52 protein-coding genes and 1 tRNA gene (2 of these 53 only partly in view) are annotated in these 55,949 nt (G+C 68.2%); 34 read left to right on the top strand and 19 right to left on the bottom strand.

What is annotated here, in order from left to right; all coding sequences use genetic code 11:
• The 4 genes from M5E06_RS20215 to M5E06_RS20200 form a co-directional block, all read left to right on the top strand.
• Nucleotides 1-140: the final stretch of a branched-chain amino acid ABC transporter ATP-binding protein/permease gene (locus M5E06_RS20215; protein WP_252139727.1), read on the top strand. The gene continues 1,594 nt to the left of window position 1, outside the view; the window shows 140 of its 1,734 coding nt (coding positions 1,595-1,734); its start codon lies beyond the left edge, outside the window; the stop codon is at nt 138-140.
• Nucleotides 137-838, top strand: coding sequence for an ABC transporter ATP-binding protein (locus M5E06_RS20210; RefSeq protein WP_252139726.1), 702 nt, complete (start codon nt 137-139; stop codon nt 836-838). The genes M5E06_RS20215 and M5E06_RS20210 overlap by 4 nt, the downstream gene beginning before the upstream one ends.
• A 126-nt stretch (nt 839-964) precedes the next feature.
• Nucleotides 965-2,305, top strand: a complete 1,341-nt coding sequence (locus M5E06_RS20205) for a hypothetical protein (protein WP_252139725.1) — start codon at nt 965-967, stop codon at nt 2,303-2,305.
• 61 nt (nt 2,306-2,366) lie between these two features.
• The gene (locus M5E06_RS20200) at nt 2,367-4,208 is read left to right on the top strand and encodes a chloride channel protein (protein WP_252139724.1); all 1,842 of its coding nucleotides are present in this window, start codon (nt 2,367-2,369) and stop codon (nt 4,206-4,208) included.
• 7 nt (nt 4,209-4,215) lie between these two features.
• Here the strand turns inward: M5E06_RS20200 and M5E06_RS20195 are convergent, their stop codons facing one another.
• Nucleotides 4,216-4,662 (bottom strand): TIGR02588 family protein, encoded by a 447-nt coding sequence (locus M5E06_RS20195; RefSeq protein ID WP_252139723.1) that lies wholly within the window; start codon nt 4,660-4,662, stop codon nt 4,216-4,218.
• Between the two features lie 30 nt (nt 4,663-4,692).
• Complete coding sequence (locus M5E06_RS20190) at nt 4,693-5,559, bottom strand: TIGR02587 family membrane protein (RefSeq protein WP_252139722.1); 867 nt, start codon at nt 5,557-5,559, stop codon at nt 4,693-4,695.
• 311 nt (nt 5,560-5,870) lie between these two features.
• On the opposite strand from M5E06_RS20190, the gene coxB reads away from it, so the two are divergent.
• Genes coxB through M5E06_RS20175 form a run of 3 tightly spaced genes read left to right on the top strand, consistent with a single transcriptional unit; the run spans nt 5,871 to nt 9,699 of the window.
• Nucleotides 5,871-6,776, top strand: coding sequence for a cytochrome c oxidase subunit II (gene coxB / locus M5E06_RS20185; RefSeq protein WP_252139721.1), 906 nt, complete (start codon nt 5,871-5,873; stop codon nt 6,774-6,776).
• Nucleotides 6,773-9,328, top strand: a complete 2,556-nt coding sequence (ctaD, locus tag M5E06_RS20180) for a cytochrome c oxidase subunit I (RefSeq protein WP_252139720.1) — start codon at nt 6,773-6,775, stop codon at nt 9,326-9,328. Before coxB ends, ctaD begins: the two co-directional genes overlap by 4 nt.
• 8 nt (nt 9,329-9,336) lie before the next feature.
• Nucleotides 9,337-9,699: a hypothetical protein gene (locus M5E06_RS20175; RefSeq protein WP_252139719.1), complete on the top strand. Its 363-nt coding sequence runs from the start codon at nt 9,337-9,339 to the stop codon at nt 9,697-9,699.
• Between the two features lie 116 nt (nt 9,700-9,815).
• Here M5E06_RS20175 and M5E06_RS20170 read toward each other — a convergent pair whose 3' ends face one another.
• The 3 genes from M5E06_RS20170 to M5E06_RS20160 all read right to left on the bottom strand — a co-directional run bounded on the left by M5E06_RS20170 (nt 9,816) and on the right by M5E06_RS20160 (nt 12,624).
• Entirely contained in the window at nt 9,816-10,481 is a 666-nt protein-coding gene (locus M5E06_RS20170) for a peptidoglycan-binding domain-containing protein (RefSeq protein WP_252139718.1), read from the bottom strand.
• 141 nt (nt 10,482-10,622) lie between these two features.
• A complete protein-coding gene (locus tag M5E06_RS20165; RefSeq protein WP_252139717.1) occupies nt 10,623-11,792 on the bottom strand; it encodes a c-type cytochrome in 1,170 nt (389 codons plus the stop codon).
• A gap of 4 nt (nt 11,793-11,796) precedes the next feature.
• Nucleotides 11,797-12,624, bottom strand: a complete 828-nt coding sequence (locus M5E06_RS20160; RefSeq protein WP_252139716.1) for a cytochrome c oxidase assembly protein — start codon at nt 12,622-12,624, stop codon at nt 11,797-11,799.
• Nucleotides 12,625-12,798: 174 nt separating this feature from the next.
• On the opposite strand from M5E06_RS20160, the gene M5E06_RS20155 reads away from it, so the two are divergent.
• From M5E06_RS20155 to M5E06_RS20140, 4 genes are all read left to right on the top strand, one after another.
• Nucleotides 12,799-14,040, top strand: a complete 1,242-nt coding sequence (locus M5E06_RS20155) for an efflux RND transporter periplasmic adaptor subunit (RefSeq protein ID WP_252139715.1) — start codon at nt 12,799-12,801, stop codon at nt 14,038-14,040.
• A gap of 4 nt (nt 14,041-14,044) precedes the next feature.
• Nucleotides 14,045-17,179, top strand: coding sequence for an efflux RND transporter permease subunit (locus tag M5E06_RS20150; protein ID WP_252139714.1), 3,135 nt, complete (start codon nt 14,045-14,047; stop codon nt 17,177-17,179).
• A gap of 291 nt (nt 17,180-17,470) precedes the next feature.
• The gene (locus M5E06_RS20145) at nt 17,471-18,634 is read left to right on the top strand and encodes an OpgC family protein (protein ID WP_252139713.1); all 1,164 of its coding nucleotides are present in this window, start codon (nt 17,471-17,473) and stop codon (nt 18,632-18,634) included.
• 62 nt (nt 18,635-18,696) lie between these two features.
• A complete protein-coding gene (locus tag M5E06_RS20140; protein WP_252139712.1) occupies nt 18,697-18,993 on the top strand; it encodes a hypothetical protein in 297 nt (98 codons plus the stop codon).
• Between the two features lie 71 nt (nt 18,994-19,064).
• Here the strand turns inward: M5E06_RS20140 and M5E06_RS20135 are convergent, their stop codons facing one another.
• Together M5E06_RS20135 and M5E06_RS20130 are read right to left on the bottom strand one after the other, a co-directional pair.
• On the bottom strand, nt 19,065-19,505 hold the full coding sequence (locus M5E06_RS20135; RefSeq protein ID WP_252139711.1) for a PRC-barrel domain-containing protein: 441 nt from the start codon (nt 19,503-19,505) through the stop codon (nt 19,065-19,067).
• A 137-nt stretch (nt 19,506-19,642) separates the two neighbouring features.
• A complete protein-coding gene (locus M5E06_RS20130) occupies nt 19,643-20,269 on the bottom strand; it encodes an ATP-dependent Clp protease proteolytic subunit (RefSeq protein WP_109073003.1) in 627 nt (208 codons plus the stop codon).
• Nucleotides 20,270-20,680: 411 nt separating this feature from the next.
• Here M5E06_RS20130 and M5E06_RS20125 point away from each other — a divergent pair, with 411 nt between their 5' ends.
• The 5 genes from M5E06_RS20125 (at nt 20,681) to M5E06_RS20105 (ending at nt 26,767) form a co-directional block, all read left to right on the top strand.
• Nucleotides 20,681-21,550 carry a glycosyltransferase family 2 protein gene (locus M5E06_RS20125; protein ID WP_252139710.1) on the top strand — a complete coding sequence of 290 codons (870 nt, stop codon included), beginning with the start codon at nt 20,681-20,683 and terminating at the stop codon, nt 21,548-21,550.
• Between the two features lie 94 nt (nt 21,551-21,644).
• Nucleotides 21,645-21,992, top strand: coding sequence for a hypothetical protein (locus M5E06_RS20120; RefSeq protein WP_252139709.1), 348 nt, complete (start codon nt 21,645-21,647; stop codon nt 21,990-21,992).
• A gap of 103 nt (nt 21,993-22,095) precedes the next feature.
• On the top strand, nt 22,096-23,253 hold the full coding sequence (locus M5E06_RS20115) for an efflux RND transporter periplasmic adaptor subunit (RefSeq protein WP_252139708.1): 1,158 nt from the start codon (nt 22,096-22,098) through the stop codon (nt 23,251-23,253).
• A 4-nt stretch (nt 23,254-23,257) separates the two neighbouring features.
• The gene (locus tag M5E06_RS20110; RefSeq protein ID WP_252139707.1) at nt 23,258-26,371 is read left to right on the top strand and encodes an efflux RND transporter permease subunit; all 3,114 of its coding nucleotides are present in this window, start codon (nt 23,258-23,260) and stop codon (nt 26,369-26,371) included.
• A gap of 15 nt (nt 26,372-26,386) precedes the next feature.
• Nucleotides 26,387-26,767: a response regulator gene (locus M5E06_RS20105; RefSeq protein ID WP_109153057.1), complete on the top strand. Its 381-nt coding sequence runs from the start codon at nt 26,387-26,389 to the stop codon at nt 26,765-26,767.
• A 121-nt stretch (nt 26,768-26,888) separates the two neighbouring features.
• Here the strand turns inward: M5E06_RS20105 and M5E06_RS20100 are convergent, their stop codons facing one another.
• The 3 genes from M5E06_RS20100 to folK form a co-directional block, all read right to left on the bottom strand.
• Nucleotides 26,889-27,047: a hypothetical protein gene (locus M5E06_RS20100; protein ID WP_199230941.1), complete on the bottom strand. Its 159-nt coding sequence runs from the start codon at nt 27,045-27,047 to the stop codon at nt 26,889-26,891.
• A gap of 296 nt (nt 27,048-27,343) precedes the next feature.
• Nucleotides 27,344-27,736, bottom strand: coding sequence for a dihydroneopterin aldolase (locus tag M5E06_RS20095; RefSeq protein WP_252139706.1), 393 nt, complete (start codon nt 27,734-27,736; stop codon nt 27,344-27,346).
• Nucleotides 27,737-27,878: 142 nt separating this feature from the next.
• Complete coding sequence (gene folK, locus M5E06_RS20090; RefSeq protein WP_252139705.1) at nt 27,879-28,409, bottom strand: 2-amino-4-hydroxy-6-hydroxymethyldihydropteridine diphosphokinase; 531 nt, start codon at nt 28,407-28,409, stop codon at nt 27,879-27,881.
• 229 nt (nt 28,410-28,638) lie between these two features.
• On the opposite strand from folK, the gene M5E06_RS20085 reads away from it, so the two are divergent.
• The 3 genes from M5E06_RS20085 to M5E06_RS20075 all read left to right on the top strand — a co-directional run bounded on the left by M5E06_RS20085 (nt 28,639) and on the right by M5E06_RS20075 (nt 30,468).
• Nucleotides 28,639-29,079, top strand: coding sequence for a hypothetical protein (locus M5E06_RS20085; protein WP_252139704.1), 441 nt, complete (start codon nt 28,639-28,641; stop codon nt 29,077-29,079).
• Between the two features lie 158 nt (nt 29,080-29,237).
• The gene (locus M5E06_RS20080; RefSeq protein WP_252139703.1) at nt 29,238-29,957 is read left to right on the top strand and encodes an SRPBCC family protein; all 720 of its coding nucleotides are present in this window, start codon (nt 29,238-29,240) and stop codon (nt 29,955-29,957) included.
• A gap of 130 nt (nt 29,958-30,087) precedes the next feature.
• A complete protein-coding gene (locus M5E06_RS20075; RefSeq protein WP_252139702.1) occupies nt 30,088-30,468 on the top strand; it encodes a c-type cytochrome in 381 nt (126 codons plus the stop codon).
• A 137-nt stretch (nt 30,469-30,605) separates the two neighbouring features.
• Here the strand turns inward: M5E06_RS20075 and pepN are convergent, their stop codons facing one another.
• The 3 genes from pepN to M5E06_RS20060 form a co-directional block, all read right to left on the bottom strand.
• Nucleotides 30,606-33,263, bottom strand: coding sequence for an aminopeptidase N (pepN, locus tag M5E06_RS20070; protein ID WP_252139701.1), 2,658 nt, complete (start codon nt 33,261-33,263; stop codon nt 30,606-30,608).
• Nucleotides 33,264-33,403: 140 nt separating this feature from the next.
• Nucleotides 33,404-34,021 carry a hypothetical protein gene (locus M5E06_RS20065; protein WP_252139700.1) on the bottom strand — a complete coding sequence of 206 codons (618 nt, stop codon included), beginning with the start codon at nt 34,019-34,021 and terminating at the stop codon, nt 33,404-33,406.
• Nucleotides 34,022-34,046: 25 nt separating this feature from the next.
• Complete coding sequence (locus tag M5E06_RS20060) at nt 34,047-34,487, bottom strand: hypothetical protein (protein ID WP_109153050.1); 441 nt, start codon at nt 34,485-34,487, stop codon at nt 34,047-34,049.
• Nucleotides 34,488-34,729: 242 nt separating this feature from the next.
• On the opposite strand from M5E06_RS20060, the gene M5E06_RS20055 reads away from it, so the two are divergent.
• Both M5E06_RS20055 and M5E06_RS20050 read left to right on the top strand, forming a co-directional pair.
• Nucleotides 34,730-35,248 carry an outer membrane lipoprotein gene (locus M5E06_RS20055; protein ID WP_252139699.1) on the top strand — a complete coding sequence of 173 codons (519 nt, stop codon included), beginning with the start codon at nt 34,730-34,732 and terminating at the stop codon, nt 35,246-35,248.
• A complete protein-coding gene (locus M5E06_RS20050; protein ID WP_252139698.1) occupies nt 35,241-35,891 on the top strand; it encodes a YajG family lipoprotein in 651 nt (216 codons plus the stop codon). The genes M5E06_RS20055 and M5E06_RS20050 overlap by 8 nt, the downstream gene beginning before the upstream one ends.
• Nucleotides 35,892-35,973: 82 nt before the next feature.
• Here the strand turns inward: M5E06_RS20050 and M5E06_RS20045 are convergent.
• The 4 genes from M5E06_RS20045 to erpA form a co-directional block, all read right to left on the bottom strand.
• Nucleotides 35,974-36,063: transfer RNA gene (locus M5E06_RS20045), tRNA-Ser, on the bottom strand.
• Nucleotides 36,064-36,148: 85 nt separating this feature from the next.
• Nucleotides 36,149-36,721 carry a hypothetical protein gene (locus M5E06_RS20040; RefSeq protein ID WP_252139697.1) on the bottom strand — a complete coding sequence of 191 codons (573 nt, stop codon included), beginning with the start codon at nt 36,719-36,721 and terminating at the stop codon, nt 36,149-36,151.
• Between the two features lie 120 nt (nt 36,722-36,841).
• Nucleotides 36,842-37,615, bottom strand: a complete 774-nt coding sequence (gene xth, locus M5E06_RS20035; RefSeq protein ID WP_252139696.1) for an exodeoxyribonuclease III — start codon at nt 37,613-37,615, stop codon at nt 36,842-36,844.
• Between the two features lie 62 nt (nt 37,616-37,677).
• Nucleotides 37,678-38,034: an iron-sulfur cluster insertion protein ErpA gene (gene erpA / locus M5E06_RS20030; RefSeq protein WP_252139695.1), complete on the bottom strand. Its 357-nt coding sequence runs from the start codon at nt 38,032-38,034 to the stop codon at nt 37,678-37,680.
• A 192-nt stretch (nt 38,035-38,226) separates the two neighbouring features.
• Here erpA and M5E06_RS20025 point away from each other — a divergent pair, with 192 nt between their 5' ends.
• The 13 genes from M5E06_RS20025 (at nt 38,227) to M5E06_RS19960 (ending at nt 51,389) form a co-directional block, all read left to right on the top strand.
• Nucleotides 38,227-39,426 (top strand): deoxyguanosinetriphosphate triphosphohydrolase, encoded by a 1,200-nt coding sequence (locus M5E06_RS20025; RefSeq protein ID WP_252139694.1) that lies wholly within the window; start codon nt 38,227-38,229, stop codon nt 39,424-39,426.
• 58 nt (nt 39,427-39,484) lie between these two features.
• Entirely contained in the window at nt 39,485-41,245 is a 1,761-nt protein-coding gene (gene argS / locus M5E06_RS20020) for an arginine--tRNA ligase (protein WP_252139693.1), read from the top strand.
• Nucleotides 41,242-42,306 carry an SPOR domain-containing protein gene (locus M5E06_RS20015; protein WP_252139692.1) on the top strand — a complete coding sequence of 355 codons (1,065 nt, stop codon included), beginning with the start codon at nt 41,242-41,244 and terminating at the stop codon, nt 42,304-42,306. The genes argS and M5E06_RS20015 overlap by 4 nt, the downstream gene beginning before the upstream one ends.
• On the top strand, nt 42,278-43,369 hold the full coding sequence (nagZ, locus tag M5E06_RS20010) for a beta-N-acetylhexosaminidase (RefSeq protein ID WP_252139691.1): 1,092 nt from the start codon (nt 42,278-42,280) through the stop codon (nt 43,367-43,369). Before M5E06_RS20015 ends, nagZ begins: the two co-directional genes overlap by 29 nt.
• A 16-nt stretch (nt 43,370-43,385) precedes the next feature.
• A complete protein-coding gene (locus tag M5E06_RS20005; protein ID WP_109153041.1) occupies nt 43,386-44,063 on the top strand; it encodes a site-2 protease family protein in 678 nt (225 codons plus the stop codon).
• Between the two features lie 10 nt (nt 44,064-44,073).
• Nucleotides 44,074-44,904, top strand: coding sequence for a segregation and condensation protein A (locus M5E06_RS20000; protein WP_252139690.1), 831 nt, complete (start codon nt 44,074-44,076; stop codon nt 44,902-44,904).
• Entirely contained in the window at nt 44,897-45,514 is a 618-nt protein-coding gene (gene scpB / locus M5E06_RS19995) for an SMC-Scp complex subunit ScpB (protein WP_252139689.1), read from the top strand. The genes M5E06_RS20000 and scpB overlap by 8 nt, the downstream gene beginning before the upstream one ends.
• A 160-nt stretch (nt 45,515-45,674) precedes the next feature.
• On the top strand, nt 45,675-45,914 hold the full coding sequence (locus tag M5E06_RS19990; protein ID WP_042704372.1) for a twin-arginine translocase TatA/TatE family subunit: 240 nt from the start codon (nt 45,675-45,677) through the stop codon (nt 45,912-45,914).
• Nucleotides 45,915-45,989: 75 nt separating this feature from the next.
• Complete coding sequence (gene tatB, locus M5E06_RS35620; protein ID WP_286208874.1) at nt 45,990-46,505, top strand: Sec-independent protein translocase protein TatB; 516 nt, start codon at nt 45,990-45,992, stop codon at nt 46,503-46,505.
• A 15-nt stretch (nt 46,506-46,520) separates the two neighbouring features.
• Nucleotides 46,521-47,312, top strand: coding sequence for a twin-arginine translocase subunit TatC (gene tatC, locus M5E06_RS19975; RefSeq protein ID WP_252139688.1), 792 nt, complete (start codon nt 46,521-46,523; stop codon nt 47,310-47,312).
• Between the two features lie 130 nt (nt 47,313-47,442).
• Nucleotides 47,443-50,112: an alanine--tRNA ligase gene (alaS, locus tag M5E06_RS19970; protein WP_252139687.1), complete on the top strand. Its 2,670-nt coding sequence runs from the start codon at nt 47,443-47,445 to the stop codon at nt 50,110-50,112.
• A 74-nt stretch (nt 50,113-50,186) separates the two neighbouring features.
• Nucleotides 50,187-50,519, top strand: a complete 333-nt coding sequence (locus tag M5E06_RS19965) for a DHCW motif cupin fold protein (protein ID WP_252139686.1) — start codon at nt 50,187-50,189, stop codon at nt 50,517-50,519.
• A gap of 27 nt (nt 50,520-50,546) precedes the next feature.
• Nucleotides 50,547-51,389: an AAA family ATPase gene (locus tag M5E06_RS19960; RefSeq protein ID WP_252139685.1), complete on the top strand. Its 843-nt coding sequence runs from the start codon at nt 50,547-50,549 to the stop codon at nt 51,387-51,389.
• 195 nt (nt 51,390-51,584) lie between these two features.
• On the opposite strand, the gene M5E06_RS35615 is transcribed toward M5E06_RS19960, so the two are convergent.
• Together M5E06_RS35615 and M5E06_RS19945 are read right to left on the bottom strand one after the other, a co-directional pair.
• Nucleotides 51,585-55,346, bottom strand: a complete 3,762-nt coding sequence (locus M5E06_RS35615; protein WP_286208873.1) for an AAA family ATPase — start codon at nt 55,344-55,346, stop codon at nt 51,585-51,587.
• A protein-coding gene (locus M5E06_RS19945) for an exonuclease SbcCD subunit D C-terminal domain-containing protein (protein WP_252139684.1) crosses the window boundary here: on the bottom strand, nt 55,346-55,949 show its 3' end. The gene runs 641 nt beyond the window's last position; only the last 604 of its 1,245 coding nucleotides appear in the window; the start codon falls outside the window, past its right edge — the gene reads right to left on this strand; the stop codon is at nt 55,346-55,348. Before M5E06_RS19945 ends, M5E06_RS35615 begins: the two co-directional genes overlap by 1 nt.

Here is a 55,949-nt window from a genome sequence, read left to right as displayed (position 1 = left end):
ATGTGCTGTGCCTCGACCGTGGGCGGGTGATCTATGACGGATCGGCCGGCGGTGTGCGCCGGGACCCGGCGGTGACGACGGCTTACCTTGGCCGAGCGGATTTGGGCCGAGCGGATTTGGGCCGGGCGGGATCGGCATGAGCCCGCTGCTGTCCATCCGCAACCTGACCGCCGGCTATGGCGGCGCCACTGCGCTCGATGACGTATCGCTGACCGTCGCAGCCGGGGAGACGGTGGCGTTGCTGGGCGCCAACGGGGCGGGGAAGTCGACGCTTTTGAGGGCGCTGCTCGGCCTCGTGCCGGCGCGGGGGGAGCTGCGGTTCGACGGCGCCGATCTCGGCCCGCTGGCGACCGAGGCGCGGGTGAGGCGCGGCATCGGCTATGTGCCGGAGGGGCGGCGCGTCTTCCCCGGCATGAGCGTGCGCGACAATCTGGAGGTCGCCGGCCTGCCCGCCGCCCGCGACCGCGCACACGATGTCGAGCGCGTCTTCACCCTGTTCCCCGACCTCGCCATCAAGAGCGGCGAGAGCGCCTGGCGCCTGTCGGGCGGTCAGCAGCAGATGCTGAGCCTGGGCCGCGCGCTGATGGGCCGGCCGCGCCTGCTGCTGCTCGACGAGCCGTCGCTCGGTCTGTCGCCCAAGCTGGCCGACGAGGTCTTTTCCGCCGTCGGCCGCATCGCCGCCGCGGGCACCGCCGTGCTGCTGGCCGAGCAGAGCGCGGCACGCGCGCTGGCGGTCGCGCCGCGCGCCGTCCTGCTGCGGCTGGGCCGCGTGGTCGGCGACGGGCCGGTGGCGTCGCTGTCGGAAGAGGCGCTGCGGGGTGCGTTCTTCGGGGGGTAGGAGCATCCCCCTGCGTGTCCCGTGCAACAGGTGTCAGCCTCCCGCAACAGGAAGGGCGGTTGGGCTTGCGGATGGGGGCGGTCGCGGATAGCTTCGCCGCCACAACCATCTATGGATTACCTCGTGATGACCGCCCGCCTTGCCGTTCCGCTGTCCGCGCTCCTCCTGCTGGGGGTGGCGTCGACTCCGGCGGTGGCGGATCTGGTGCCGGTCGAGCCGAACATGCCGCCGGCCGCCTATTACGGGCTGCCCGAGCCGGAAGAGGAAATCCTGACTCCTGCCGCGCCGCAGCAGGGTGCCAAGCCGGCCAGTCCGCCTGCCGCCGGCACTCCCGGCGGCGACAAGGCCGCCGCTCCGCCGAAGCCGGAGGGGCCGGGTGAACTGATCGAGAGCTGGGACGGCGGCGCCGCCAAGAAGAAGGACGGCAGCTTCGCCTATTGCGTGGCGGAGGGGGAATTCACCTCCGGCCATGTGCTGATGTTCGCCCGCAGCCCGAAGGGGGAGACCAACATCGGCATCGGCATTCCCGGTGCCGACCTGCCGAAGGGCGGCGAATGGCCGGTGACCATCGAGGTCGACAAGAAGCTGAAGCGGGAACGGGTCGCCATCGCTTCCCAGCCGGACATGCTGGTGGTCTCCAACGGCAAGGACGAGGAGCTGTTCAACGCCCTGATGGGCGGGAACGAACTGGTGGTGTCGTCGGCCTCGGACCGCATCGCCTTCAAGCTGGACGGCACCAAGAAGGTTCTGGGCGACCTGAAGACCTGCGTCGACAAGGGCGGTAACGTCCCGCCGATCAAGGTCGCCGCCGGCCGCCCGGCGGAGAAGAAGAACCGCCTGCCGGAAGGGCTGGACAGCCTGCTGACGGCGGCCGGGGTGCATGACGCCGAACTGGTGCCGATGGACAAGGTCCCGCAGGATCGCCGCCCGGCCGACGTCGCTTGGCGCTTCGGGCCCATCGTCGGCGGCATCCGCGAGCGCGCGGTGGGCGAGGGCGCCAAGATCGACGAGCTGTCGGACAGCTTCGCCGACGCCATGAAGCAGCGCTGCGAAGGCACGCCGACGGTCAGCCTGAACCCGTCCGAACAGGCCGGTGCGGTCTGGCTGCGCACGGGATCGGTCGATTGCGCGATGCCGCAGGGAAAGCTGCACGTCACGTTGAATTTCCTGCTGTCGCAGCGCCGGTTGTTCACCGTGATCTTCCATGAGGCTGGCGAACCCGACGTCGGGCTGGCCGACAAGGTGCGCGACAACCTTGCCCAGGTGCTGCGCCGCGCCGGAACCGCGCCGGCGCCCACCACAACCGACGCGGCACCGGTTCAGTCGGCACCCGTTCAGCCGGCACCTCCGGCGCAGACCCCCACTGCATCTCCCTCAGTATCCCCTGCACCGGCCCCATCCGCTCCGACGGCGCCCGCGCCGGCGACGGTAAAGCCGCAATCAAAACCGCAGCAAGCCAAGCCCTGACGGAACTCACGCCCTTCCGGCCCATTGTCCCCTTACGGAAGGGCTACCAATCAGCGTGATCATGCCTGACAACTCGGCCTCCATCGACGGCGTGGGCGACAACGCCCGCGCCGGCAACGATCCCTATGCGACGCTCGATGCGTCCGCAGCCACAACCGTGTCCGACCGCTGGAGCGTACGCAACAGCGCGCTGGCTGTGGTGGTGCTTGCCGCGCTGGTCGGCGGGGTGGTCGGGCTGGCGGTCGGGCTTCTGCACGAAGCGGTGCTGCTGGCGCAGGCGCTGGCCTTCGACCTGCCGGAAGGCGAACGGCTGGGGCAGGGCGTGCCCGACCTGCTGCGGACGCTGGGCGTGCCGGTGGCGGGCGGGCTGCTGCTGGGGATCCTGTCGACGCTGGTGCGGCGCTGGCGCCCCAACGCCATCGTCGACGCGGTGGAGGCGAACGCGCTCTACGGCGGCAAGATGTCGCTGATCGACAGCCTGCGGCTGACGGTGACGACCGCCCTTTCCAACATTTCCGGCGCATCGGTCGGCATGGAGGCGGCCTATACCCAGGCCGGTGCCGGGATGGCCTCCTCGTTGGGGCAGCGGCTGCGGCTGCGCCGGGCCGATCTGCGCACCATGGTCGGCTGCGGGGCGGCGGCGGCCATCGCCGCGGCCTATCACGCGCCGCTGGCCGGCGCCTTCTATGCCTTCGAACTGGTGCTCGGCGGCTATACGCTGGCGGTGCTGGCCCCGGTCGGGGCGGCTGCGGCGATGGCGGTGGCGGTGTCGGCCCTGCTGACCGGTGGCGAGGCATCGCTGGCGCTCGGCCGGCCGGTGGAGATCGCCGGCTGGGATTACGCCGCCTGCGGCGTCGTCGGCTTCCTGGCCGGCTGGCTCAGCATCCTCGCCATGCAGGCGGTGACGGTCGCGGAGCGCGGATTCAACCGCCTGCCGGTCCCCCGCTGGATGCGGCCGGCCATCGGCGGGCTGACGGTGGGCGCGTTGGCGCTTGCCGTGCCGGCGGTGATGGGCAGTGGCCCCGGCGCTGTTCCGCCGGAGCTGGCGGGCGGCGTGCTAGCGCTGGGGGTGACGCTGGCGGCGAAGATCCTGGCATCGGCACTGTCGCTGGGCTCGGGCTTCCGCGGTGGCCTGTTCAGCGCCTCGCTGTTCATCGGCGGGCTGTTCGGCGGCCTGCTGGGGCAGACGACCGCCGCCTTCCTGCCAGGGCTCGGGGTCGACGGCGGCCTGCTGCTGCTGGTCGGCATGGGATCGGTCGCCGCCGGCATCGTCGGCGCCCCGGTCACCATGGTGCTGCTGGTGCTGGAGACGACGCAGGATCTGTGGGCGGCGTCGGGCGTGCTGATCGGGGTGGTGCTGTCAACCACGGTGGTGCGTCAGGCTTTCGGCTATTCCTTCGCCACCTGGCGCTTCCACCTGCGCGGCGTGCCGATCCGCGGCGCCTACGACATCGGCTGGCTGTCGGAACTGACGGCCTTCCGGCTGATGCGCCGCGACGCCAAGACGGTGCCCGCCACCCTGACGGTGGAGGCGCTGCGCCGCCTCTACCCGCTGGGGTCGACCAAGGCGGTCTTCGCGGTGGACGAGATGGGGCGGTATGCCGGAATCATCGACATGTCGATGATTCACGATCCGGACCAGGACGCGGCTGCGACCGAGACGCGGGCCGGATCGCTGGCCTGCAAGGCCGACGCGGTCCTGATGCCGGGCGACGACGCCCGCACGGTGCTGAACCGGTTCGGCAGCGAGGAGGTGGAGGCCCTGCCGGTGCTGTCCTCTCCCACCGACCGGCGGATCATCGGCTATGTGACGGAATCCTTCGCGCTCCGCCGCTATTCCCAGGCGCTGGAACGGCAGCGCGGCGAGGATTTGGGCGAGCGGGGGCTTTGGGGGCGCGACTGACGGACCCTCAAGGCTCGCTGTAGCCGGTGGGAACGATGCGAAGCTCGTAGCGGGCCGGGTCGTGCTGGAAGATCAGGCCGCCGAAGCGTTCGGAATAGGGCGGCAGATAGTCGAACTGCGCCTCCGCCGTCTCCACCACCCGGTCGCCGGAGCGCAGCTCTCCGCGCACGATCAGCGTTGCGGCGGTCGCGGCGGTCCGGTTGCGGATCTGGAAACGCACGGTATGGCCCAAGCCGCCGGTCCGCGTTTCCATCACGGTCACCTCCATCTCGCCGGGGACCGAACTGTGCTCCTTGAGAGCGTATTGCACCATGTAGCCGATCATCGCGGCGATCAGCAGCGCGCCGAGCCCCGCCACCACCCATTCGAGGGGGGAGGTCGGCGGTGCATGCTCCGCTCCGTCACTCGCCCGTGACCCGTCGTTCACCCGTGAATCGTCGTCGGTCGTTGCCATCGGCCTCTCTCCCCCTTCACAGGATCAGAGTCACAAGATGAGTCGGGCCGCCGCCGCGCCGATGGCGCAGGGGAAACCCAGGACCACGGTGGCGCTGATGATCTCGGCCAGCCCGGTGCCGTCGGTCCGGCCGAAGGTCCACAGCAGGTAAAGGCAGATCGCCAGCACGATGACATAGCCGACGACGGTGAAGCGCAGGAACAGGCTCCAGAACCCGACGCCGCCCGGCGGCTTCGACCCGCCGGGGAACTCCACGGCGTAGACGAAGGCGTGCATCAGCACCAGCGACAGCAGCAGCAACGCGATCTCCCGCCACGGATCCATCATGTAGGATAGCAGCACCATCTCCTCCGTCGGGGCGACGTTGAGGCCGAGGAACAGCGCCCCCACCCCCATCAGGAACAGCTCCTGCGGATAGGTCATCGCGGTCTGGCGCTGCATGCTCTCGCTGCTCTTCTCGCCCAACTGGTCGCGGGCCAGCATTGCGCCGATGGCGGCGGGGAAGCTCTGCAGCGCGATCTTGCCGATCACCTCGCGCGCCGGCATGTCGACGGACAGCACCTTGAAGATGCCGAGGATGACGACCGACATCACCACTGCCACGGCGATGGCGACGAAGGCGTCGGCGATGTCGTCGCGCAGGCTGGCGGTGGATTTGAAGCCGCTGACCACCGACAGCCCGACCAGTAGCGGGATCAGCAGCACCAGCAGCAGGACCAGCCGCCAGGAGTCCATGGTGAAGCCGATCCACCACATCTCCATCGTCATCAGCATCGGCAGCGAGAAGATCAGCGCTCCGGCGAAGGCCCGCGCCAGTCCGACGAGGAAGGAGCGGTTGTCTTCATAAGCGGGCCTGCCCGGCAACGCCGCCTCCGTCCGGCCTGTGTCGGCGGTCATGCATCGTCTCCCCAAGCACCTTTTCCAACCCCGCCGCGATTGTCGGAGCCGTACTTCCACCTTCAACGCATACGGCCACGCACAGGTTTCGCGATTTCGCATGGGAACTTCGGATTGCCCACGAAACCGTCGAGCCTCGGCTGTGTTGACCCCGAGGGGGAAAATGGGCGTGGCCCGGCGAAGGGGAGGCGATCGACATGAACAGGGCGAGCCGGCGGTCTGCGCGAGCCTCTCTGCGGCCCGGCTTGCCCATTGCGGCGCTTGCCCTTTCAGGATGCGTCCTTCCTGGTGGTGGGGGGCGGCAGTCGGCCTTGGATGCTGCCGGGGTCAGTGCACAGGAAATCCTGGTCACCAGCTGGATCCTGTTCATCGGAGCCGGGGTGATCTTCCTGATGGTGATGGCGCTGGCGCTCTACGCCGCGCTGGTCCGGCCGGAGCGGTTTCCCGGCCGCCGCGCCTGGGTGATCGGCGGCGGCATCCTGTTTCCGCTCGTCACGCTGACGGCGCTCCAGTTCCATGAATTCGCCCTTGCCCGCCGGCTGGCAACGCTGACGCCGGACCCTGAACTGGTGGTGGAGGTCACCGGCTACATGTGGTGGTGGGACGTCCGCTATCATGTGGAGGGACAGGAGCCGTTGCGCGGAGCCAATGAACTCGTTCTGCCGGCCGGGCGGCAGGTGGAACTGCGGGTCGCCAGCGCCGACGTCATCCACAGCTTCTGGGCGCCGAGCCTCGCCGGCAAGATCGACATGATCCCCGGCCATGTGAACCGGCTGCCGATCGTGGCGCAGCGGCCGGGGCTCTATCGCGGCCAGTGCGCCGAATATTGCGGGGCGCAGCATGCCCTGATGGCCTTCGACATCCGGGTTCTGCCGGCCGACGAGTTCGACGCCTGGATGGCGGCGCAACGGCGCCCGCCGCCGGAACCGGCGACGCCGCAGCTCGTGCGCGGCCGCGACGCCTTCTTCTCCTTCGGCTGCCAGTCCTGCCACGCCGTGCGCGGGACGGAGGCGGATGGGCTGGTCGGCCCGGACCTGAGCCGTGTCGGCGCCCGGCCGTCGCTCGCCGCCGGGACGATGCCGACGCGGGTGGAGACCATCGCCGCCTGGATCCAGGGTGCCCAGCACATCAAGCCCGAGAACCGCATGCCGTCCTTCGACGTGATGGACGGCGAGACCCTGGACGCCATGGCCGCCTGGCTGGAGAGCCTGAAATGACGCTGCGCACCGACGAGCCCCGCGACGAGTTCTCCGGCGGCAGGCCAACTCCCAGCCCCGTCCCTCGCCCGGAGGGGGAGGAGGAGAGGCTGCGCCGCCTCTGGCGGCTGCCGCGGGGGATCGCGCTGCTGACCGCGGTGAACAACACCAAGGTCGGCGTCTGGTACATCGGCACGGCGCTGCTGTTCTTCCTGATCGCCGGGCTGCTGGCGCTGGTGATGCGCCTGCAACTGGCGGTGCCGGACAACGACCTGCTCGACCACAACACCTACAACCAGTTCTTCACGGTGCATGGCACCGGGATGATGTTCCTGTTCGCCGTGCCGATCGTGGAGGCCATCGGCGTCTATCTGCTGCCTTCCTTCCTGGCGGCGCGCGATCTGCCCTTTCCCCGGCTGTCGGCCTTCGCCTTCTGGGCCTATTTCTTCGGCGGCATCGCCTTTTTCTGCTCCCTGATCTTCGGGGCGGCGCCCGACGGCGGCTGGTTCATGTATCCGCCGCTGACCAGTTACGAGCATTCGCCGGGCATTAACGCCGATTTCTGGCTGCTCGGCATCGGCTTCATCGAGATCTCGGCCATCGCCGGCGCCATCGAGATCGTCGTCGGCATCCTGCGCACCCGTCCGCCCGGCATGACGCTGGACAAGCTGCCGATCTATGCCTGGTCGATGCTGGTGATGGCGGGGATGATCATCTTCGCCTTTCCCGCCGTGATCGTCGCCACCGCCTTGCTGGAGATCGAGCGCGCCTTCCACTGGCCCTTCTTCATCGCGGAGAAGGGTGGCGATCCGCTGCTGTGGCAGCATCTGTTCTGGTTCTTCGGCCATCCGGAGGTCTACATCATCTTCCTGCCGGCTGCCGGGCTGGTGTCGATGATGGTGCCGACCCTGGCCCGCCGGCCGCTGATCGGCCATGATCTCGTGGTGCTGGCACTGGTTGGGACCGGCTTCTTCAGCTTCGGGCTGTGGGTCCACCACATGTTCGCCACCGGCATCCCGTCGCTGTCGCTCAGCTTCTTTTCCGCCGCCAGCATGGCAGTGGCGGTGCCGAGCGGCATTCAGGTCTTCGCCTGGATCGCCACGCTGGGGGCAGGGCGGGTGCAATGGACGGTGGCGACGCGCTTCCTGTTCGGCTTCCTGTTCATCTTCGTTCTGGGCGGGCTGACCGGCGTGATGGTGGCGGTGGTGCCCTTCGACTGGCAGGCCCATGACAGCTACTTCATCGTCGCGCACCTGCATTACGTGCTGATCGGCGGCATGGTGTTCCCGGTCTTCGCCGGGCTTTACCACTGGTGGCCGACGCTGAACGGCCGGCTGCTGTCGGAGCGGTTGGGAAGCTGGGCCTTCTGGCTGATGTTCATCGGCTTCAACGTCGCCTTCTTCCCCATGCACATCAGCGGCCTGCAGGGCATGCCGCGGCGGGTCTACACCTATCCCGGTGATCTCGGCTGGAACCTGCTGAACATGGTGTCGACGGTGGGCGCCTTCGTGCTGGCGCTGGGCGTGCTGCTGGTGCTGGTCGACATGGCGCGCAGCGCGCTGGGCCGGGGGGAGAAGGCGTCCGACAACCCGTGGAATGCCGGAACGCTGGAATGGCTGCCGAACGAGTTGTACGCCGTGCGCAGCATCCCGCATGTCACCGGCCTGTATCCCCTGTGGGACAATCCCGATCTGCCGCGCGAGGTGCGCGAGGGCGCCCATTTCCTGCCCGGCGCGCCCACCGACAGGCGGGAAACCATCGTCACCAGCCCGATCGAGGCGAAGCCGCAATATCTCATGCCGCTGCCGGGGCCGCATTGGGCGCCTTTCCTGGCCGGGCTGTTCACCGCCACCCATTTCATCTCCCTGACGCTGAAGTTCTATTATTTCTCTTTGGTCCCCGCGGTGCTGGCGGTCGGGCTGGTGATCTGGTGGCTGTGGGGCCTCGACAAGGGGGCGGACCATCCGCCGCAGGATGTCGGCGGCGGCTGGCGCGTGCCGGTCTATGTGCAGGGGCCGAAGAACCATAGCTGGTGGGGCATGGTGGTGCTTCTGCTGGTGGACGGCACCGCCTTCGCCTGTCTGGTCTTCACCTATCTGTTCCTGTGGACGGTCAGCCCGGATGTCTGGCCGACGGATGGAGACGGGCTGCCGGGCCTGCCCTGGCTGGCCGGCGGGCTGGCGCTGTGGGGGCTGGCGGCGCTGGCCATCGGCTGGGCGCGCTCCGCCGTGGACCGCAACCGGCATGGCCGGGTCCGTCTCGGGCTGATCGTGGCCTGGGCGGCGATGGTCGGCGGCATCCTGCTGGACACCAATGCGCAGATGCAGACCGGCCTCGTCGGCGCGGACAGCGCCTATGGAGCCATCGCCTACATGCTGGTGGCGTGGCAGGGCTTCCACGTCGCGGTGATGACGCTGATGCTGGGTTACACGCTGGCGCGCTCGGCCGCCGGGCTGCTGCATTCGGAGCGGCGGGTGACCTTCGACAACACCATGCTGATGGGCTGGTACAGCGCGGCGCAGGGTGGAACCGCCCTGCTGCTTCTGCACCTGTTCCCGCGTCTTGCGATATGAGGACCGCCATGGCGAGCCGCAGCTTTCCCGCCACCTTCGTCGGAATGCTGGCGCCCTTCCTGATCTGGGCGGTTCATTTCGGCGTGGTCTACAGCATCAACGGGATGGTTTGCGCCCGAAAGCCGGAGGGGGCGCTGCTGTTCGGCCTGCCGCTGTCGATGGCGCTGGTCGGCATCGCGACTCTTCTCGCCATCGGCTGGGTGGCGATCCTGCTGGTGAAGGCGTTGCGTGGCGCCGGTCCGGCCGGACATGTCGGCGCCGCCGATCCGCGCCGCTTCGTCCGCTGGTTCGTCGTTGCCGGATCGGGCGCCGCACTGGTCGCGATCCTGTGGGTCGGCATGCCCGCCCTGATCGTCCCCGCCTGCGGCTGAGAGGTCGCCCCAAAAGGACTACGCCGGTTCCCGGACGCCGCGACGGCCTGAGGTGCCGTCGCGATGCCCCGGAACCGGCGTAGAGGACCGGTATTCGGTTGGCTGTTAAGCCGAGGTTATTTGGTGCCGTTCTGGCCCATCGAGCCCTGCGGCGTGCTCTGGTTCTGCGGGGTGTCGCTGGGCATCGCGTTGCCCCGCGGGGTGCCGGTGTTGCCCATGTTGTTGGTGTTGCTGGTCCCGCTGGTGCTGCCGGACGTGCCCGTGGTGTTGCCGCTCAGGTTCAGGGCGGCCATCGTCTGCTGGTCGGCGCGGCCGGTGGCGCGCAGGCCGTTGTCGCGCTGGAACTTCATCAGGGCGCTGCGGGTGTTGGCACCCCAGACGCCATCGACGGTGATGTCGCGGCCGTCGTTGCGGTCGTTCAGCGCCTGCTGGATCTCGCGCACCTGCTCGTGGCTCAAGTGGCTGCTGGAGGCCATGCCGTGGCGGGAGGACGAGCGCTTGGAGGACGAATCGTCCGACACCTCCTCGCGGACTTCGCGGGTGGCGCGGTCGGTCGCGCGGTCGGTCTTCTTGCTCAGGCTTTCGTCCATGCTGTTGCCGGCCACGGCACCGCCGACGCCACCCACAACCGCGCCGACCGGGCCGCCGACGACGGCGCCGGCCACGGCACCCGTGCCGGCGCCGGTCGCGGTCCGCGAGGTTTCCGTGCTGCCGCAGGCACTCAGCGCGAACAGGGCGCCGGCCGCGGTGGCGGTCATGACGATCTTCGAAATCCCACGCATGGTTGCCATCCTTCTCGATTACGATTCGATGTTGGCGACCCGCCGCCCGGTGCGGCCTGTACTGTCCTGCCGCACGGCAAGCGACAGCTGGGTCATGTGATGAACAATCAGCAGCGGGCCTTCTTGTTCCCTGACGTCCCTTCAGGATTTTCCGTCGTCGCCCTTCACCATGGCGCGTTCGGGGGCGCGGCGGGAGTAATACTCCGCCACTGCATCGATCTGTTCGTCGGTCATGCGGCGGACTGCGGCCTCCATGATGCGGGACAGCGCCGTGTTGCCGCGCGCCCCGTCACGCCACAGCCGCAACTGGGCGGCGATGTAGGACGCATGCTGTCCGTCCAGGGTCGGGTATCGGGGATCACGGGCATGCCGGGTGTCGGCCCCCGTTCCCCCATGGCAGCCGGAACAGGCGGCGACGCCATCGTCCGGGGCGCCGGACTCCGCGATCCGCCGGCCCAGATCGAGCAGCTCCGGCGCCGGATCGGCGGTCTTAACCGTTGCCGTTGCAGGCTTTTGCGCTGCGTAATGCTCGGCTAATCCGCGGATCGCCTCTTCGTCCAACCCGGCCGCCACCGGCTGCATGATGCCGCTGAAGCGGTTGCCGTCGGCGTAGGCCTGCAGCGTCTCGCGCAGATAGTCCGCCGACTGTCCGGCGATCCGCGGGAAGGCGCCGATGCTGTCGCCGTTCCCGTCAAAGCCATGGCAGCGGGCGCAATCCTGCAGGGTCTCTCCCAAACCTCTGCTCATCGGACCGCTTGTGGGGCCGGTCAGTTCGGCCACCCGCGCATGGTCGTCGGCCCGCGTCCGACCGAAAGCGAGGCCGTGATATTCTTCCGCGCTCATCCCTTTGAGCCGCAGGAGAAAGGCGGTAACCGCCCAGGGTTCGTCCTTGCGCTGCTGGGCCGGCCAAGCCGGCATGCCGGCGTACTTGATGCCGTGCAGGGTGATCCAATACAGTTCCCGCGGCTTCCAGTCGGCCACCTTATCGGGCAGATAGGGCGGCTCCGGCATCATGTGGCGGGAGATCGGGTTGCGCGTCGTGTCGGGGGCGCCGTGGCAGGGAGCGCAGCCATCCTCGTAATGGCCGGCACCGCGGCGGATCAGCGCCGGGTCGTCCAGATCGGGCGGCTCGCCGACGGAAGCGGCATGCGTCTCCACCGAACGGCGCATCGCCATTTCGAAGAACAGCTCGACCGGCGTCCAATGCGCCTTGCTCGCCGCCACGCTGTACAGGCCCGACCACGCGAACAGGAGCCCGCCGATCCCGGCCGCCACGCCTGCGATGGCGAGTGTCTTCAGGGTCCGCCACATCCGCTCAACCAGCCTTTCCGCCGGAGAGCTGACCGTCTTCTTCTCCCTGGCGCAGCCAGCGGGCCGCGCCGGCCAGCACCAGCGCGACATAGGCCAGCGACCCGACGACCCCCATGATGAGGCCGCCCAGCTGCTGGTCGGCCAGCGGCGACAGGCCCCAGGGCGCGGTGGTGGTCAGATGGTAGGGAAACAGCGGTGTCCCGGCGAAGATCAGCAGCGCCGCCAGCATCGCCAGATGGACCGAGGTGCCGAAGGCCGCCAGAAGGCCGCGCAGCCGCATCGCATTGTCGGTCGGTGCCAGCACCGTCCGCCATGCCGCCACCGCCCCGGCGAACAGCGTGCCGTGCATCAGCCACAGCACGGCGTCGTTCGCCAGCGCCGCCAGGTAGGGGCCGGGCAGATGCCAGACCCACAGCGTGATGCCGAACAGTCCCCAGGCCAGCTCCGGCTTGCCGAGCGGCCTCGCCATCCTGCGCAGCGGCTCCGGCCACCGCACCGCACCGCTCGGCCAGCCGAGCACGAACAGCGGCGCCGCGACCTGGATGGTCAGCAGATGCTGGGCCACACGGGCGGAAAACAGGGCGGAGGTCAGGCTGCACAGCGGGGAGACGAAGGCGACGCCCAACACCAGCCAGCCGGCGGCCAAGCACATGGACCGATGACCGGCATGTCCGCCGCGGCCGGCCGGACGGCGCGCCACCACCGTCAAGCCGATCGCGGCCAGAGCGAAGACGGCCAGCAGCACCGGATCGCCGTTCCAGGCGGTCGACAGCTCACCCGGCACCGGCGGAACACCGCAGTAGGGAACGAAGGGAAAGCTGTCTGTCGCCATGGCGCGGCCTCGCGGGTTCCGGGAACTCTGCATGCTGTCCAATAACCGGCATGGCGGGATGTTCCCTGACAAGGCGACGTTTCCGGCGGCAAATGACCCGATGGGCAGGGAGCAGATCGGTGGCCGGGGTGTTGATGCGCGCAAGGCCAATCGGAAACGCAGCCGGAGACCGCCATGCCCGCCGCCTCGCCCCGCCGCACCCGCGCCTATTCCGCCGTCTGCGCGGCCGTGCTGTCGGGGCTGCTCGCCGCCACGCCGGCGCAGGCGCAAGGGCAGCCGGGAGGTGGCCAGAAGGCGCCTCCTCCGGCCGTGACCACCGCACCGGTGGAGAGCCGCGACGTCGCCCCCGCGTCGGAGTTCATCGGCCGGATCGAGGCCATCCGCTCCTTCGAGGCGCGTCCCCGGATCGAAGGCACAGTCGAGCAGGTCGCCTTCCAGGAAGGGCAGGACGTCCATGAGGGCGATCTGCTCTATGTGATCGAGCCGGCGCCCTATCAGGCCGCGCTCGACAGCGCCAAGGCCCAGCTCGCCAGCGCCGAAGCCAAGCTGCGCGAGGCGGAGCGTGCCTACAACCGCGCCGAGGAACTGCGCCAGCGCGGCAACGTCTCGCAGGCGCAGCTGGATCAGGCGCTGGCCGACCGCGACGCCGCCCAGGCGGCGGTGATGATGAATCAGGCCCAGGTCCGCACGGCGGAGATCAATCTCGGCTACACCCGCATCGCCAGCCCGGTGGACGGCCGCATCGGCGCCACGGCGGTGACGCAGGGCAACCTCGTCAACCCGTCCACCGGCGTGTTGGCGACGGTGGTGCAGCTCGACCCCATCCGCGCCGTCTTCTCGGTCGCCGACCGCGACCTGCTGGCCTTCCAGCGCAAGTTCGACGTCCGCCAGCCGTCGCAGGCGACGGAGAAGTTCGTGCCGACCTTGGTCCTGCCCGACGGCAGCGACTATGCCGAGGAGGGCCAGATCGAGTTCGCCAACAACCGCGTCGATCCGCAGACCGGCACGGTCAGCATCCGCGCCACCTTCGCCAACCCGCAGCGCCTGCTGCTGCCCGGCCAGTATGTGACCGTGCGGGTCCGGCGCGACCAGCCGGAGCAGCGCCCGGTGGTGCCCGTCGCCTCGGTCCAGCAGGACCAGCAGGGGCATTATGTGCTGGTGCTGGACGACCAGAACCGGGTGCAGCGCCGCCCGGTGGAGACCGGTGCGCAGGTCGACCAGTCGCTGGTGGTGGAAAAGGGGCTGACCGCCGGCGAGACGGTGGTGGTCGGCGGCGTGCAGAAGGTGCGGCCGGGCATGGTCGTGCAGCCCACCCCGGCTGACGAGGTGGCCGAAGGTACCGCAGCAGGGGCCGGCGCCGGTTCGTCCGGCGGTGCCGCTGCGGCTGGTGGCGCCACCGGTACGGCGAAGGAGTGAGGCGATGTTTTCCGCGCTCTTCATTCGCCGGCCGAATCTGGCGATCGTCATTGCCGTCGTCACGCTGATCGCCGGCTTTCTGGCGCTGAACGCCATCCCGGTCGCGCAATATCCCTCGATCACCCCGCCGACCGTCCAGGTGTCGGCAACCTATCCCGGCGCCAACGCCCAGGTGGTGGCCGACAGCGTCGCCGCCCCGATCGAGGCCCAGGTGAACGGCGTGGAAGGCATGCTCTACATGTCCTCCACCAGCACCGACACCGGCAGCTATTCGCTGACCATCACCTTCGCGCCCGGCACCGATCCCGACATCGCCGCGGTCAATGTGCAGAACCGCATGTCGCTGGCTACCGCCAGCCTGCCGTCGGAGGTGACGCGCCAGGGGGTCACGGTGCGCCGGCAATCGTCCAACATGCTGATGGCGGTGAACGTTTATGCCCCCGACGGCAAATTCGACCCGATCTTCATCTCCAACTATGCCAGCCTGAACCTGCGCGATTCCATCGCCCGCGTCCCCGGCGTCGGCGATGCCCAGGTGCTGGGCGCGCTCGACTACAGCATGCGGATCTGGATGAACCCGGACCGCATGACGGCGCTGGGCATCACCGCTCCGGACGTGATCTCTGCGATCCAAAAGCAGAATGTCCAGGCCCCCGCCGGCCAGATCGGCGCCCCGCCCATCGGCGACGACCAGCAGCAACAGCTGACCATCATCGCCCGCGGCCGGCTGAACGATCCGCAGGACTTCGCCAACATCATCATCCGCAGCAACGAGAATGGCGGCATCGTCCGCCTCGGCGACGTGGCGCGGGTGGAGCTGGGGGCGCAATCCTACACCTCCTCCTCCAAGCTGAACGGCGCGCCGGCGGCGACGCTGGTCGTCTACCAGTCGCCGGGCGCCAATGCGCTGGATGTCGCCAAGTCGGTGCGGTCGGAGCTGGAGCGGCTATCGCAACGCTTCCCGGAAGGGCTGAAGTACGCGGTCGTCTTCAACACCACCAACTTCGTCACCGCCACCATCGAAGAGATCGTGCTGACGCTGGGCATCACCTTCCTGCTGGTGGTGGCGGTCATCTACGTCTTCCTGCAGGACTGGCGGGCGACGCTGATCCCGACGCTGGCGATCCCGGTGTCGATCATCGGCGTCTTTGCCGTGCTGCTGGTTCTCGGCTACAGCGCCAACACCATCACGCTGTTCGCGCTGATCCTCGCCATCGGCCTCGTCGTCGACGACGCCATCGTCGTGGTGGAGAATGTCCGCCGCGTGATGGAGGAGCATCCCGACCTGTCGTCGACCGAGGCGGCGGCCAGGGCGATGGGGCAGGTCAGCGGCGCCATCGTCGCCTCCACCCTGGTGCTGGCGGCGGTGTTCGTGCCGGTGGCCTTCCTGCCGGGCATCACAGGACAGCTCTACCGCCAGTTCGCCGTCACCATCGCCGCCTCCTTCATCATCTCCGGCATCAATTCACTGACGCTCAGTCCGGCGCTGTGCGGCCTGCTGCTGCGCAAGCCGACGGAGCCGTGGCGGCCGCTGGCGGCCTTCAACCGCGGGCTGGACCGGGTGCGCGACGGCTATGGACGGCTGGTGCATGGGCTGGGGCGGCGGCTGATCGTCGGGCTGGTGCTGTTCCTGGCGATCACCGCCGGCGCCTTCGCCCTGCTGCGCAGTCTTCCCACCGCCTTCCTGCCGGCGGAGGACCAGGGCTATTTCTTCGTCAACGTCCAGCTTCCCAGCGCCGCGTCGGTCACCCGCACCCAGGCCGTGATGGACCGCATCAGCGAAACCATCAAGGAGGAGCCGGGTGTCGCCGACGTCATCGCCATTTCCGGCTTCAGCATCCTCAGCGGCCAGGGCTCCAACGTCGGGCTCGTCATCGCCGCGCTGAAGCCCTGGGCGGAGCGGGGGAGCGATGAGACGGTAGACGCCATCCTGGGCAGCCTGCGCCCGCGCTTCGGCGCGATGCCGCAGGCGACGGTCACCGCCTTCAACCCGCCCTCCATCCCCGGTTTGGGCGCCACCGGCGGCTTCGACATGCGGGTGCTCGCCACCGGCGGGCAGAGCCCGCAGGAGTTGGGATCGGTGCTGCGCGGCCTGCTGGTCGCCGCCAACCAGGATCGGAACCTGCAGGCGGTGTTCAGCACCTACAGCGCCGACGTGCCGCACCTGTATCTGGATGTCGACCGCACCCGCGCCTCCCTGCTGGGGGTGTCGCCGGCCGACATCTTCACCACGCTGCAGGCGCATCTGGGGGCCAGCTACGTCAATGATTTCAACCTGTATGGCCGCGTCTTCCAGGTGAAGGTGCAGGACGCCGCCCGCTTCCGCGATCAGGTGAAGGAGATCGATCAGCTCTATGTCCGCAGCCAGTCGGGCGACATGGTGCCGCTGCGCAGCCTCGTGTCGGTGCGCACCACGCTCGCCCCCGACAGCATCACCCGCTACAACCAGTTCATGTCGGCCTCGGTCAACGGGCAGGCGGCGGCCGGCGTCAGCTCCGGCCAGGCGCTGACCGCCATGCAGGACGTGGCGCGGAACACCCTTCCTCAGGGCTATGCCACGGAGTGGAGCGGCCTGTCCTATCAGGAAAGCCAGGTCGGCAATCAGGGGCTGATGGTCTTCGGCCTCGCCCTGCTGTTCGGCTACCTGTTCCTGGTGGCGCAGTATGAGGACTGGCTGATTCCGCTGGCGGTGCTGCTGTCGGTGGCCGTCGCCGTGCTGGGGGCCGGCATCGGGCTGTGGGTCGCCGGGATTCCCAACGACATCTATGCGCAGATCGGTCTGGTGCTGCTGGTCGGTCTGGCGGCGAAGAACGCCATTCTGATCGTCGAGTTCGCGCGGGAGCAGAGGGCCGACGGCCGGTCGATCGTCGATGCCGCGGTGGCGGGCGCCCGCCAGCGCTTCCGCGCCGTGCTGATGACCGCGCTGGCCTTCATCCTGGGCACGGTGCCGCTGCTGATCTCCACCGGAGCCGGCGCGGCCAGCCGGCGGTCGATCGGCACCACCGTGTTCAGCGGCATGGTGGCGGCGACGGTGATCGGCATCGTCTTCGTCCCGGTGCTGTTCGTCGCCTTCCAGCGCCTGACCGAACGGCTGCGCGGCCGCCCGCGGGCCGTCCAGGCGGAGAGCAAGCGTGCTTGAAGCAGGACCGTCCGGCTGCGGTACCCGCCCTTGTGGGCGCCCGATAATGGGGTGGTTGCCACAGCCACCCTGAGAAGGGCTTAACGCTTTTCCCTTCCGGCGCCGCGTTGGAAGGGTTCCCCCATCGCGTTGGACACCCGGCCGGCGAAAATGTCCATGGTGGGCTACATCCGCCGTGGCGGTGCCGAACCTTCGGTGGTCCGGCGCCACCGCGATTCGTCTGCTGACCCCCCTCAAGGGCGGCATCCGCCCCCGCCGGGGAGCCCGCCACAGCAGGAGAGGCACGGCTGTATGCAGCAACGTCAGGCACGCGACGCACGTCTCGATCTCTTCAAGGGCGTGGCCCTTCTGATCATCTTCATCAACCATGTCGGCGGGAACCCGCTGGCAAAGCTGATGCCCGCCCGTTTCGGCCCCTCCGATTCGGCCGAGATCTTCGTCTTCATCTCCGGCTACGCCATCGCGCTGGCCTATGGTCCGGTGCTGGCGGAGCACGGGTTCGCCGCCTGCCAGCGCAAGGCGCTCGGCCGCTGCCGGCAGCTGTGGACGGCCAACATCATGACCATGCTGGTCAGCGCGCTGGTTGTCGCGCTCGCCGTCCATGTCGGCGACCTGCCGATGGAGGCGTCGAACCGGCTGGAGAGCTTCGAGCCGCTGTTCGAAACCCCGGTGACCGCCATCGCGTGGCATCTGGTGCTGATGTATCTGCCCTTCGCCTTCGACATCCTGGCGCTTTACATCCTGCTGGTGGCGGTGGCGCCGCTGTTCCTGTGGACCTATGCCCGCTTCGGCTATGCGGCGGTGGCGTTGTCGCTCGTGCTCTATCTGGTCGCCCAAGCGGCGCCCGGACTGATCCCGCCCAACCTGTGGGACGAGGATTGGAACTTCAGCCCGTTGGCCTGGCAATGCGTGTTCTTCCTCGGCACCAGTCTGGCGCTGGTGGTGCGCAGCGGCAGGGTCCGGCTGCCGCAGTCCCGCTGGCTGCTGGCCGGGTCGCTGGCGCTGCTGGCCGGCATGGCGCTGTGGAAGTTCGCGGCATCCGACATTGGCCATGCGCTGACGCCGGCTGCACTGCAAGGCTGGCTGCCGGAGCAGACCATCCCCTGGGCCGACAAGGACACGCTGGGGCCGATGCGGCTTCTGCATTTCCTGGCGCTGGCCTGTGCGGCGGCGCTGCTGGTGCCGCGCGATGCGGGGTGGCTGCGCTCGGCCCCCGCCCGGATGCTGATCGCCTGCGGCCGGCATTCGCTGCCGGTCTTCTGCGTCGGCGTCGTGCTGTCCATCGCCGGCACCGCCGTTCTGCTGGCCGGGCGGAACTCCGTGACGGTGCTGGCGGTCAATCTGGCGGGGATCGCCGTGCTGCTGGCGATGGCGATGGTGCTGGAGCGGCGGCGGACCCGCCGGCAGCCGGCCAAGTCGGCGGTACCGCAGGCGGCCGTGCCGGAGACTCCGTGAAAGGGTGGCAAGCCAGGGCTGGGCTTCTTGAATCCTGCGCCGGGTAGGCGCATATTTTGAGAATGCAATTCAATCCGGCCATACCGTCCTACCAGACGCTGAAGCCAACACCGCAGCTGACGCCCGCGGCGCAGATCGCCATGTCCCCGGCGGTCCAGGCGGCGCAGCAGGTGGCGCCGCCGGTGCGTACCCAGACGGTGGCCGCGCCCCCGGCCATCGGGAAGTCCGACCAGTCCCGCGATACCCGCAGCGGCACCGAGGGCAGTCAGGCCGTCGACACCAATGCCGGCGCGCTTGCCGCCCGGGTGAATGCCCAGGGATACCGCCAGCGCGGGTCGCTGCTGGACGTGTCGGTCTAGGAAAACATCGCACCGCCCATGAAAAAGGCGGCGGAGGCCTTTCCCTCCGCCGCCTTTTTCCGTGGGCGGTCTTAGTGGGACAGCTCGCTCAGCGGACCCTTGCCCTTCACGGTCTCGTAGCGGCCCTTCTGCCACTTCTCGAGACCCTGGAGCTGCTGCTCGGTCATGTTGAGGGTAACCTTGTCGCCCTTCATGTGCAGCTTGTTCAGCGGCAGCACGACGTCCTTGTCGCTGACGTCGACGGTGTGGTCGACGTCGATCACGGCATAGAGCTTGTTGTTGTAGCGGACGACATCCTCGATCTCCGCCATGTTCTCGCCCTTGGCGCCATAGATGTCCTTACCCTTCAACTGGTCGACATGCATCTTCATCAGCGCCGGGTCGACGCTGTCGTCGACCGCTGCGACGGTGGGGTTGTTGGACTTGGTCACGCTTTTGTCCGAAGACGCGGCCAGGGCGGGCGTGGCGGCGAGAAGCGCGGCAGTGCAGCCCAGGACAAGATAGCGTTTCATCGGTTGGCTCCATCTTATTGAGATGTTGTGGCGGATCAACACCCCTGCCGGCCGATGGGTTTCCTGTTTCCCAAAAGAAATTGGGCCTTCCTCCCATTCGGAGAAAGGCCCAATTTCTTTGGTCTACCGTGGAACCGTTACTTCAGCTCGTCCATCGTGTTGATGACGTGGCTGACGATGCCGTAGTCCTTCGCCTCTTCGGCGAGCATCCAATAGTTGCGGTCGGTGTCCTTGGCGACCTTTTCGTACGGCTGCCCGGTCTCACGCGCGATGATCTGGTTCAGACGCTCGCGCATGCGGATGATTTCCTTCGCCTCGATGGCGATGTCCGTCGCCCGGCCGCCCGTTCCGCCCAGCGGCTGGTGGATCAGGAAGCGGGTGTTGGGCAGGCAGAAACGGTCTTCCTTCTTCGCCGCCAGATAGATGTGGCAGCCGGCGCTGGCGACCCAGCCCGTGCCCAGCATCTTAACCCGCGGCTTGATGAAGCGGATCATGTCGTGGATGGTGTCGCCCGCCTCGACATGGCCGCCCGGCGAGTTGACCACGACGGTGATGTCGTCGTCGTTCTCATGGGCGAGCGCCAGCAGCTGGGCCGACACGACCTGCGCCAGCTTCATGTCGATCTGGCCGAAGATCAGGACCGTACGCGCCTTGAACAGGCTCTGCTGCACGGCGGCGAACTGCGGCTGGGCGCTTTCCTTCGACTTCTCGTCCGGTTCCTTTTCAGGTTCGTCGTCGAACCGGGTGTATCCGACCTGCGCCATTGATGTTCTTCTCCCTGGTATCGGAAGCGGGGTATCGGGACCGGGATGCGCCGCCGGAGAAATCCCCCGGCTGCCGTCCCGCTGCCGCATGCGCCTTGCCTGCTTCACCACATAGCCCGTCCGGCCTTCATGTTCAACGTCCGGCCGGCCAAAATCGATGGGTGCGGCCGCGGCCGAATGGGACGTTTGGAACAGCGTGCAACAGTTTTCCGGGGATGTTCCACTGTTCCATTCACCGAACACGCGGGTGTCCTTCCAGTTGGCGCGTCCCGGTTGGCGCGGCACGATGGTCTTTCCTACCACGAGGCGGCGGCACGGGTAAGGGGCGGCGGGAAACCGGTGGCACGCCATTGACGCCGTTCACCCGACGCCGCCAAACTCCGCCCGCGAACGGGTCGGGAGTGCGACGGAATGCGCGGGAACGGAACGGGCTGGTCTGAAGACGGAGCGACGGGCGTATCGGTCATCATCGCAGCCCACCGCGCCCACGGCACCATCGTCCGTGCGGTGCAGAGCCTGTTGGAGCAGGAATGGACGGAGTGGGAGGCGGTGATCGTCAGCGACGACGGCACCGATTACCGCCCGACGCTGCGGGCCGCCGGAATCGACGATCCGCGGCTGGTCTTCGCCAGCACCGGCCGGGTGGGCGCCGGGGCGCCCGCCGCGCGCAATGCCGGGCTGGATGCTGCGCGGCTGGCGTTGGTGGCGCCGCTGGACGCCGACGACCGCTTCCGCCCCGGCCGGCTGTCGGCACTGGTTCCGCTGGCTCTGGCACGGGGTGCGGCCTTCGACAATGTCGCAGTGGTGCGTGACGAGGACGATTCGCCGCTGCTGCGCCTGTTCGAAGACGGGCAGGCTCCGGCCCTGCTGGACGGCGAGGGGTTCGTGGCGACCTCCGTCCCGATGTTTCCGGTGGTGCGGCGCGATCTGGTGCCGGGCTGGGACGAGGACGTGAATTTCTGCGATGACGTGGTCTTCAATGTCCGGGTGCTCGACGCCACCGGTCCGGTGCCGCTGGTGGCGACGCCCTTCTATGAATATCGCCAGCGCGCCGGCTCCATCACCTTCTCCGCCGACAGCGGCGAGCGGGCGGAGCGCTGTTACCGTCATGTGCTGGAGCGGCTGGCCGGCGATGGGCTGGGCATCCGGGACGAGGCGCTGCGACAGGTCTTCGCCCGGTCCATCGCCGCCAAGCGCGCCCGCAACGCCGCCTATGAGGCCGCCTTCAAGGCTGGCCGCTGCGCCAATTTCCAGGAGTTCCTGGCGCTGGGGGAGGGGTGAACCCGTAAGGGCCAAGCTCCCGCTGGCTTTGCTTTACCATTTTGTGTCAGTTTTGGTGCGTCGCACATAGCCGGACCGGACACGGGTAAATTCCATGAACGCCCCGACCTGCTGCCTCGCCCGCATTCCCGCCAATGGGAAGTTCTGGCTGAAGAACGCGCGGGTCGATGACGGATTTCGTGACATCCGGATCGAGAATGGCCGCGTCCGCGCGCTGGTGGCGGCCGGCGAGTCGCCCTGTTGCGCGCCGGGACTCGATCTGGAGGGCGGAGAAGTCCGCCGGATGGACGGCGACGAACCGGTAGCGGCCGGCGATCCCGCCGATCTGTGGGTGACGCTGTGCGGCGGCCGGACGGTGCCGATGCGGGCCGGCCGGCTGGAGAGCGGCGGGCCTCAGGACGTGGCCGCGACAAACGGACCGGCGGACGGTTCTGATCGCTGAACCTTCTCGACTCCGGATGTGAACTGAACGATATAGTTCAGTTTGCCCGGCGCCCTTTTCGGTTGCGCTGCGGTAGAACGAAACCCGTCCGGATCCCGGTCCCATGCGCCACACGCTTCGCATCGCTGCACTTCTCGTCCTGGCGGCTCTCGCCGGCGGGGCTTACTGGTATTTCGTGAAGCAGGGCGGGACCGTCGCCGGGCTGACCGCGATGGTGACCGGTGCCGTGTCCGGCGGTGCGCCCGCTCCGGGAGGCGCCTCGGGGGGCGCCAAGCCGCCGGGCGGCGCGCCGCCGATGCCGGTGGAGGCCGTTCCGGTCCGCGTCGGGATGGTGGAGCGGACGGTGACCGCCGTCGGATCGCTGCTGTCCAACGAATCGGTGGTGATCCGGCCGGAAATCGCCGGCCGCATTAGTGAGATCGCCTTCAAGGAGGGGCAGCGCGTCGCCAAGGGCACCGTGCTGGTCCGGCTGGACGACGCCATCGCCCGCGCCACGCTGGCCCAGGCGCAGGCGAGCATCGCCTTTTCCCGCGCCGAACTGTCGCGCGCCGACCAGCTGGTGCGCCAGAACAGCGGCACCCTGCGCAGCCGCGAACAGGCCGCCGCCAAACTGCTGGCCGACGAGGCGGCGGTGCAGCTGGCCAAGGCGCAGCTCGACAAGCAGGTCATCACCGCGCCCTTCGACGGGGTGCTGGGGCTGCGCAAGGTGTCGGTCGGCGATTTCGTCCAGGCCGGCAAGGACATCGTCAACCTGGAGGACATCGACACGCTGAAGCTGGACTTCCGCGTGCCGGAGATGTTCCTGCCGGCGGTGAAGGTCGGGCAGACGGTGAAGGTGGCGGTGGATGCCTTCGGCGGGCGCAGCTTCGACGGCACGGTCTATGCGATCGACCCGCTGGTGGACGTGAACGGCCGCGCGCTGGCGATCCGCGCCCGCGTGCCGAACCCGGACGGCTCGCTGCGCCCCGGCCTGTTCGCCCGCGTGTCGCTGACGCTGACCACGGTGCCCGACGCGGTGCTGGTGCCGGAACAGGCCATCGTCGCCTTCGGCAAGGACCAGTATGTCTTCAAGGTGGTGGACGGCAAGGTGACGCAGACCCGCGTCACGCTGGGCGAACGCCGCAATGCGGAGGTGGAGATTTCCAAGGGCCTCGCCCCCGGCGACATGGTGGTCACCGCCGGCCAGCTGAAGATCCGCGACGGTGCGCCGGTGGCGGTGGTTCCGAACAAGCCGGCCCCCAACGCATCGTCGGGGAGCTAAGTCGATGATCCTGTCCGAGATTTCGGTCCGCCGTCCCGTCCTGGCGACGGTGATGAGCCTCGCCCTCATGCTGATCGGCATCGTGTCGTACCAGCGTCTGTCGGTGCGCGAATATCCCAAGATCGACGAGCCGGTCGTCACGGTGGAGACAACCTATAAAGGCGCCTCGGCCCAGATCATCGAAAGCCAGGTGACCCAGACGCTGGAGGACAGCCTCGCCGGCATCGAGGGCATCGACGTGATGTCCTCGATCAGCCGGGCGGAGAAGTCGCAGATCACCCTGCGCTTCCGGCTGGACCGCAACGTCGATGTCGCCGCCAGCGACGTGCGCGACCGAGTGGGCCGCGTCCGCGCCGCCCTGCCGTCGGAAATCGACGAGCCGGTCATCGCCAAGGTCGAGGCCGACGCCCAGCCGATCATCTATCTCGCCTTCTCCTCCGACCGGCATTCGCCGCTGGAGGTGACGGACTTCGCCGACCGCTACGTCAAGGACCGGCTGCAGAACCTGCCCGGCGTGGCGCAGGTGCGCATCTTCGGCGAGCGCCGCTTCGCCATGCGGCTTTGGCTCGACCCGCAACGGATGGCCGCCTACCGGGTGACGCCGCAGGATGTCGAGAACGCGCTGCGCCGGCAGAATGTCGAAATCCCGGCCGGCCGCGTCGAAAGCGTGGCGCGCGAGTTCACCGTGGTGTCGGAGACCGACCTGCGCAGTCCGGCCGAGTTCGAGAACATCATCCTGCGCGACGATGCGGGCTATCTGGTCCGGCTGCGCGACATCGGCCGGGCGGAGCTGGGCGCGCTGGACGAGCGGGTCAGCGCCCGCTTCAACGGCCGCGGCGCCGTCGCCATCGGCGTGGTGAAGCAATCCACCGCCAACCCGCTGGACGTGTCGAAGGCGGTCAACGAGGCGCTGCCGAAGATCACCGCTGCCCTGCCGGAGGGCATGGGGGTGGATGTCGCCTATGACAGCTCGGTCTTCATCGCCAAGTCGATCGATGCGGTGTTCCACACGATCTTCGAAGCGATCATCCTGGTCGTGCTGGTGATCTTCTTCTTCCTGCGCTCGTTGCGGGCGACGCTGGTGCCGCTGGTGACCATCCCGGTGTCGCTGATCGGCGGCTTCGCCCTGATGTACGCCTTCGGCTTTTCCATCAACACGCTGACGCTGCTGTCGATGGTGCTGGCCATCGGCCTCGTCGTCGACGACGCCATCGTCATGCTGGAGAACATCTTCCGCTATGTGGAAGAGGGCATGAACCCGTTCCAGGCAGCGTTGAAGGGATCGCGCGAGATCGGCTTCGCCGTCATCGCCATGACCATCACGCTGGCGGCGGTGTACGCGCCCATCGGTTTCATGACGGGGCGTACGGGACGGCTGTTCACCGAATTCGCGCTGACGCTGGCCGGTGCGGTGATCGTGTCGGGCTTCGTGGCGCTGACGCTGTCGCCGATGATGTGCTCCAAGCTGCTGAAGCACGAGACGAAGCACGGTCTGCTCTACCGCGCCATCGAACGGTTCCTGGAGGGGATGACCAACGGCTACCGAGGGCTGCTGCGCCTGTCGCTGCGGGCCCGGCCGCTGGTGCTGTTGATCGGGCTGGGCGTCGCGGCGGCCAGCTATGTGCTGTTCACCGGGCTGAAATCGGAACTGGCGCCGGTGGAGGACCGCGGCACCATCGTCGGCATCGCCATCGCGCCGGAAGGCTCGACGCTCGACTACACCATGGGCTACGCCCAGCGGATGGAGGCGCTGTTCCGCCAGATCCCCGTGCTGGAGAAGTTCTTCGTCGTCGTCGGCTTCCCCGTGGTGAACCAGGGCATCGCCTTCGTCCGCCTGATCGACTGGGACCAGCGCGACGTGAAGCAGCAGGCGATCACCGCCCAGCTGTTCCCCAAGATGTTCGGCATCCCCGGCATCCTGGGCTTCGTCACCAACCCGCCCTCGCTGGGGCAGAGCCCGATCGACAAGCCGGTCAATTTCGTCATCCAGACCTCGCTGCCCTTCGAGGAACTGCAGACGATGGTCAACGCCATGATGGCGGAGGCGCGCAACTTCCCCGGCCTGACCAACATCGACACCGACCTGAAGCTGAACAAGCCGGAATTGCGGGTGTCGCTCGACCGCGACAAGTCGGCCGATCTGGGGGTGGATGTCGACACTGTCGGCCGCACCCTGGAAACGCTGCTGGGCGGACGGCAGGTCACGCGCTTCAAGAAGGACGGCAAGCAGTATGACGTGATCGTCCAGGTCGCCAACATCGACCGCCGCAACCCGGACGACATCGCCGGCATCTATGTGCGCGGCGGCACCTCGGCCACCGGTGGGCCGGGGCAGATGATCTCGCTCGCCAATCTGGTGAAGGTGGAGGAGCGGGTGGCGCCGAAGGAGCTGAACCACTTCAACAAGCTGCGCTCCGCCACCATCACCGCGACGCTGGCGCCGGGGACCTCGCTGGGCGAGGCGCTGGCGGTGATGCAGGCGGCGGCGAACAAGGTGCTGCCGGCGACCGCCCAGACCGACTATGCCGGGCAGAGCCGCGAGTTCCGCGAATCGGCGACCGGGCTCTATTTCGTCTTCGTGCTGGCGCTGGCCTTCATCTATCTGGTGCTGGCGGCGCAGTTCGAGAGCTTCATCGACCCCTTCGTCATCATGCTGACGGTGCCGCTGTCGATGACCGGCGCGCTGGCCGCCTTGCAGATGAGCGGCGGGACGATGAACGTCTACAGCCAGATCGGCCTCGTCACCCTGGTCGGCCTCATCACCAAGCACGGCATCCTGATCGTGGAGTTCGCCAACCAGCTCCAGCGCGCCGGGACCGACATCCGCAAGGCGGTGGAGGAAGCCGCCGTGCTGCGCCTGCGCCCGATCCTGATGACCACCGGCGCCATGGTGCTGGGCGCGGTGCCGCTGGCCTACGCCAAGGGGGCGGGTGCCGAAAGCCGGCAAGCCATCGGCGCCGTCATCGTCGGCGGCATGACGCTGGGCACGCTGCTGACGCTGTTCGTCGTCCCGACGGTCTACAGCTATCTTGCCCGCAAGAAGCCGATGCGGGACGAGGCTGCGGAGCAGGGCGCCGATGGGGGCGCTGCTCACGGCGTGCCCCATCCGGCGGAGTGAGGGGGAATCGGCGCCATGGCCAGCGTGCTGATCATCGACGACGACGACGTGGCCCGCGCGGTGCTGCTGCGCACGCTGACGATGGCCGGCCATGAGGCGGTCGGCGCCCGCGACGGGGTGGAGGGGATGTTGCGGTTCCGCGACCGTCCGGCCGGCAATCCCGTCGATCTGGTCATCACCGACATCTTCATGCCGAACCAGGAGGGGCTGGCGACGATCATGGAACTGCGGCGCGGCGCGCCGTCGCTGAAGATCATCGCGATTTCCGGTGGCGGCGCCCGCGCCTCGCTGGACGTGCTGCCGGTGGCGGAGGCGCTGGGCGCGCACCGCACCCTTCGCAAGCCCTTCACCCCAGCCGAGGTGATGGAGGTCGTGCGCGAGGTTCTGGAGGGGTGAGCCTCTTTCCCTGAAGCGCGAAGCGCCGCCCTCCGGTGGAAGGCGGCGCTTCGTTTTGTGGTGTTCCAGCCGATTGGCCTGACCGGGCCTTATTCACGGCCTGGGTCGGGGTGCCCGCAGGTCAGGCGGCGAGCCGTTCTTCCTGTACTCGTCGGCTCCGGCGAAGGCGTTCGAAGAGCTGCTGGACGCTGTCGGGGCTGATCCCATCGCGCGCCATCACGGCGATCACGATCGGATCTTCGAGCAGTTCGGAAAGGGTCGGCGTCTTGCTGCGGTCCATGCGTCCCTCCCTTAGAGTCCGGCTTCCGGAGGCCGTTGCCGTCCCGGAAGGGGGATCGGCGGACGGTCGAAGCCGGCAATGGCGATTGGCCTAATCCCTGCTGCGCGCTCGTCTCGGCTTTCGGTATCCGGATCGCCGCCGGGGATATACCCCGTCCGGTCCGGATTGTGGGTCTAAAATACAATATGGCGACCATAACTCAGATGGGGTGGTAATGTCACCCGTCCTTTTGTCAACAGCCGCTATATCTTTGTTCAATGCAGTAATGACCAGCTGCGCGGCGGTCGCGGGCGCGGTTACGCCTGATCCGGCCGGCCGCGCGTCAGGCTGGTGCCGGCCGCCGAATCGCCCGAGTCGGCCGCGGGAATGGTGACGTCGACCTGGACCAGGCGCACTTTGGCATGGGACAGGCAGAGGTCCGCGGCGCGGTCGGCCAAGTATTCGGCACCCGATACGTTGGATTCGGCACAAAGACGGCGCAAGTCTTCGACGATGTCCTCGTAAGACATCACCGCGGCGATGTCGTCGGGAAAGCCGGGGCCGGGATGGGTGACGGTCAGCGTCAGGTCGAAGCGGACGTCCGGCCGGTCGGTGCGGCCGGCAAGCGCCACGGCGGCGGAGAAGCCGCGCACCAGAATGGTGTAGGTGAGCGGCGCGCCGCCCGGCTGGACCAGCATGGTCCGTTTCACGCTATCGTCCGACAACACACTCTCCCGGCCGGCGGGCGGGCGCCGGCGTTGCGTTCAGGCCGGCACTATAAGCGGTGCGGCGGCGGCATGCCACCGCACTTGGACCATTGCACTTGGACAACCACACTCGGCGAGGCGTTCGTCAAAGCCTGTCGGCGATGCGGACGACGGTCTCGCGGCCGGGAACCTCGTCGCGCAGGGCGTCGACCCGCCGGTTCAGCACCGGGTGGACGATGTCGGCGGCGATGTCGGCCAGCGGGCAGAGCACGAAGGCGCGCTCCGCCATGCGGGGGTGGGGGATTTCCAGATCAGGCTGCGCCACCACGCGGTCGGCGTAGAGCAGGATGTCGATGTCGATGGGGCGAGGGCCGAAGCGCAGGCCGCCCAGGTCGCGGCCCAGCGTCGCCTCGATCTCCTTCAGGAAGCGCAGCAGCTCCGCCGGGCCGAGGCGGGTGGTGCCGCGCACCGCCATGTTCAGGAAGGCCGGCTGGTCGGTCACATACATCGGCGCCGTCTCGTACAGGGCGGACTGGGCGTCGATCTCCACCGCCTCGCCCAGCCGCCGGATTGCCTCGGCGAGGTTGGCGGCGCGGTCACCCATGTTGCCGCCGAGCGCGAGATACACCGTCACGGCAGAGGCGGAGGGAGAAGTGGAGGGCGTAAGCTCGGCCATGGCGTCGGCGGTTCCGATATGCTGGTATGGACAGGGGACGGAACTCCTAGCAAATCCGGGCCCGTCCGTCACTTCCGGGCCGCAGAGACCCGTCCGGGAACGGACGGGCGGCGGCGGGGTTTCAGCACTGTATCAACCGGTTGAGAAGAACCCGGCGATGACACGATATTCTGGTGGAGGACGAGACATGGGCCAAGGGATGGGTAAGGCCATGGGTAGGGCGAGGACCGTGGGCGCTGCGATGATCCTTCTCGGCGGCACGGCCGTCCTCCTTGCCGGCTGCGCCACCGGTCCCGATCCGGAGATTGCGCGCCGCGCCCAGACCGCCATGGTCGGCATGCCCAAGGCCGACCTGCTGGCCTGTGCCGGCGTGCCGGACCGTCAGGCGACGGCGGCGGGGCGCGAATATTACACCTACGTCGCCCGTCCGGCGGTGGCCTACAGCCCCGGCAGCAGCATCGGCATAGGCGCCGGCAGCTTCGGCGGCAGCGGCGGGGTTGGGCTCGGCCTCGGCTTCGGGGTGCCGGTCGGCGGCAGCACCTCCACCGGCTGCGAGGCGACGGTGGTGATCGGCCAGCGCGGTACGGTGGAGCAGGTCAGCTACCCGGCCGGCGCCACGCTGTCGGCCTGCACGCCGATCGTCAGCAACTGCATGGCGCCGCGCGGGTGAGGACGTTCACGGGTAAGACTTTGAGATGAGGCGGCCGGGGCTGTCGCAGCGCCCGGTAATGCCATATTCTCGACCGTAACCCCGGCCGCAGCCGGGGCGAGAGACGCCCGCAAAGGGCCGCATCAGGGTTGGCAATTGGGTTGGAGGAACCACGAACCATGGATATGAGCGGAAGCCACCGGATCGAGGCCAGCCGCGACGCGGTGTGGGCGGCGCTGAACGATCCGGAGATCCTGCGGCAGTGCATTCCCGGCTGCGAGGAGGTGGTCCGGCAGTCCGACACCGAGATGACGGCCAAGGTCGTCGCCAAGGTCGGCCCGGTCAGCGCCAAATTCGCCGGCAAGGTCACCCTGTCCGACCTGGACCCGCCCAACGGCTACACCATCACCGGCGAAGGGTCGGGCGGTGCCGCCGGCTTCGGCAAGGGCGGCGCCACCGTGACGCTGGCCGACGATGGCGGCGCCACGCTGCTGACCTACACCGCCAAGGCCCAGGTCGGCGGCAAGCTGGCGCAGATCGGCTCCCGGCTGGTCGACGCCACCGCCCGCAAGATGGCGGAGGAGTTCTTTGCCCGCTTCACCCAGATCGTCGGTCCGGCACCTGTGGAGACAGCCCCGGCGGTGGAACCGGTGGCGGGCGAAGCGGCCGGTGCCGCCGCCGCGCCCCAGCCAGCCTCCCAACCTGCCGCCACCCGGCCTGCGGTCTATTCCGAGCCCGCGGCGAAGCCCGCCACCCGCATGGCGGAACCGCCGCCGGAGATCCCGCTGCCGCTGCCGGTCGGCCGTGGCAAGGGGGGCGGAGCCGGCAATTTCTACCTGCCGTGGGCGGCACTTCTTGTGGTTGTGGTTCTGTTCGCGACGCTTGCCTGGATGAATTAGCGCGGCAAATTGTTCATTGGTCGTACGGCGGCATCAAAGGGGGTTTGACCCCCTTACGGAATGTGTATGCTGCCGCGCGATTCCGGCCGGCGCCGTCGGCCGGTGGATCCATCGGAAGGGAAGCCGAAGAATGAAGAAGCTGTTGATGGGCGTTGCCGCCATCGCCGCGGTCGTGATGGGTGCCGGTGCCGCCCAGGCGGCCGACGCCGCCGCCGGCAAGGACGTCTTCAAGGTCTGCATGGCCTGCCACACCGCCGAGCAGGGCAAGAACAAGGTCGGTCCGTCGCTGTTCGGCGTCGTCGGCCGTCCGGCCGGTTCGATCGAGGGCTTCAAGTATTCGGCCCCGATGAAGGAAAAGGGCGCCGGCGGTCTGGTCTGGACCCCGGAGAACCTGGACGCCTACATCAAGGCGCCGAAGGAAATCGTCCCGGGCGGCACGATGGCCTTCGCCGGCCTGAAGGACGACGCCAAGCGCGCCGACCTGATCGCCTTCCTGTCCGAACAGAAGTAAGACCGCTTTCCCCCGGTCCGAAGCCCAAGGGCATCATGGCCGGGGGATCACGGACGGCGAAAGGGCCGGTGGCGATGCCACCGGCCCTTCGTTTTTAGGCCTCTCTGCTTTTCGGCCTAGTCCTTTGGTCCCGAGTCTCAGCCGGCAGCTTCCAGGCTCTTGCTGGCGACCTCGTAAACGTCGGGCGACAGGCCCGGCGTGGCGACGATCCGCTGCAATTCGGCCTTCATCAGGCCCTGACGGGCCGCGTCATACCGCCGCAGACGGGAGAAGGGTCCCATCAGCCGGGCTGCAACCTGTGGGTTCATCGGGTCCAGACGCAGGACCTGATCGGCCAGGAAGCGATAGCCGGCGCCGCTGGCGTCATGGAAGCGGACCGGGTTGCCGTTGGCGAAGCCGCCGATCAGCGCATAGACCTTGTTCGGGTTCCGGATCTCGAAGGCCGGATGGCCGAGCAGGGCGGTGACGCGGGCCAGCGTGTCGGCGCGGTGCGACATCGCCTGCACGCTGAACCACTTGTCGACCACCAGCGCCTCGCCCTTCCAGCGCTCATAGAAGTCGGCAAGCGCCTTCTCTCCTTCCGGCGAGGCGGCGTTGGACAGGAACTGCAGCGCCGCGATCTCGTCGGTCATGCCCTGGGCGGTGCGGTACTGCGTCAGGCACAGCTCCAGTGCCTCCGCGTCCTCCAGTGCCATCAGATATGCAAGGCACAGGTTCTTCAGCGCCCGCTTGCCGATGGCTTCGGCATCGACCGAGAAGGGCTCCTGGCTGCTGTTGCGGCGGTAGAGGTCGAGGAACTTGGCCCGCAGGCGCCCGGCCAGTGTCTTGCGGGCGAATTCCCGCACCGCGTGGATGGCGTCGGGATCGACCACCGGCATCTGGGTGCCGAGATAGGCCTCCGTCGGCAGCACCAGCGCCTGGGCGGCGAAGGCCGGGTCGCGCTGCGCATCGTCCAGGATCTTGGCGAAGGCGTCAGCATAGCCCTCCGGCAGCACCAGATCGCGCCCGGCCTGCTGGTCGGCGACGAGGCCGAGCAGGATGCGGGTACCGAGAATCTGTCCGGCCTCCCACCGGTTGAAGGCGTCGCTGTCGTGCGCCATCAGGAAGGTGAGGTCGGCGTCGGTCAGGTCGGTCTTCAGCTTCACCGGGGCGGAGAAGCCGCGCAGCAGCGAGGGCACCGGCCGGGCCGGGATGTCGCGGAAGGTGAAGCTCTGGTTTTCCGCCGTCACATGCAGGATGCGGCTGGTGCCGGCGGCCGCGTCCTCACCATCCAGGCGCAGCGGCAGGTCCTGCCCGTCCGGGCCGAGCAGCCCGACCACCATCGGGATGTGCATCGGCTGCTTGGTCGGTTGGCCCGGCGTCGGCGGCACCGTCTGCTTCACCGTCAGGGTGAAGGTTTTGGCGGCCGAATCGTAGCTGCCGGCGATGTCCAGTTCCGGCGTGCCGGACTGGCGGTACCACAGCTGGAACTGGGTCAGGTCGACGTCGCTGGCATCGGCCATGGCGGCGACGAAATCGTCGCAGGTGACCGCCTGTCCGTCATGACGCTGGAAGTAAAGGTCGGTACCCTTGCGGTACTTTTCCGGCCCCAACAGCGTGTGGATCATGCGGATGACTTCCGCACCCTTGTTGTAGACGGTGGGGGTGTAGAAGTTGTTGATCTCGACATAGCTGTCCGGGCGCACCGGATGGGCCATGGCGCCGGCATCCTCCTGGAACTGCACGGTGCGCAGCCCCTGGACGTCGGCGATGCGCTTCACCGCGCGGGAATGCATATCGGACGAGAATTCCTGATCGCGGAAGACGGTCAGCCCTTCCTTCAGCGACAACTGGAACCAGTCGCGGCAAGTGACGCGGTTGCCGGTCCAGTTGTGGAAATACTCGTGCGCGACCACCGCCTCGATGTTGAGGAAATCGGTATCGGTCGCGGTTTCCGGCTTGGCCAGGATGTATTTGGTGTTGAAGACGTTGAGCGACTTGTTTTCCATCGCCCCCATGTTGAAATCGCCGACCGCGACGATGTTGAAGATGTCGAGGTCGTATTCCAGACCATAGACCTCTTCATCCCAGCGCATCGACTTGATGAGCGAGCGCATGGCGTGGTCGATCTTGTCCTCGTTCCCTGGCTCCACATAGATGCGCAGCGTCACGTCGCGGCCGGACGCGGTGCGGAAATGGTCCTCGCCATGGACAAGCTTGCCGGCGACCAGCGCGAACAGGTAGCAGGGCTTGGGGAAGGGGTCCTCCCAGCGCGCCCAGTGGCGGCCGTCTTCCGAATCGTCCGACGCGGCCAGATTGCCGTTGGACAGCAGCACCGGATAGCGCGCCTTGTCCGCGGTGATGGTGGTGCTGTAGCGCGCCATCACGTCCGGCCGGTCGGCGAAATAGGTGATCTTGCGGAAGCCTTCCGCCTCGCATTGCGTGCAGAAGTTGCCGGAGGACTTGTAGAGCCCTTCCAGCGCCGTGTTCTCCTGCGGCTTGATGCGGACGATGGTTTCCAGGGTGAAGCTGTCCGGCACCTCCAGCACGATCAGGTGATCGGGGGTGACGGTGAATTCGTCCGGCCCCAGAGTCCTGCCGTCCAGCGCCACCGACACCAGATCCAGCCTCTGCCCGTCGAGCGACAGCGGCTCCGTCGCGGCATCGGGGCGGGCCGGGTTGCGGCGGATCGCGAGCACCGCGCGGACGGTGGTGACATCCTCGCCCAGGTCGACGAACAGGTCGACCGTGTCGATCAGATGCGCCGGCGGGCGATAGTCCTGAAGCCGGATGGCCTTCGGCGTGCCTTTGTCCATGTGCCTTGTCTCTGGTCTGTGTCTGTCTTGCGGATCAAGCCGGTCGGGACAGGTCCGAGGGACAAGGACTGTAGCAAGGCGGGAACGGGCTGTCTTGAGTGGGAATGGGGGAGGGGCGCGGCGCGCGCCCCGGGAATGCCCTATCTCTTGACCTGCGCGACCTTCAGCAGGGTGAAGGCGCCCATCTGGTCGATGTATTGCTGATAGAAGAAGCGCCATTTCTTGCCGTTGCGCACCCCAACCAGCGTGACCTTGACCCCGTCGGTGCCCGGCACGTTCATGTATTGCGACTTGTGCAGGGTGGTGCCATGCATGCGCATGCCTTGGCGCAGTCCGGCCTCGTCGATCCGTCCCTGAGCGGTCTGCAGATTGCCGTGGGAGGCGGAGTAGGTGCCGCCGCCATGATCGCTGAAACCGAAGGAGCAGCCGTCCATCGTCGGCGTGAACATCACGTCGGCCTCGTCGTCCAGCACGACGAGATGCTTGAAATCCTGATCATAGGGCAACCAATAGGCGTTCCAGCTGTCCGGCTGGTTGCCCTGGTCGTAGCGCACCGACCAGACCTTGGCGTTCTTGGTCGTAAACTGCGAGACGATGCCGGTGCCCTTGCGGGTGCAGTTCATGCCGTCGTCGCTGAGGCTGAAGCTCTTGACGCCGCCGACGCGGTAGTTGGGCTGGTAGGCCTGATACTGGATCCAGATCAGGTTGTTCTTGAGGAAGCTTTCCGGATTCGCGACCAGATCGGCGATGTTCGGCATGTGCGCGACTTTCCTGCTGGATGGATCAGAGGACGCCGAAGACGGGGCGCTTGTATCCGGCCTCCGTCTCGTTGCCGGACAGGAACCAGTAGGCCTTCATCAGCGCGAACTGCTGGTTGTCGTCGCGCAGCAGCACATAGGCGCAATAGACGGTGCCGTCGTCCGGCCGCAGGAAGGCGGCGATCCACGGGTTCTGCCGGGTGCCGATGTGGGCGGCGTGGCCCAGCTTGCGCGTGATGTCGTTGCGGTAGCCGACCAGCGTCGCCGCATGTCCCTGGCGGAAGGGCAGAGCCGAAAGTTCCTGATAATTCTGCAGGATGCGCGGGTTGCCGTCGCCTTCCTCGGCATACCACTGCGCCACCTCCATGTACTCGTTGGCCCGCGCGTTCGCACGGTCGTACCGAGCCTGCTTCTGCCGGTCGGTATGACCGGCGGCGGTCTTTTTCAGAAAGCTGATGAGTCCCATGGTCCGCGCCCCTCCCATTCTCCGGATGGGACGCTAGCAGAGCAATCGGGGAGGCGCAAAAGGGTGGGGGTCATATGAAGGTATGCGGTTTGGCGGGGCCCGTTCGAAGGCAATGCCGGGCAGGTGGCGTCTTCGGCGAGCGCTGGTTTTGTATAATGCCGTTATCGACAGCTGAAAGTAGCTATGCCATTCTTAGGTTGATATGAATAGAACATTATCTCATTAACGGAGTTCGATTAGCAATGCGGAAGCTTTTGATCTCAGTTGCCGCAGGAATATGCCTGTCCGGCAGCCTTGCCGGTTGTGCAACCCAGGGGCAAAGTCGCTATAGCTTCCAGGATGTCGGCCGGGCGTCGGTTGTCGAGTTCGGGACGGTGGTGGCATCGCGTCAGGTGGACATTCGGGGACAGAACACGGGTGTCGGGGGCGTCGTTGGCGGAACGGCCGGCGGTCTGGCGATGTCGAACGTGGGGCAGGGGTCCGGGAACGTCGCGGCGATTCTGGGCGGCGTCCTTGTGGGTGCCGCGATTGGAGCGATGGCCGAGCAGGCCGCCAGCGACCGCATCGGGATCGAGTACACCATCACCCTCGCGAATGGGAAAACCATCACCATCGTTCAGGAGCAGGCGGCGGGTGACCGCGTGTTCAATCCGTCCGAGCGCGTGATGGTGCAGGCCAACGGAACATACCAGCGCGTTCTGCCTGCCGATCACCTGCCGAACCAGATCGCCCGGCCGCAAGGCATCAAAGTCGTTGATTGAAACCCTGCAGGACAAGAATAAGATGATCCGGGTAATTGTCTGTGCTCTGCTCGCGGCGCTGGTTTCCGGTTGCGCGTTGACCGAGGATTCCATCGCCGTCAAATACTCCGCTCCATCGAATATCTCGGTGGTCCAGGGGGCCCAGGACGTGACCATCAGCGTGACCGCTGCTGATGGCCGCGTGTCGAACCGGGACCGGGTATCGACGAAGAAGAACGGCTACGGAATGGAGATGGCGAAGATCACCGCCTCCAACGACGTGGTGGCCGAAGTCAGCCAAGCGGTGCAGGCCGAACTGGCCTCCCTTGGCTTCAATATTGGCCCCGGCGGCATCGCCATCACGGTACAGACCACCAACTTCTACAACGATTTCAAACCCGGTTTTTGGTCGGCGGAAGCAGTCGCGGAGGTCGCATTCGATCTGACGGCGAAACGACAGGACGGCACCCTGGTCTATAGCCGGAGTTACCGGGCGGTCGGGGTGAACAAGGATGTCATGCTCATGATGGGTGAGCAGGCCGTACCGGCCTTGTCGGCCGCGCTGAGGGACGCCGTTCAACTGGTCGTTCAGGACACGAACCTGCACCAGGCCCTATTGCAGGCTGGCACCAAGCCGAAAGTCTCGGCTTTGCCGACGTCCTGACCTTCGTTTGCGGTTGAGCGGACGCGAGTTCGCAGTCGGTGTTGGGCTCGCACGGTCCACCGATCCAACGGGGATCGTGATCTGGCGGATGGGGTGGGATTCGAACCCACGGTAGGCTTGCACCTACGCCAGTTTTCAAGACTGGAGCCTTAAACCGCTCGGCCACCCATCCTTCGGCACACGGGAGTAGCGAATGCGTCGCGGTGGGTCAAGTGTCGCGCGCAAGGTTCTGTGATTTGCCCGTCAGTTGCGGCCAGTCAGTTCCGGATCGGGCGGCCCAGGGTGCGCAGGCGGCGGGTCGGTTTGGGCGGGCTGGGGCTGTCGGAGAAGTCTGGCAGACTGGGGGCGCGGGCTATCGTCTTGCGGATCAACTCCGCCGTGGCGTCCAGATCGTCCAGAATCTCCGGCGCCACGCGGTCGGCATAGCGGGGTCCGAGCAGGCGGGTGCGGGTCTGGTCGATGCTGCGCAGTTCGGGCTCGAACAGCTCGCGGGCGCCGATGGGCAGGACCTGATCCTCGCGCATGCCGGAGAAGTAATTGCGCATCGCCCGCACCAGCATGCGGGTCAGCAACAGATCCATCCGCTCGAACTCGGCACGCAGATCGCTGAGACGCGACTCGTCCACGCCTTGCAGATGCTCTTCGGTCAGGGCGAAGAGGGCGCGGATTTCCTCCACCTTGCGGCGGAAGTCGAGGAAGGAGGCGAAGCGGTCGTCGCCCATATCGCGCTGGGCGCGCTCGGCAAGCTGGGAGGCCTCGGTCGCCTGACGTTCCAATGCCGCCAGCAGAGATTTCACCCGTTCCCGGCCGTTGTCGCCCCCCCACGCCATGCCCGCCCGTCGCTCCCCCCGATGACCGCGCCCGCCCGGTTGTCGTCCGGGGCGCGCAGTCATCCTAGAAGCGAAAGTTTTAACAAAATGCTTTTTGTCACGCGGATTCCACAGCAGCGGTCAGGCGTCGCGCAGGTCCAGGATGACGGGGGTGTGGTCGGAGGCCTTCTCCAGGCCGCGCGGGCCGCGGTCGATGGTGCAGCCGGCCAGACGGTCGGCGGCCTGGGGTGACAGCAGGAAATGGTCGATGCGCAGGCCGTTGTCGCGCGGCCAGCTGCCGGCCTGATAATCCCAGAAGGTATAGGCGCGGTCGTCGTCATGCAGGGCGCGGTACGCCTCGGTCAGGCCTAGATTCAGCAGGGCGCGGAACTTGGCCTTCGATTCCGGGCGGAACAGCGCGTCGCCGGCGAAGGCCTGCGGCGAGAAGACGTCGCGTGCCTCCGGGATGATGTTGTAATCGCCGCCCAGCACCACCGGGATTTCCTGCACCAGCAGGCCGCGGGCGTGGTCGTACAGCCGGTCCATCCAGCGCAGCTTGTAGGCGAACTTCTCCCCCGGCACCGGGTTGCCGTTGGGCAGGTAGAGCGAGGCGATGCGCACGCCGGACACGGTGGCCTCGACATAGCGGGCCTGTTCGTCCTCCGGCTCTCCCGGCAGGCGGGTCAGCACGTCTTCCGCCGGGGTCTTGGACAGCAATGCCACGCCATTATAGGCCTTCTGCCCGACGGCATTGACGTGATAGCCGAGATCCTCGAACGCCGCGCGCGGGAAGGCGGCGGTCTCGCATTTGATTTCCTGGAAGAGCACGACGTCCGGGGACGCCGCGCGCAGCCAGTCGGTGATCAGCGGAAGGCGGGCCTTCGCCGAGTTGACGTTCCAGGTGGCGATCTTCACGAAACAGGCCTGCCTTCTTTTCTTGGTCTTGTGAGGTCGAACCGTGGCCTTAGACCGCGGCCCTAAACCGCGAATGAGTTGCCGCAGCCGCAGGACGCGGTGGCGTTCGGGTTCTTGATCTGGAAGGCGGCGCCCATCAGGTCCTCGACATAATCCAGCGTCGCGCCGGCCAGCAGGTCGAGCGAGGCGTCGTCGGTGACCACCTTCGTGCCGTCCTTCTCGAAGACATGGTCCTCGTCGGTCGCGGTCTCGTCGAAGGTGAAGCCGTACTGGAAGCCGGAGCAGCCGCCGCCGGAGACGGTCAGGCGCAGCATCAGGTTGGGATTGCCCTCCTGCTCGATCAGGAAGGCGACGCGCTTGGCGGCGCTTTCGCTGACGCCGAGGATGCGGGCATCGGTGGGGAGTGCGGTGTCGGGCATGGGATGGCCCCTCTGGTGCGGTGCGGGAGTTGCGACAAATGTAAGGGGGATCGGGGGCTTCGTCAAAGTATGGGCACCCTTGCGCCAAACCGTTGCGCTTCTGGCACGCTTGTCCGCCGGCAGCGCCGGGGGGCGGGGCATAGCACGCCTTCGCCGTTGCGCCTGCGTTTTCCCGCCGGTAGTGTCCGCCCCATGACGGCGGACTGTTCCCACGATCGGCTGGCTCCCTTTGCCTGCAACCCGGCGGACACGCGCGGGCGGCTGACGGCGGAGCCTGAAAGCCCGACGCGCTCGTGCTTTCAGCGCGACCGCGACCGCATCGTGCATTCCGGGGCCTTCCGCCGGCTGAAGCACAAGACGCAGGTCTTCGTCTATCACGAGGGCGACTATTACCGCACCCGGCTGACCCACAGCCTGGAGGTTGCGCAGATCGCGCGCTCCATCAGCCGCACGCTCGGCCTGAACGAGGATTTGGCGGAGGCGGTGGCGCTGGCCCACGACCTTGGCCACACCCCCTTCGGCCATGCCGGCGAAGACGCGCTGAACGCCTGCATGGAGCCGTTCGGCGGCTTCGCCCACAACGACCAGACCCTGCGCATCCTGACGCGGCTGGAACGGCGCTATGCCGAGTTCGACGGGCTGAACCTGACCTGGGAAGCGGTGGAGGGCGTGGTCAAGCACAACGGCCCGCTGTTGCCGTTGCTGCCCGGACAGCGGCTGCCGACGACGATCGCCGCCTTCCAGGGCGAATGGGATCTGGAGCTGCACACCAATCCGGGGGCCGAGGCGCAGGTGGCGGCGCTGGCCGACGACATCGCCTACAACAACCACGACATCGACGACGGCCTGCGCGCCGGCCTGTTCACGGTCGAGGAGGTGGCGGAACTGCCGCTGGTCGGCCCGATCATCCGCGAGGTCTGTGACCGGTATCCGGGGCTGGAGCGTTCGCGCCTGATCCACGAGACGGTGCGGCGGATGATCAACGCCATGGTCGTCGATCTGGTGACGGAGACGCGGCGGCGGCTGGCGGAGCACAAGCCGGGAAGCGCTGCCAAATTGCGCGCCCTGCCGCTGGCGATGGTCAGCTTCTCCGACGGCATGCTGGAGGCGCAGCGGCCATTGCGCGCCTTCCTGCGCCAGCGCATGTATCGGCACTATCGCGTGAACCGCGAGATGAGCAAGTGCAAGCGCGTGGTGCGCGCCCTGTTCGAACTGTTCATGGACGAGCCCAACACCCTGCCGACCGAATGGCAGCGCGACATCGCCAAGGCAGGCGGCGACGCCGACCTTGCGGTGCGTGCCCGCCATGTGGCCGACTATATCGCCGGCATGACCGACCGCTACGCGCTGGCCGAACATGACCGGCTGTTCGACCTGCATGTAAAAACCTGACGCGTGAAGACCTGAGCCGCGAGGCTCCTGTGACCTCCTGAAAAGACGACCTGAGACGATGAATATTTTCAAGGCCTTCGAGACCGATATTCGCAAGCTGCTGGAAGAGCTAGCCGCGGAGGGTGCCATCCCCGCCGGGCTGGACAGCAGCCGTCTGACGGTCGAGCCGCCGCGCGAGGCCTCGCATGGCGACCTGTCCACCAACGCCGCCATGATCCTGGCGAAGCCGGCGAAGATGGCGCCGCGCGCCCTGGCTGAACTGCTGGTCGCCAAGCTGAAGGGCCGCGCCGACGTGGCGTCGGTCGAGATCGCCGGTCCGGGCTTCGTCAACCTGCGCCTGACGCCGGACGTCTGGCGCGACCGCATCCGCGACGTGCTCAACGCCGGCACCGCCTATGGCGACAGCGACCTGGGCGGCAAGACGCCGGTCAATGTGGAGTATGTGTCGGCCAACCCGACCGGTCCGCTGCACGCTGCCCATGGTCGCGGCGCCGTGTTCGGCGACGCGCTGGCCTCGCTGCTGGAAAAGGCCGGCTACGCCGTCAGCCGGGAATACTACATCAACGATGCCGGCGCCCAGGTCGATGTGCTGGGGCGGTCCACCTTCATCCGCTACCGCGAGGCGCTGGGCGAGGAGGTGGGCGAGATCCCGGCCGGCCTTTATCCCGGCGAGTATCTGAAGGAGGTCGGTCAGGCCCTAGCGGAGCGTGACGGCAACCGCTGGATCGACACCGACGAGTCCGAATGGCTGCCGGCCTGCCGCGACTTCGCGATTTCCATGATCATGGGCTGGATCAAGGGGGATCTCGGCGTGCTGGGCGTCACCATGGACGTCTACAGCAGCGAGCGCGCGCTGGTCACCGCCGGTGCGGTCGACAAGGCGCTGACGGCGCTGGAGGAACGCGGCCTGATCTACACCGGCGTGCTGGAGCCGCCGAAGGGCAAGAAGCCCGACGATTGGGAGCCGCGCCCGCAGACCCTGTTCAAGTCCACCGATTTCGGTGACGACGTCGACCGGCCGCTGAAGAAGTCGGACGGCTCCTTCACCTATTTCTCGAACGACATCGCCTATCACTTTGACAAGTATAAGCGCGGTTTCGGCAGCCTGATCGACGTGTGGGGCGCCGACCATGGCGGCTACGTCAAGCGCATGCAATCGGCGACCACCGCGGTGACCGAGGGCAAGGCCTCGCTGGACGTGAAGCTCTGCCAGCTGGTCCATCTGATGCAGAACGGCCAGCCGGTGAAGATGTCCAAGCGCGCCGGCACCTTCGTGACGCTGCGCGACGTCATCGATCAGGTCGGCAAGGACGTGGTCCGCTTCATCATGCTGACCCGCCGCAACGACCAGACGCTGGATTTCGACTTCGCCAAGGTGACGGAGCAGTCGAAGGACAACCCGGTCTTCTACGTGCAGTATGCCCACGCCCGCTGCCGCTCGGTCCTGCGCCATGCCGCGACGGCGCTGCCGCAGCTGGACCAGACGCCGGCGGCGCTGGCGGCTTCGGCGAATCTCGCCCGGCTGGATGCGGAGGAGGAGATGGCGCTGGCCAAGCGCATGGCCACCTGGCCGCGCGTGGTCGAGGCGGCGGCGGAGGCGCATGAGCCGCACCGCATCGCCTTCTTCCTCTACGATCTCGCGAGCGACTTCCACGCGCTGTGGAACCGGGGCCGCGACGATGCCTCGCTGCGCTTCCTGATCGAGGGCGATGCGGAGTTGACGACGGCCCGTCTGGCGCTGATCGCCGCGGTGGCAACGGTCATCGCGTCGGGTCTCAAGGTGATGGGTGTCGAACCGGTGGAGGAACTGCGTTCATGAGGTACGACGGCGACGTCAACTACGCGGCCAATCCCTATGGGATGCCGCCCCGACAGTCCGCGAACAAGCGCGGGCTGCTGGCGCTCGGCTTCGCCGTGGTCGGCGTCGTTGCCTTCGCCGGTGCGGCGGTCGTCGGACTTCGCGGGCATGACCGGCTGTCCGGCGACGGCCCGCCGCTGCTGGCCGCGGATCCCACCCCGCCCAAGACGCGTCCCGATCAGCCGGGCGGCATGGAGGTGCCGCACCAGGACATCCTGGCCTATGAGCGGCTGCGCGACCATGACGGTGGGCGCGGCAATCAGGTGGAACGGCTGCTGCCGCCGCCGGAGGTGCCGCTGCCGCGCCCGGTGGTGACGCCGCAGATGCCGGCCGTGGTGCCGCTGCCGTCGGTCCCGTCGGTGGCCCAGCTGCCGCCGGGCTCCACCGCCACCGTGCCGCGCGACAGCGTCGCCGCGGCGGTCGCGGCTGTTGCCCCGCTGGCCGCCCCGGAGCCGGCACCCGGCCTGTCCGCCACGGACCCGGCCGCCGCGCCGCCGGTTCAGACCCAAGCCACCCAGGCGCCGCCCAGCGTAGTCGCCAAGCCGCAGCAGCCGCCCGCCGCTCCGCCCAAGCCGGTTGTCCAGCAGCAGGCCTCTACGGCGAAGCCCCCCGCTCCGCCGCCGGTCCAGCAGAATGCCGCTCCGTCGATGGGACAGCTGATCGCCAAGCTGGAGGCCGTCTCGCTGCCGGCTGCCCCGGCCAAGGCGGCGCCTCAGCCGGCGAAGGCCGCGCCCGCCGCCATGCCCGCCCCCACGCCCGCTGTTGTCGGCGGCAGCGGCGGCTGGCGGGTCCAGCTGGCGTCGGTGCGCAGCGAAGGCGAGGCCGCGGCCGAATGGCGCCGTCTGGCCGGGCGCCATTCCGATGCGCTTGGCGGCCTGTCGATGCATGTCGCGAAGGTCGATCTCGGGCCGAAGGGCGTCTTCTATCGGGTGCAGGGCGCCGGTGCCGACGAGGCGCGGGCCAAGTCCGTCTGCGCCCAGCTGCGCGCACAGAATGTGGGGTGTGTGGTTGTCCGTCCCTGATTCGGTGGGTCGTAACCTAGTGGACCCCGCCACCCCGGTTGCCCGTCCGCGCGCGGTCGTCTTCGGCTGCGCCGGGCTGGAGGTGACGCCCGACGAGGCCGCCTTCTTCCGCGACGCCGATCCGCTCGGCTTCATCCTGTTCCGCCGCAACTGCGACAGCCGCGACCAGATGCGCCGGCTGGTGGACGATCTGCGCGCCAGCGTCGGTCGGCCGGACGCCCCGGTGCTGATCGACCAGGAGGGCGGCCGGGTCGCGCGGATGCGCCCGCCGCATTGGCCGGCCCACCCGCCGATGGGCGTGTTCGGCGCGCTCGCCGAACGCGACGCCGCCGCCGGGCGCGAAGCTGCCTGGATCAATGGCCGGCTGCTCGCCCACATGCTGGCGGAGGTCGGCATCACGGTCGATTGCGCCCCGGTCTGCGACGTTCCGGTGGAGGGCGCGCATGACATCATCGGCGACCGCGCCTTCTCGCGCGACCCCGCCCTGGTGATCGATCTCGCCCGCGCCACCGCCGACGGGCTGCTGGCCGGGGGCGTGCTGCCGGTGGTCAAGCATATCCCCGGTCACGGACGCGCCTTCGCCGACAGCCATGCCGAGCTGCCGGTGGTGGAGGCCGATCGCGCGACGCTGGAAGCCACCGACTTCGCCCCCTTCCGCGCGCTGGCCGACCTGCCGCTGGCGATGGTGGCGCATGTGGTTCTGAAGGCCATCGACCCGACCGCCCCGGCCAGCACCTCCGCCATCGTGGTGCGCGAGGTGGTGCGGGGGCCGTCCATCGGCTTCGACGGGCTGCTGTTCAGCGACGATCTGTCGATGAACGCGCTGCAGGGCGACCCGAGGACGCGGGCGGAAGCGGTGCTGGCGGCCGGCATGGATGTCGTGCTCCACTGCAACGGCGATCTGGCCGAGATGCGGTCTCTGATCGACGCCGTGCCGGTGCTGAGCGGGGCGGCGGCCGAGCGCTGGGCGCGGGCGGAGGCGATGCGCCACGCGCCGGAACCGGCGGACATCGCGGCATTGACGACCCGGCTGGCCGAGCTTCTCGGCACGGCCCAAGCCTGACGGACGGGAGCGGACGATGGAGGAATGGATCTTCCAGGTGACGGCCGTGGCCCTGCCGGCCATCCTCGCCATCACCATGCACGAAGCGGCGCACGGCTTCGTCGCCTGGAGGCTGGGCGACGACACCGCCTATCGGCTGGGCCGCGTCACCTTCAACCCGATCCGCCACATCGACCCGTTCGGGACGATCCTGCTGCCGGCGCTGATGTATTTCACCACCGGTTTCGTCTTCGGCTGGGCCAAGCCGGTGCCGGTCAATTTCGCCCGGCTGGACCATCCACGCCGCGACATGGTGTGGGTGGCGCTGGCCGGTCCGGGGACCAACTTCCTGCTGGCGGTGGCGTCGGCGGTGCTCTGGCGGCTGGTCAATCCGGAAAACAGCTATATCGAACTGTGGATCCGCTCCGCCGCCGAGGTGTCGGTGCTGGTCAACGTCATCCTGATGGTGTTCAACCTGATCCCGCTGCCGCCGCTGGACGGCGGACGGGTCGCGGTCGGCATCCTGCCGGATTTCCTGGCGGTGCCCCTGGCGAAGCTGGAGCGCTTCGGGCTGCTGATCCTGATGGCAGCCTTCTTCCTGCTGCCGATGCTGGGGCGGCAGATCGGCATGGACCTCAGCGTCATGCATTGGGTGCTGGGCCCGCCCGTGGACGCGGTGATCGACTTCATCCGCATCCTGACCGGCAACGACTGAAAGCGATCATATGGCTGATCTGGTGGCCGGGCGTGTGGGCGAAGCCCCCGCTGCCGCGGAGGCGTCGCCGTCCGAGCAGCTTCTGCTGGTGCTGGACGGCTTCGAGGGACCGCTCGACATGCTGCTGGCGTTGGGGCGTGACCAGAAGGTCGACCTGACGCGCATCTCCATCCTGGAACTCGCCGACCAATATCTCGCCTTCGTGGCGGAGGCGCGGAAGGTGCGGCTGGAGCTGGCGGCCGACTATCTGGTGATGGCGGCGTGGCTGGCCTACTTGAAGTCGCGCCTGCTGCTGCCCGAGCCGGAGGGGGAGGAGCCGTCCGGCGAGGATATGGCGGCGGCGCTCGCCTTCCAGCTCCAGCGGCTGGAGGCGATGAAGGGCGTGGCCGAAAAGCTGTTCGCCCGCCCGCGCCTGGGCATCGACGTTCACCCGCGCGGCGCGCCGGAGGATTTGGACCTGCAGCGCAAGTCGGTTTACGAGGTCACGCTGTTCGACCTGCTGCGCGCCTATGGCCAGCAGCGCGCCCGTAAGGACTCCTCGGTCCTGCACATCGCCCCGGTCCGCCTCTATTCGATGGAGGAGGCGGTGCAGCGCCTGTCGTCGCTGCTGGGCCGCATGCCGGACTGGGCGACGCTGGCGAGCTTCCTGCCGGGCGGGGAGGGCGGCGGGCTGCTGACCCGCTCCGCCCTGGCCGCCCATTTCGCGGCGACGCTGGAACTGGCGAAGGCCGGCCGGGTGGAACTGCGCCAGGAGGTCGCCTTCGCCCCGCTCTATGTCCGCGGACGCTCCGGCGATTCCCAGGGCGGCGACAATTCGGAAGAAGCACAGTCCCATGATTAAGGAAGTTACCGACGCCCACGAGGCGGAGGCCCGCATCGGCAGGCTGCGCCTGTTGGAGGCGCTGCTGTTCGCCACGGCCGAGCCTTTGGACGAGGAGACGCTGGCCGGACGGATCGGGACGGAGGTCGGCCCGCTGCTGGAGGAACTGCGTGCCCATTACGCCCCGCGCGGCGTCAATCTGGTGCGCACCGGCGGTGGCTGGGCCTTCCGCACCGCGGTCGATCTGGCGCCGGAGTTGCGGCGCGAGGAGGAGGTGTCGCGCAAACTCTCGCGCGCCGCCATCGAAACGCTGGCGATCATCGCCTATCACCAGCCGGTGACCAGGGCCGAGATCGAATCCATCCGTGGCGTCGCCACCAGCAAGGGCACGCTGGACCTGCTGATGGAACATGGCTGGATCCGGCCGGGCAAGCGGCGGGAGACGCCGGGCCGGCCGCTGACCTGGATCACCACCGACCATTTCCTCGATCATTTCGGGCTGGAAAGCTTGCGCGACCTGCCCAGCGTCGACGACCTGCGCGCCGCCGGCCTGCTGGACAGCCGCCCGGTGCTGCTCGGGTTGGGGACGACGGGTGACGACAGCGCGCTGGGGACCGACGACGATGCGTGACTTCCGGGCGGGACCGCGTTTTTAGGGGGCTGCCGCGCGAATTCCCGTGAAAGCTCAATGACAACCGTTTAAGGATGGTGGGGCGAACGTTGCGGCCCTACGGCCTTTCTGCCATAGTGCCGCCCCGCCGCTAAGGCCGTTCAAACGTGATAGGCGCGCCATGGGTTCTTTCAGCATCTGGCACTGGATCATCGTTCTTCTGATCGTTCTTCTGCTGTTCGGCGCCGGTAAGCTGCCGAAGGTGATGGGCGACCTCGCCAAGGGCGTGAAGTCCTTCAAGGCCGGCCTGCAGGACGACAGCGACGATGCAGCCCCGGGCAGCAACGCCAAGACCATCCCGAACCAGCCGGCCAACACGGCCGAAACCGCGGCCAAGAAGGACGAGGCGGTCCGCAGCTGACCGGCGGGCGCGCGGGCGCCCATTCGGAACGCCGCGCGCCGACCCTGCCCACCGCATTCGTGAAGCCGGAAGAACATGTTCGACATCGCTTGGTCCGAACTGATGGTGATCGCCGTGATCGCCCTTGTGGTCATCGGACCCAAGGACCTGCCCAAGGCGATCTTCACGCTCGGCAAATGGGTGCGTAAGGCCAGAGGCGTCGCGCGCGAATTCCAGACCCACATCGACGACATGATGCGGGAAACCGAGTTGGACGAGCTTCGCAAGGAAGCGCTGAAGACCCGCGACCTGAACATCAAGAAGATGATGGAAGACACCATCGATCCGAAGGGAGAGGTGGGCAAGGCCTTCGATCCCAAGAGCTTCGATGTCGGGCTGAACGGCCATCACGGCAGCACCCCGGAGCCGGACCTGCCGCAGGTTCCGGCGCCCTCCGCTCCGCCGGTGACCGACAGCGTGGCCCCGTCGGCTGCCCCGTCTCCGATTACCACCGAACCGCCGCAACCGGTTCCGGCCCCTGTGCCCCAGCCCGCTCCGGCCCCTCGGCCGGATGCCGTGGCCTCCGCCCAGCCGACCGACAAGCAGACCTGAAGATAAAGACGGGCCATGACCGGCGAAACGCAGCAGGACGAACTTGAAGACAGCAAGATGCCGCTGATCGATCACCTGATCGAGCTGCGGAACCGGCTGATGTGGTCGATCGGTGCAATCCTGATCGCCTTCCTGCTGTGTTATGCGGTGTCGGACAAGATCTATAATTTCCTGGTCCAGCCGCTGGCCGACCTGCTGGCGGGGCAGGGGCGGCGGATGATCTACACCGGCCTGACCGAAGCCTTCTTCACCTATGTGAAGGTGGCGTTCTGGGCCGGCTGCTTCATCTCCTTCCCGATCATCGCCAGCCAGATCTGGATGTTCGTGGCGCCGGGGCTGTACAAGCACGAGCGCAAGGCGTTCCTGCCCTTCCTGATCGCGACCCCGGTGATGTTCCTGACCGGCGCCGGCATCGTCTATTACTTCATCTTCCCGATGGCCTGGCGCTTCTTCCTGGGATTCGAGTTCCATCCCGGCGGCGACGGCAACGCCCTGCCCATCGAGTTCGAGGCGCGCGTCGGCGAATACCTGCATCTGGTGATGTCGCTGATCTTCGCCTTCGGCATCGCCTTCCAGCTGCCGGTCCTGCTGACCCTGCTGGTCCGCGTCGGCATCATCAGCACCGATGCGCTGGCGTCGAAGCGGCGCTATGCCATCGTCGGCGCCTTCATTGCCGCCGCGGTGCTGACCCCGCCGGACGTCATCAGCCAAGTCAGTCTGGCGCTGCCGCTGATCGCGCTCTACGAAATCGCGATCATCATCGGCCGCCGGATCGAAAAGGCGCGGGCCGAGACGGAAGCCCAATAGTCGGCCGGGCTTTTTGTCTGCCGTGACGCAGGGTAATAATCCGTCCGTCGTGGACATGCCGCCATTCTCGCGCTAAAAGCACGGTTCGGCCAATGGAAGGCCGCAGCCGCGCACCCGGAGCCTTGACCGTATGCAGACCGCCAACGACATCCGTCGCACGTTCCTGGATTTCTTCGCCAAGCAGGGCCATCAGAAAGTCGATTCGTCGCCGCTCGTGCCGCGCAACGACCCGACGCTGATGTTCACCAACGCGGGCATGGTCCAGTTCAAGAACGTCTTCACCGGTGCCGAGACGCGGCCGTACAAGCGCGCCGTCACCTCGCAGAAATGCGTGCGCGCCGGCGGCAAGCACAACGACCTGGACAATGTCGGCTACACCGCGCGGCACCACACCTTCTTCGAGATGCTGGGGAACTTCTCCTTCGGAGATTATTTCAAGGACGACGCCATCGCGTTCGCCTGGAACCTGATCACCAAGGAATATGGACTGCCGGCCGACAAGCTGCTGGTGACGGTCCACACCTCGGACGAAGACGCGGCGGCGATCTGGCGCAAGGTCGCCGGCCTGTCGGACGACCGCATCATCCGCATCCCGACCGACGACAATTTCTGGCGCATGGGCGACACCGGCCCCTGCGGCCCGTGCTCCGAGATTTTCTTCGATCACGGCCCGTCGATCGCCGGCGGCCCGCCGGGCAGCCCGGACGAGGATGGCGACCGCTTCATCGAGATCTGGAACCTCGTGTTCATGCAGTATGAACAGCTGGGTCCGGACAATCTGGTGGCGCTGCCCAAGCCGTCGATCGACACCGGCATGGGGCTGGAGCGTCTGGCCGCCGTCCTGCAGGGCAAGCACGACAACTACGACATCGACCTGATGCGCGCGCTGATCATGGCGTCGGCCGAGGCGACCAAGACCTCGCCGGACGGCGCGCATGCTGTGTCGCACCGGGTGATCGCCGACCATCTGCGCTCCACCTCCTTCCTGATCGCCGACGGCGTCCTGCCGTCGAACGAGGGCCGCGGTTATGTGCTGCGCCGCATCATGCGCCGCGCCATGCGCCACGCCCACATGATCGGCGCGCGCGAGCCGCTGATGCACCGTCTGGTCCCGGCGCTGATCCAGCAGATGGGCGACGCCTATCCGGAGCTGAGCCGCGCCCGCGCCCTGATCGTCGAGACGCTGAAGCTGGAGGAAACCCGCTTCAAGCAGACGCTGGAGCGCGGCCTGCGCCTGCTGGAGGACGAGGTTGGCCATCTGGGCGAAGGCCAGCCGCTGGCCGGCGACGTCGCCTTCAAGCTGTACGACACCTTCGGCTTCCCGCTCGACCTGACGCAGGACGTGCTGCGCGGCCAGGGCCGGGCGGTGGACGAGGCCGGCTTCAAGGCGGCGATGGACGAGCAGCGCCGCAAGGCCCGCGAATCCTGGGCCGGCTCGGGTGAGGTCGGTACCGAGAAGCTGTGGTACGAGATCAAGGACGAGTTGGGCGCCACCGAGTTCTTCGGCTACGACACCGAAGTGGCCGAGGGCAAGGTGACCGCCATCGTCAAGGGCGATGCCCGCGTCGAGGCCGCAAGCATCGGCGATCAGGTGATGGTCGTCGTCAACCAGACCCCCTTCTATGGCGAATCGGGCGGTCAGGTCGGCGACGCCGGCGTGATCTTCTCCGCCGGCGGGGCCGAGGTCGCGGTTTCGGATACGCTGAAGAAGCTGGGCACGGTGTGGGCGCATGTCGGCACCGTCACCAAGGGCACCCTGAGCGTCGGCGACGTGGTCGAACTGCGCGTTGATACCGAGCGCCGCGCCGCCATCCGCGCCAACCACTCCGCCACCCACCTGTTGCACGAGGCGCTGCGCCACCGGCTGGGCGACCATGTCACCCAGAAGGGCTCGCTGGTGGCGCCGGAGCGTCTGCGCTTCGACATCAGCCAGCCGACCGGCCTGTCCGCCGCCGACATCGCCGCCATCGAGGACGAGGTGAACCGCCGCGTGCTGGCCAACAGCGAGGTCATCACCCGCCTGATGTCTCCGGACGAGGCCCGCGCCCAAGGTGCCATGGCTCTGTTCGGCGAGAAGTACGGCGACGAGGTCCGCGTCGTCTCCATGGGTGGCCCGCATGGCGAGGTGGACCGCGATTACTCGATCGAGCTGTGCGGCGGCACCCATGTCCGCCGCACCGGCGACATCGGTGTCTTCAAGATCGTCTCCGAAGGCGCCGTCGCCGCCGGTGTCCGCCGCATCGAGGCGCTGACCGGCACCGGCGCCAAGGCGTGGCTGTCCGAGCGCGACCATCTGCTGACCGAGGCGGCGAGCGTCCTGAAGGTCAAGCCCGACGAGGTCCCGGCCCGCGTGGCGGTCCTGGTCGAGGAACGCCGCAAGATGGAGCGCGAGCTGGCCGAGCTGCGCCGGCAGGTTGCGATGGGTGGCGGTGTCAAGGCCGAGGGCGGCAGCGAGGCCAAGGACGTCGCCGGCGTGAAGTTCGCCGCCCGCGTGGTCGAAGGCCTGCCGGCCAAGGACCTGAAGCCGATGGCCGACGAGCTGAAGAAGCAGGTCGGCTCCGGCGTCGTCGTGCTGATCGCCTCGAACGAGGGTAAAGCCTCGATCGTCATCGGCGTGACCGACGACCTGACCGGCAGCTTGAGCGCCGTCGATCTGGTCCGCGTCGGCGCCGAGGCGCTGGGCGGCAAGGGTGGCGGCGGCCGGCCGGACATGGCCCAGGCCGGCGGCCCCGACGCCTCGCTGGCTCCGGCGGCGGTCGAGGCCATCGAAAAGGCGATCGCGGCCAAGAAGGCCTCCTGATCGCACTGAAACCCGGCCCCCGGATCGCTCCGGGGGCCGTTTTTCTGTTCGTGCCGTCTTCATAAGGTCCGGCGATGGAACTGCCCACTCTGCCCTTCACCGTGACCGACTGGGCCGCTGTCCCGGTCACCGAACATCCGGGCGAAACCGGCAAGGCGCTTTGGCGCAGCTTCCATGCCGGGGAACTGCGGGTTCGGCTGGTCGAATACACGCCGGGCTATCTGGCCGACCATTGGTGCGACCGCGGTCATGTGCTGTTCGTGGTCAGCGGCAAGCTGATTACCGAGTTGAAGGACGGCCGTCGTTTCGTCCTGACCGCCGGCATGAGCTATCAGGTGTCCGATTTCGGCGACGAACCGCATCGGTCCTCGACCGAAACCGGTGCCACCCTGTTTATCGTGGACTGAAACCTTCTCGCTTGAGGGAGCCCACCCATGCGCTTCACCGGAACCGACCGCTATGTCGCCACCGACGACCTGATGGTGGCGGTCAACGCCGCCATCACGCTGGAGCGGCCGCTTCTGGTGAAGGGGGAACCCGGCACCGGCAAGACCGTGCTGGCGGTGGAGATCGCCCGCGCGCTGAACAAGCCGCTGCTGTCCTGGCATGTGAAGTCGACCACCAAGGCGCAGCAGGGCCTCTACGAATACGACGCGGTCAGCCGCCTGCGCGACAGCCAACTGGGTGAGGCGAAGGTCCACGACATCGCCAACTACATCGTCCGCGGCAAGCTGTGGGAGGCCTTCGAGGCGCCGGAGGCTCCGGTCCTGCTGATCGACGAGATCGACAAGGCCGACATCGAGTTCCCCAACGACCTGCTGCTGGAACTCGACCGCATGGAGTTCCACGTCTATGAGACCCGCCAGACGATCAAGGCGGCCAAGCGCCCCATCGTCATCATCACCTCCAACAACGAGAAGGAGCTGCCGGACGCCTTTCTGCGCCGCTGCTTCTTCCACTACATCCGCTTCCCCGACCGCGAGACGATGGAGCGCATCGTCGAGGTCCATTACCCCGGCCTGAAATCCACCCTGCTGCGCGAGGCGCTGAACCTGTTCTACGACCTGCGCGAGGTTCCGGGGCTGAAGAAGAAGCCCTCGACCTCCGAACTGCTGGATTGGATCAAGCTGCTGATGGTCGAGGACGTCGATCCCGAGACCCTGCGCGCCAAGGATGCCCGTACGCTGATCCCCCCGCTGTGCGGCGCGCTGCTGAAGAACGAGCAGGACGTCCACACGCTGGAGCGGCTAGCTTTTCTGGCCAAGCGGGGGCGGTGAGGGGCGGTCGCTTGCCCCCACCCTGACCCTCCCCCGCTCTCAGCGGACCTACGGTCCGCCTGCCGCGTCAGCACAAAGCGAAGCTTTGTGCGAGAGCTGGGCGGGGGAGGGGACAAGTGCTTGTTCGGGAGAGTGGCGGCAGTCCCTCCCCCGCCCAGCGGGGGAGGTTAGGTGGGGGTCTAACTTGGCACCCCCTCAAACCCCCTCAACCTCCTCCATCGCCACGCCCAGTGCCACGCCGGCCACCGACTGCACCGTCACCCGGCTGCGCCCGCCGCCCAGCGGCATCACGCGGATCTGCGTGCCGATTCGCTCGACCATCGCCGGAACGTGGCTGATGACGCCGACCTGACGACCGCCGGCCTGCAGAGCCTCCAGGCATGACAGCGCCACGTCCAGGCTGTCCGGGTCGAGCGTGCCGAACCCTTCGTCGATGAACAGCGTGCCGATCCCGCCCGCAGTTCCCGCCGCCATCGCCGACAGGCCGAGCGCGAGGGCCAGCGACACCAGGAACAGTTCGCCGCCGGACAGGCTGTGCACGCCGCGCCGCTCGTCGCCCATCTCGCGGTCGACCACCTGGATTTCCAGATCGGCCCCCGCCACCCGCTCCAACCGATAGCGGCGGGCGAGATCCTCCAGATGCCGATTTGCGTGGGTCAGCAGCAGGTCCAGGCTCAAACTCTGGGCGAAGTTGCGCATCTTCTGCCCGTTCGCCGAGCCGATCAGCTGCGCCATCTTGCCCCACAGCGCACAGCGCGCCTGCTGCCCCTCGATCGCCACCCGCAGCCCGGCCAGCCGTTGCCGGTTGCCATCATCGGCCTCCAGCCGTCCACGCGCCGAACCCAGCCGGTCGCGGTCCCGTTCCAGTACCGCGCGGGTGCTCTCGGCCGCGGCGGCAGCGTCTTCGGCGCTCAGTGCCGGCCCGCCCGCGGCATGGTGATCGGCGCGCTGCCGCCGCCGCTCGGCCACCACCAGCGCCGCGTCGCCACGCGCCCGCTCCAGCACCGCCAGCGCCAGCTCTTCCGCCTCCAGCTCGCTTTTGGCCGCCGCCAGCAACCGGCGAACCTCCTCCAAACCGGCGCCACGCTCCGCCGCCGCACGCTCCAGCCGCTCGCCGGCCGCCCGCGCCTTGTCGGCGCACTGCCGCGCCGCCTCGCCCCGGGTCTCGCGCTCACGCTCCGCCGCCGACAGCCGTGCAACGGCGTCCTGCCGTGCGAAAGTGGCTTTTTCCACCAGGGCCTCGGCCTCGTGCCGCTCCCCGGCCAGTGCCTTCCGCACCACCGCCACCGGCCGGCCACCCAGAAGAGCACTTCGCGTCGCCCGCGCCTCCGCCAGCCGGCCGGCGAGATCGTCCGCCCGCTTGCGCGCCTCCTCCTCGGCCCGCAGCGCCGCGTCCGACTCCGCCGTCTGCACCGCGAGTTCCCCGGTGAACCGCTCCACCTCGCGTGCGGCACGGGCCAGCGCGTCGGTCTTTTCGCGACATTCGGCCACCCGCGCTGCCAACCCGGCCCGATACCCGTCCGCTTCCCGTTCCAGCCGTGCCCGCCAGTCTGCTTCCCCCGCCAAGCCTTCGTCCAACTCTGCCAGGGCAGCATCCCGATCTGCCTTTGCCCGGTCCAGCGCCGCCACCGCCAGCGCCAAAGCCTGCCGTCCGTCGGCCAGCCGTTGCCGGTTCGCCTCGCACTCCGCCGCCAGCCCAGCCGCCGCGGTCTCGAGACGCCGATGGTCCTGCTGAGCGGCATCCACCCGTCTGCGGTGGTCGAGTGCCCGTTCCTCGTCGGCCGCAATCGCCGCCAGCCGCCGGTCGGCCTCCTCGACCGCGTTGCGGATGTCGGCCAGCATTCCGCCGTCGGCCTCCCAATCGGCAGCCGTCGCCTGTTCCGCCCAGCGCGGCTCCAGCCCGTCGGTTTCCCGCGCCATGGCGGCAAGCCGGGCCGTCAGTCCCTCGGCGCCCTTGCGCGCCGCCCCTTCCGCCGCCTCCAGCGCGGCATGGCGGGCAACCGTCGCGGCAAGCGCCTCGCGCAATTCGGCACGGCGCTTTTCCTGATCCCGCGTCACCCGGCCGAGCGGCGTTGCCCCGGCCTCCGCCCAGGGATGCTCGGCCGATCCGCAGACCGGGCAGGGCTGTCCCTCCTCCAGCCGCCCGCGCAGGCTCTCCACATCCTCGCGCTGGGCCAGCATCAGCCGTTGCAGCGTGTGCTCAGCCTCCTCGACCGCCGCCTGCTGCCCGGCGCGTAGCTCGGCAAGCTCCCGCGCCGCCGTCCCGTCACGCTCCGCCTCGCCCAGCAGCCGCAGCCGCTCACCCTCCGCCGCCTCGCGCTCGGCGGCCAGCCGCTGCCGAGTTTCGCCGGTGGCGAGCAGCGCGAGCAGCCTGTCCCGCCGCAGCCCCGCCGTGGCCCGTGCCTGCCGCGCCTCCTCCAGCGACGGAACCGCCTCACCCCGAAGGCTTTCCAGCGCCCGCTCCGCCGCCTGACAGCGCGCGCGCGCCTCCGCCAGCCGGGCGTCCGCCGCCTCGGCAGTGGCGGCGGTCACCGCAAGTTCCCGCTCCAGCCGCCCGCGCTCCCGCGCCGCCGACTCGCCGGTGCGGGTGTCGGCGATGGCGCGCGCCAGCAGCCGGTCCCACCGCTCCCACTGTCCGGCCACCACGGCGAGGCCGGCCTGCTCCCGCAGCCAGACCTCGAGCCGCGCCACGTCGTTCCGGGCCGCCGACAACATGGTCTCGATGTCGCGCACCGCCTTTCGTGCCGCCCCGACGCGCTGCGTCGCCACCTTCGCCGCCGCCTCGGCAGTCTCCTGCTCGCCGGACAGCATCGCGATCCGTCCATCCAGATCAGCGGCGCGTTCAAGATCGGGTTCGGCTTTCATCTCGGCCGCACGGGCGTCCTCGAACCGCCGGCGGGCCTCGCCATGGCGGGTGGTGGCTTCCTCTGTCGCCAGTCGTGCCGCCTCCCACGCCTCCGCCGCCCGGTCAACCGCCGCGGTGGCCTCCGCCGCGTCGCCGTTCGCCCGGTCGGCATCGGCCAAAAGCGGCCGAAGCGGTTGCAAGCCGCGCAGCCGGGCCGCCGCCTCGCGCCGCTCCTCCGCCTCGACCCACTCCCGCTCCGCCGCGCTTGCCGCTTCGGCCGCCTTGCTCTCCGCCGCCGCGAGCTGCCCGTCGCGCTCATGCCAAGCCAGTGCCGCCTGGGCGAGCGCCAGTGCCTGCTCGCCGCTCCGCACCGCCTTCGCCGCCTCTTCGGCTTCGGTCTGCAAGGCCGCGCGGTCGTCGTCGCTCAGCACGCCGATGCCGCCGCCTTCCGCCAGTAGCGTGTCGAGCCGCTGCGTCTCCGCTTTTGCTCGTTCATGGGCCGCAAACGACAGGCGAGAATAGATCTCCGTTCCGGTCAGCAGTTCCAGCAATTCGGAGCGGTCCCGCGCCGGCGCCTTCAGGAAGGTGGCGAAATCGCCCTGGGCCAGCAGAACCGCACGGCGGAACTGCTCGAAGCTCAGGCCGAGCCGCCGTTCGATCTCCTCCTGCACGCTCTTCTTGCCGTCGCCGAACCGCCGTTCGCCATCGAGGCTGCTCAGCGACATGCTCTGGTTCTGCAAGGCTCCCTGCGCCTTCTGCCGCGCCCGCCGCACCTCCCAGCGCGCGCGATAAGCCTCGCCGTCGATCCCGACGAAATCCACTTCGGCCCAGCCGAATCCGGCACCGCGCCGCAGGACCGTGCGCACGTCGGTGGTGCGGATGCTGTTGGGATCGCCGTCCAGCCCCAGCATCTCGCCGCGCCCTTCCGGCAGTCGCGGCATGCGGTCGAACAGGGCAAGGCACAGGGCATCGAGAATCGTGCTCTTGCCGGCACCGGTCGGCCCGGTGATGGCGAACAGCCCGGCGCGCCGCAGCGGTTCTCGGTCGAAGTCGATGGCGAAGGTGCCGTCGAGGCTGGTCAGGTTGGCACCGCGCACCGCGAGAATCCGCATCACATCGTCTCCTGCACGCCGGTCAGCAACTCGTGGAAGGCCGCCATCAGATCGGGGTCGGGATCGCCCTCGTGGCTGCGGCGGTAGAGACGCCGGAAGACCTCCTCCGGCTCCAGCGACGCCAGATCGATCGGCGGCGCGCTGTCGGCCAGCGTCTGGCCGCTGCCGGTCAGCCGCACCCCCAGCTTCAGCAGCCGCACCGGCCGGCCGGCCAGCACCGCTTCGACCTCGTCGCGCAGCGCGGGGCGCGGTTCCGGCAGGGTGACGGTCACCTCAAGGAAGGGCCAGGCATCGCGCGGCAGGGCATTGTCCAGTTCCAAACGCTTCAGCCTTTCCAGCGCCGCCTCCGGGCTGGCCTCGCTGATGCGGTGGATCGGCACATGGCGCGGTACGCGCAGGGACTCATGACCGACCAGCCGGCCGCCGGCGAACTCCGCCAGCACCACCTGATGGGGATAGGGCTCTTCGTCCAGCGCCAGCGGGATGGGGGAGCCGCTGTAGCGCACGCCCTCGCGTCCGCCCACCGCCTGCGCCCGGTGCAGGTGGCCCAGCGCGACATAGGCAGCGTCGTCGGGGAAGATGTCGACCGGCAGAGCATGCAGG

The sequence above is a fragment of the Azospirillum sp. A1-3 genome (assembly GCF_023806445.1).
Classification (GTDB): Bacteria; Pseudomonadota; Alphaproteobacteria; order Azospirillales; family Azospirillaceae; genus Azospirillum.
Note: the sequence above shows the minus strand (reverse complement) of the source record. Positions and strands in the feature narration are given on the sequence as shown.

Bases quoted from the DNA above. Each gene is read 5' to 3' on its own strand.
- M5E06_RS20110 (WP_252139707.1), top strand. From the start codon at position 23,258: ATGATCCTGTCCGAGATTTCGGTCCGCCGTCCCGTCCTGGCGACGGTG.
- M5E06_RS20170 (WP_252139718.1), bottom strand. From the start codon at position 10,481: ATGCGTGGGATTTCGAAGATCGTCATGACCGCCACCGCGGCCGGCGCC.
- M5E06_RS19960 (WP_252139685.1), top strand. From the start codon at position 50,547: ATGCGCTTCACCGGAACCGACCGCTATGTCGCCACCGACGACCTGATG.
- M5E06_RS20005 (WP_109153041.1), top strand. From the start codon at position 43,386: ATGGAGGAATGGATCTTCCAGGTGACGGCCGTGGCCCTGCCGGCCATC.
- erpA (WP_252139695.1), bottom strand. From the start codon at position 38,034: ATGCCCGACACCGCACTCCCCACCGATGCCCGCATCCTCGGCGTCAGC.
- tatC (WP_252139688.1), top strand. From the start codon at position 46,521: ATGACCGGCGAAACGCAGCAGGACGAACTTGAAGACAGCAAGATGCCG.
- M5E06_RS20120 (WP_252139709.1), top strand. From the start codon at position 21,645: ATGAACGCCCCGACCTGCTGCCTCGCCCGCATTCCCGCCAATGGGAAG.
- M5E06_RS20060 (WP_109153050.1), bottom strand. From the start codon at position 34,487: ATGGGACTCATCAGCTTTCTGAAAAAGACCGCCGCCGGTCATACCGAC.
- M5E06_RS20155 (WP_252139715.1), top strand. From the start codon at position 12,799: ATGCCCGCCGCCTCGCCCCGCCGCACCCGCGCCTATTCCGCCGTCTGC.
- M5E06_RS20015 (WP_252139692.1), top strand. From the start codon at position 41,242: ATGAGGTACGACGGCGACGTCAACTACGCGGCCAATCCCTATGGGATG.
- M5E06_RS20115 (WP_252139708.1), top strand. From the start codon at position 22,096: ATGCGCCACACGCTTCGCATCGCTGCACTTCTCGTCCTGGCGGCTCTC.
- M5E06_RS20200 (WP_252139724.1), top strand. From the start codon at position 2,367: ATGCCTGACAACTCGGCCTCCATCGACGGCGTGGGCGACAACGCCCGC.
- scpB (WP_252139689.1), top strand. From the start codon at position 44,897: ATGATTAAGGAAGTTACCGACGCCCACGAGGCGGAGGCCCGCATCGGC.
- M5E06_RS20055 (WP_252139699.1), top strand. From the start codon at position 34,730: ATGCGGAAGCTTTTGATCTCAGTTGCCGCAGGAATATGCCTGTCCGGC.
- M5E06_RS20025 (WP_252139694.1), top strand. From the start codon at position 38,227: ATGACGGCGGACTGTTCCCACGATCGGCTGGCTCCCTTTGCCTGCAAC.
- M5E06_RS20190 (WP_252139722.1), bottom strand. From the start codon at position 5,559: ATGACCGCCGACACAGGCCGGACGGAGGCGGCGTTGCCGGGCAGGCCC.
- M5E06_RS20140 (WP_252139712.1), top strand. From the start codon at position 18,697: ATGCAATTCAATCCGGCCATACCGTCCTACCAGACGCTGAAGCCAACA.
- M5E06_RS19965 (WP_252139686.1), top strand. From the start codon at position 50,187: ATGGAACTGCCCACTCTGCCCTTCACCGTGACCGACTGGGCCGCTGTC.
- M5E06_RS20210 (WP_252139726.1), top strand. From the start codon at position 137: ATGAGCCCGCTGCTGTCCATCCGCAACCTGACCGCCGGCTATGGCGGC.
- M5E06_RS20000 (WP_252139690.1), top strand. From the start codon at position 44,074: ATGGCTGATCTGGTGGCCGGGCGTGTGGGCGAAGCCCCCGCTGCCGCG.
- M5E06_RS35615 (WP_286208873.1), bottom strand. From the start codon at position 55,346: ATGCGGATTCTCGCGGTGCGCGGTGCCAACCTGACCAGCCTCGACGGC.
- ctaD (WP_252139720.1), top strand. From the start codon at position 6,773: ATGACGCTGCGCACCGACGAGCCCCGCGACGAGTTCTCCGGCGGCAGG.
- M5E06_RS20100 (WP_199230941.1), bottom strand. From the start codon at position 27,047: ATGGACCGCAGCAAGACGCCGACCCTTTCCGAACTGCTCGAAGATCCG.
- M5E06_RS20105 (WP_109153057.1), top strand. From the start codon at position 26,387: ATGGCCAGCGTGCTGATCATCGACGACGACGACGTGGCCCGCGCGGTG.
- M5E06_RS20125 (WP_252139710.1), top strand. From the start codon at position 20,681: ATGCGCGGGAACGGAACGGGCTGGTCTGAAGACGGAGCGACGGGCGTA.
- M5E06_RS20150 (WP_252139714.1), top strand. From the start codon at position 14,045: ATGTTTTCCGCGCTCTTCATTCGCCGGCCGAATCTGGCGATCGTCATT.
- pepN (WP_252139701.1), bottom strand. From the start codon at position 33,263: ATGGACAAAGGCACGCCGAAGGCCATCCGGCTTCAGGACTATCGCCCG.
- M5E06_RS20160 (WP_252139716.1), bottom strand. From the start codon at position 12,624: ATGGCGACAGACAGCTTTCCCTTCGTTCCCTACTGCGGTGTTCCGCCG.
- M5E06_RS20130 (WP_109073003.1), bottom strand. From the start codon at position 20,269: ATGGCGCAGGTCGGATACACCCGGTTCGACGACGAACCTGAAAAGGAA.
- argS (WP_252139693.1), top strand. From the start codon at position 39,485: ATGAATATTTTCAAGGCCTTCGAGACCGATATTCGCAAGCTGCTGGAA.
- M5E06_RS20165 (WP_252139717.1), bottom strand. From the start codon at position 11,792: ATGTGGCGGACCCTGAAGACACTCGCCATCGCAGGCGTGGCGGCCGGG.
- tatB (WP_286208874.1), top strand. From the start codon at position 45,990: ATGTTCGACATCGCTTGGTCCGAACTGATGGTGATCGCCGTGATCGCC.
- alaS (WP_252139687.1), top strand. From the start codon at position 47,443: ATGCAGACCGCCAACGACATCCGTCGCACGTTCCTGGATTTCTTCGCC.
- M5E06_RS19990 (WP_042704372.1), top strand. From the start codon at position 45,675: ATGGGTTCTTTCAGCATCTGGCACTGGATCATCGTTCTTCTGATCGTT.
- M5E06_RS20145 (WP_252139713.1), top strand. From the start codon at position 17,471: ATGCAGCAACGTCAGGCACGCGACGCACGTCTCGATCTCTTCAAGGGC.
- M5E06_RS20195 (WP_252139723.1), bottom strand. From the start codon at position 4,662: ATGGCAACGACCGACGACGATTCACGGGTGAACGACGGGTCACGGGCG.
- folK (WP_252139705.1), bottom strand. From the start codon at position 28,409: ATGGCCGAGCTTACGCCCTCCACTTCTCCCTCCGCCTCTGCCGTGACG.
- M5E06_RS20075 (WP_252139702.1), top strand. From the start codon at position 30,088: ATGAAGAAGCTGTTGATGGGCGTTGCCGCCATCGCCGCGGTCGTGATG.
- M5E06_RS20175 (WP_252139719.1), top strand. From the start codon at position 9,337: ATGGCGAGCCGCAGCTTTCCCGCCACCTTCGTCGGAATGCTGGCGCCC.
- M5E06_RS20205 (WP_252139725.1), top strand. From the start codon at position 965: ATGACCGCCCGCCTTGCCGTTCCGCTGTCCGCGCTCCTCCTGCTGGGG.
- nagZ (WP_252139691.1), top strand. From the start codon at position 42,278: ATGTGGGGTGTGTGGTTGTCCGTCCCTGATTCGGTGGGTCGTAACCTA.
- M5E06_RS20065 (WP_252139700.1), bottom strand. From the start codon at position 34,021: ATGCCGAACATCGCCGATCTGGTCGCGAATCCGGAAAGCTTCCTCAAG.
- M5E06_RS20040 (WP_252139697.1), bottom strand. From the start codon at position 36,721: ATGGCGTGGGGGGGCGACAACGGCCGGGAACGGGTGAAATCTCTGCTG.
- M5E06_RS20135 (WP_252139711.1), bottom strand. From the start codon at position 19,505: ATGAAACGCTATCTTGTCCTGGGCTGCACTGCCGCGCTTCTCGCCGCC.
- M5E06_RS20080 (WP_252139703.1), top strand. From the start codon at position 29,238: ATGGATATGAGCGGAAGCCACCGGATCGAGGCCAGCCGCGACGCGGTG.